Source organism: Salinispora cortesiana (assembly GCF_000484695.1).
GTDB lineage: Bacteria > Actinomycetota > Actinomycetes > Mycobacteriales > Micromonosporaceae > Micromonospora > Micromonospora cortesiana.
Map to the genome: position 1 here is coordinate 56,000 of NZ_AXVR01000013.1, position 42,451 is coordinate 98,450.

General features: G+C 70.2%; 47 protein-coding genes, 1 tRNA gene and 2 pseudogenes (1 of these 50 only partly in view). 25 read left to right on the plus strand and 25 right to left on the minus strand.

What is annotated here, in order from left to right:
• From K228_RS0108690 to K228_RS0108705, 4 genes are all read right to left on the minus strand, one after another.
• Positions 1–216: the beginning of an NAD-dependent epimerase/dehydratase family protein gene (locus K228_RS0108690; protein WP_025618092.1), read on the minus strand. The gene continues 762 nt to the left of window position 1, outside the view; 216 of the gene's 978 nt are visible here — the first part of the coding sequence; the start codon lies at positions 214–216; the stop codon falls past the left edge of the window.
• Between the two features lie 113 nt (positions 217–329).
• Entirely contained in the window at positions 330–2,003 is a 1,674-nt protein-coding gene (locus K228_RS0108695; RefSeq protein WP_025618093.1) for a solute symporter family protein, read from the minus strand.
• Positions 1,981–2,349 carry a DUF485 domain-containing protein gene (locus tag K228_RS0108700; protein WP_025618094.1) on the minus strand — a complete coding sequence of 123 codons (369 nt, stop codon included), beginning with the start codon at positions 2,347–2,349 and terminating at the stop codon, positions 1,981–1,983. Before K228_RS0108700 ends, K228_RS0108695 begins: the two co-directional genes overlap by 23 nt.
• A gap of 135 nt (positions 2,350–2,484) precedes the next feature.
• Positions 2,485–3,192, minus strand: coding sequence for a flavin reductase family protein (locus K228_RS0108705; protein ID WP_025618095.1), 708 nt, complete (start codon positions 3,190–3,192; stop codon positions 2,485–2,487).
• Between the two features lie 78 nt (positions 3,193–3,270).
• Here K228_RS0108705 and K228_RS28215 point away from each other — a divergent pair, with 78 nt between their 5' ends.
• From K228_RS28215 to K228_RS0108725, 3 genes and pseudogenes are all read left to right on the plus strand, one after another.
• A complete protein-coding gene (locus K228_RS28215; RefSeq protein WP_025618096.1) occupies positions 3,271–3,567 on the plus strand; it encodes a hypothetical protein in 297 nt (98 codons plus the stop codon).
• Positions 3,568–3,739: 172 nt separating this feature from the next.
• A pseudogene (locus K228_RS26890) lies at positions 3,740–4,528 on the plus strand (helix-turn-helix domain-containing protein).
• Complete coding sequence (locus K228_RS0108725) at positions 4,525–4,713, plus strand: DUF397 domain-containing protein (RefSeq protein ID WP_025618097.1); 189 nt, start codon at positions 4,525–4,527, stop codon at positions 4,711–4,713. Before K228_RS26890 ends, K228_RS0108725 begins: the two are co-directional and overlap by 4 nt.
• Before the next feature lie 101 nt (positions 4,714–4,814).
• On the opposite strand, the gene K228_RS0108730 is transcribed toward K228_RS0108725, so the two are convergent.
• The 4 genes from K228_RS0108730 to K228_RS0108745 all read right to left on the minus strand — a co-directional run bounded on the left by K228_RS0108730 (position 4,815) and on the right by K228_RS0108745 (position 9,171).
• The gene (locus K228_RS0108730; RefSeq protein ID WP_025618098.1) at positions 4,815–6,071 is read right to left on the minus strand and encodes a hypothetical protein; all 1,257 of its coding nucleotides are present in this window, start codon (positions 6,069–6,071) and stop codon (positions 4,815–4,817) included.
• A complete protein-coding gene (locus K228_RS0108735; protein WP_025618099.1) occupies positions 6,064–6,636 on the minus strand; it encodes a sigma-70 family RNA polymerase sigma factor in 573 nt (190 codons plus the stop codon). Before K228_RS0108735 ends, K228_RS0108730 begins: the two co-directional genes overlap by 8 nt.
• 97 nt (positions 6,637–6,733) lie before the next feature.
• A complete protein-coding gene (locus K228_RS0108740; protein ID WP_425414508.1) occupies positions 6,734–8,410 on the minus strand; it encodes an ABC transporter permease in 1,677 nt (558 codons plus the stop codon).
• On the minus strand, positions 8,407–9,171 hold the full coding sequence (locus K228_RS0108745) for an ABC transporter ATP-binding protein (RefSeq protein WP_025618101.1): 765 nt from the start codon (positions 9,169–9,171) through the stop codon (positions 8,407–8,409). The genes K228_RS0108740 and K228_RS0108745 overlap by 4 nt, the downstream gene beginning before the upstream one ends.
• A gap of 124 nt (positions 9,172–9,295) precedes the next feature.
• Between K228_RS0108745 and K228_RS26895 the strand changes: the two genes are divergently transcribed.
• A complete protein-coding gene (locus K228_RS26895; RefSeq protein WP_080671561.1) occupies positions 9,296–9,796 on the plus strand; it encodes a SigE family RNA polymerase sigma factor in 501 nt (166 codons plus the stop codon).
• Between the two features lie 57 nt (positions 9,797–9,853).
• Here K228_RS26895 and K228_RS29410 read toward each other — a convergent pair whose 3' ends face one another.
• Positions 9,854–10,201: a hypothetical protein gene (locus K228_RS29410; protein ID WP_245603435.1), complete on the minus strand. Its 348-nt coding sequence runs from the start codon at positions 10,199–10,201 to the stop codon at positions 9,854–9,856.
• Between K228_RS29410 and K228_RS29415 the strand changes: the two genes are divergently transcribed.
• The gene (locus K228_RS29415) at positions 10,200–10,685 is read left to right on the plus strand and encodes a hypothetical protein (RefSeq protein ID WP_025618102.1); all 486 of its coding nucleotides are present in this window, start codon (positions 10,200–10,202) and stop codon (positions 10,683–10,685) included. The two genes, K228_RS29410 and K228_RS29415, sit on opposite strands and share 2 nt — an antisense overlap.
• Positions 10,686–10,855: 170 nt before the next feature.
• Here the strand turns inward: K228_RS29415 and K228_RS0108755 are convergent, their stop codons facing one another.
• Both K228_RS0108755 and K228_RS0108760 read right to left on the minus strand, forming a co-directional pair.
• A complete protein-coding gene (locus K228_RS0108755) occupies positions 10,856–12,490 on the minus strand; it encodes a sodium/solute symporter (RefSeq protein WP_025618103.1) in 1,635 nt (544 codons plus the stop codon).
• A gap of 2 nt (positions 12,491–12,492) precedes the next feature.
• The gene (locus K228_RS0108760) at positions 12,493–12,897 is read right to left on the minus strand and encodes a hypothetical protein (protein WP_025618104.1); all 405 of its coding nucleotides are present in this window, start codon (positions 12,895–12,897) and stop codon (positions 12,493–12,495) included.
• Positions 12,898–13,102: 205 nt separating this feature from the next.
• Between K228_RS0108760 and K228_RS0108765 the strand changes: the two genes are divergently transcribed.
• A complete protein-coding gene (locus tag K228_RS0108765; protein ID WP_025618105.1) occupies positions 13,103–13,825 on the plus strand; it encodes a prepilin peptidase in 723 nt (240 codons plus the stop codon).
• 5 nt (positions 13,826–13,830) lie between these two features.
• Here the strand turns inward: K228_RS0108765 and K228_RS0108770 are convergent, their stop codons facing one another.
• The 3 genes from K228_RS0108770 to K228_RS0108780 all read right to left on the minus strand — a co-directional run bounded on the left by K228_RS0108770 (position 13,831) and on the right by K228_RS0108780 (position 16,394).
• Positions 13,831–14,583, minus strand: coding sequence for a LytR/AlgR family response regulator transcription factor (locus K228_RS0108770; RefSeq protein ID WP_025618106.1), 753 nt, complete (start codon positions 14,581–14,583; stop codon positions 13,831–13,833).
• On the minus strand, positions 14,580–15,806 hold the full coding sequence (locus K228_RS0108775; RefSeq protein ID WP_025618107.1) for a sensor histidine kinase: 1,227 nt from the start codon (positions 15,804–15,806) through the stop codon (positions 14,580–14,582). The genes K228_RS0108770 and K228_RS0108775 overlap by 4 nt, the downstream gene beginning before the upstream one ends.
• A gap of 366 nt (positions 15,807–16,172) precedes the next feature.
• Positions 16,173–16,394, minus strand: a complete 222-nt coding sequence (locus tag K228_RS0108780; RefSeq protein WP_025618108.1) for a hypothetical protein — start codon at positions 16,392–16,394, stop codon at positions 16,173–16,175.
• 602 nt (positions 16,395–16,996) lie between these two features.
• On the opposite strand from K228_RS0108780, the gene K228_RS0108785 reads away from it, so the two are divergent.
• Complete coding sequence (locus K228_RS0108785) at positions 16,997–17,974, plus strand: M64 family metallopeptidase (protein WP_025618109.1); 978 nt, start codon at positions 16,997–16,999, stop codon at positions 17,972–17,974.
• 180 nt (positions 17,975–18,154) lie between these two features.
• Positions 18,155–18,364, plus strand: a complete 210-nt coding sequence (locus K228_RS28220; RefSeq protein ID WP_155251566.1) for a hypothetical protein — start codon at positions 18,155–18,157, stop codon at positions 18,362–18,364.
• Between the two features lie 126 nt (positions 18,365–18,490).
• On the opposite strand, the gene K228_RS0108790 is transcribed toward K228_RS28220, so the two are convergent.
• Together K228_RS0108790 and K228_RS0108795 are read right to left on the minus strand one after the other, a co-directional pair.
• On the minus strand, positions 18,491–20,053 hold the full coding sequence (locus K228_RS0108790; RefSeq protein ID WP_025618110.1) for a sugar transferase: 1,563 nt from the start codon (positions 20,051–20,053) through the stop codon (positions 18,491–18,493).
• Between the two features lie 265 nt (positions 20,054–20,318).
• The gene (locus K228_RS0108795; RefSeq protein WP_029723420.1) at positions 20,319–21,179 is read right to left on the minus strand and encodes an Fpg/Nei family DNA glycosylase; all 861 of its coding nucleotides are present in this window, start codon (positions 21,177–21,179) and stop codon (positions 20,319–20,321) included.
• A 24-nt stretch (positions 21,180–21,203) separates the two neighbouring features.
• Between K228_RS0108795 and K228_RS0108800 the strand changes: the two genes are divergently transcribed.
• Positions 21,204–22,400 (plus strand): glycosyltransferase, encoded by a 1,197-nt coding sequence (locus K228_RS0108800; RefSeq protein WP_025618112.1) that lies wholly within the window; start codon positions 21,204–21,206, stop codon positions 22,398–22,400.
• Here the strand turns inward: K228_RS0108800 and K228_RS0108805 are convergent.
• Genes K228_RS0108805 through K228_RS0108815 form a run of 3 tightly spaced genes read right to left on the minus strand, consistent with a single transcriptional unit; the run spans position 22,389 to position 24,875 of the window.
• Positions 22,389–23,105, minus strand: a complete 717-nt coding sequence (locus tag K228_RS0108805) for a CDP-alcohol phosphatidyltransferase family protein (protein WP_025618113.1) — start codon at positions 23,103–23,105, stop codon at positions 22,389–22,391. The genes K228_RS0108800 and K228_RS0108805 overlap by 12 nt on opposite strands.
• On the minus strand, positions 23,089–24,156 hold the full coding sequence (locus K228_RS0108810) for an iron-containing alcohol dehydrogenase family protein (RefSeq protein WP_025618114.1): 1,068 nt from the start codon (positions 24,154–24,156) through the stop codon (positions 23,089–23,091). The genes K228_RS0108805 and K228_RS0108810 overlap by 17 nt, the downstream gene beginning before the upstream one ends.
• Positions 24,144–24,875, minus strand: a complete 732-nt coding sequence (locus tag K228_RS0108815; RefSeq protein WP_025618115.1) for a phosphocholine cytidylyltransferase family protein — start codon at positions 24,873–24,875, stop codon at positions 24,144–24,146. The genes K228_RS0108810 and K228_RS0108815 overlap by 13 nt, the downstream gene beginning before the upstream one ends.
• Before the next feature lie 226 nt (positions 24,876–25,101).
• Here K228_RS0108815 and K228_RS0108820 point away from each other — a divergent pair, with 226 nt between their 5' ends.
• The 3 genes from K228_RS0108820 (at position 25,102) to K228_RS0108830 (ending at position 27,936) form a co-directional block, all read left to right on the plus strand.
• Positions 25,102–25,491, plus strand: coding sequence for a CBS domain-containing protein (locus tag K228_RS0108820; protein ID WP_025618116.1), 390 nt, complete (start codon positions 25,102–25,104; stop codon positions 25,489–25,491).
• 85 nt (positions 25,492–25,576) lie between these two features.
• Positions 25,577–26,671: an aminotransferase-like domain-containing protein gene (locus K228_RS0108825; protein WP_025618117.1), complete on the plus strand. Its 1,095-nt coding sequence runs from the start codon at positions 25,577–25,579 to the stop codon at positions 26,669–26,671.
• Positions 26,672–26,787: 116 nt separating this feature from the next.
• The gene (locus tag K228_RS0108830) at positions 26,788–27,936 is read left to right on the plus strand and encodes a magnesium and cobalt transport protein CorA (RefSeq protein ID WP_025618118.1); all 1,149 of its coding nucleotides are present in this window, start codon (positions 26,788–26,790) and stop codon (positions 27,934–27,936) included.
• A gap of 7 nt (positions 27,937–27,943) precedes the next feature.
• On the opposite strand, the gene K228_RS0108835 is transcribed toward K228_RS0108830, so the two are convergent.
• Positions 27,944–28,831, minus strand: a complete 888-nt coding sequence (locus K228_RS0108835) for a hypothetical protein (RefSeq protein ID WP_025618119.1) — start codon at positions 28,829–28,831, stop codon at positions 27,944–27,946.
• Positions 28,832–28,948: 117 nt separating this feature from the next.
• Here K228_RS0108835 and K228_RS0108840 point away from each other — a divergent pair, with 117 nt between their 5' ends.
• The gene (locus K228_RS0108840; RefSeq protein ID WP_018221995.1) at positions 28,949–29,479 is read left to right on the plus strand and encodes a peptidylprolyl isomerase; all 531 of its coding nucleotides are present in this window, start codon (positions 28,949–28,951) and stop codon (positions 29,477–29,479) included.
• A 57-nt stretch (positions 29,480–29,536) separates the two neighbouring features.
• Complete coding sequence (locus K228_RS0108845) at positions 29,537–30,448, plus strand: rhomboid family intramembrane serine protease (protein WP_025618120.1); 912 nt, start codon at positions 29,537–29,539, stop codon at positions 30,446–30,448.
• Between the two features lie 3 nt (positions 30,449–30,451).
• On the opposite strand, the gene K228_RS0108850 is transcribed toward K228_RS0108845, so the two are convergent.
• Positions 30,452–30,892 (minus strand): PH domain-containing protein, encoded by a 441-nt coding sequence (locus tag K228_RS0108850; protein WP_025618121.1) that lies wholly within the window; start codon positions 30,890–30,892, stop codon positions 30,452–30,454.
• Positions 30,893–30,960: 68 nt separating this feature from the next.
• Here K228_RS0108850 and K228_RS0108855 point away from each other — a divergent pair, with 68 nt between their 5' ends.
• The 6 genes from K228_RS0108855 to K228_RS0108880 all read left to right on the plus strand — a co-directional run bounded on the left by K228_RS0108855 (position 30,961) and on the right by K228_RS0108880 (position 36,435).
• Positions 30,961–32,133, plus strand: a complete 1,173-nt coding sequence (locus K228_RS0108855; RefSeq protein WP_025618122.1) for a thiolase family protein — start codon at positions 30,961–30,963, stop codon at positions 32,131–32,133.
• Positions 32,134–32,258: 125 nt separating this feature from the next.
• A complete protein-coding gene (locus tag K228_RS0108860; protein WP_025618123.1) occupies positions 32,259–32,774 on the plus strand; it encodes a hypothetical protein in 516 nt (171 codons plus the stop codon).
• A gap of 69 nt (positions 32,775–32,843) precedes the next feature.
• Positions 32,844–33,530: a response regulator transcription factor gene (locus tag K228_RS0108865; RefSeq protein WP_025618124.1), complete on the plus strand. Its 687-nt coding sequence runs from the start codon at positions 32,844–32,846 to the stop codon at positions 33,528–33,530.
• Positions 33,523–34,971, plus strand: a complete 1,449-nt coding sequence (locus tag K228_RS0108870; RefSeq protein ID WP_025618125.1) for a sensor histidine kinase — start codon at positions 33,523–33,525, stop codon at positions 34,969–34,971. Before K228_RS0108865 ends, K228_RS0108870 begins: the two co-directional genes overlap by 8 nt.
• Before the next feature lie 61 nt (positions 34,972–35,032).
• Positions 35,033–35,608 carry a hypothetical protein gene (locus K228_RS0108875; protein WP_025618126.1) on the plus strand — a complete coding sequence of 192 codons (576 nt, stop codon included), beginning with the start codon at positions 35,033–35,035 and terminating at the stop codon, positions 35,606–35,608.
• A gap of 119 nt (positions 35,609–35,727) precedes the next feature.
• Positions 35,728–36,435, plus strand: coding sequence for a glycosyltransferase family 2 protein (locus K228_RS0108880; RefSeq protein WP_025618127.1), 708 nt, complete (start codon positions 35,728–35,730; stop codon positions 36,433–36,435).
• Between the two features lie 107 nt (positions 36,436–36,542).
• Here K228_RS0108880 and K228_RS0108885 read toward each other — a convergent pair whose 3' ends face one another.
• Positions 36,543–37,433 carry a transketolase family protein gene (locus tag K228_RS0108885; RefSeq protein ID WP_025618128.1) on the minus strand — a complete coding sequence of 297 codons (891 nt, stop codon included), beginning with the start codon at positions 37,431–37,433 and terminating at the stop codon, positions 36,543–36,545.
• Entirely contained in the window at positions 37,433–38,161 is a 729-nt protein-coding gene (locus K228_RS0108890) for a thiamine pyrophosphate-dependent enzyme (RefSeq protein ID WP_025618129.1), read from the minus strand. Before K228_RS0108890 ends, K228_RS0108885 begins: the two co-directional genes overlap by 1 nt.
• Positions 38,162–38,207: 46 nt before the next feature.
• Here K228_RS0108890 and soxR point away from each other — a divergent pair, with 46 nt between their 5' ends.
• A complete protein-coding gene (gene soxR / locus K228_RS0108895; RefSeq protein WP_025618130.1) occupies positions 38,208–38,645 on the plus strand; it encodes a redox-sensitive transcriptional activator SoxR in 438 nt (145 codons plus the stop codon).
• Here soxR and K228_RS0108900 read toward each other — a convergent pair.
• Positions 38,642–39,619: an NAD(P)H-quinone oxidoreductase gene (locus tag K228_RS0108900; RefSeq protein ID WP_025618131.1), complete on the minus strand. Its 978-nt coding sequence runs from the start codon at positions 39,617–39,619 to the stop codon at positions 38,642–38,644. The genes soxR and K228_RS0108900 overlap by 4 nt on opposite strands.
• A 147-nt stretch (positions 39,620–39,766) precedes the next feature.
• On the opposite strand from K228_RS0108900, the gene K228_RS0108905 reads away from it, so the two are divergent.
• Together K228_RS0108905 and K228_RS0108910 are read left to right on the plus strand one after the other, a co-directional pair.
• Positions 39,767–39,853 (plus strand) — tRNA-Ser (locus tag K228_RS0108905).
• A 121-nt stretch (positions 39,854–39,974) separates the two neighbouring features.
• On the plus strand, positions 39,975–40,802 hold the full coding sequence (locus tag K228_RS0108910; protein WP_033776676.1) for a GNAT family N-acetyltransferase: 828 nt from the start codon (positions 39,975–39,977) through the stop codon (positions 40,800–40,802).
• Between the two features lie 63 nt (positions 40,803–40,865).
• Here K228_RS0108910 and K228_RS28775 read toward each other — a convergent pair whose 3' ends face one another.
• On the minus strand, positions 40,866–41,063 hold the full coding sequence (locus K228_RS28775; RefSeq protein WP_245603436.1) for a hypothetical protein: 198 nt from the start codon (positions 41,061–41,063) through the stop codon (positions 40,866–40,868).
• 129 nt (positions 41,064–41,192) lie between these two features.
• Between K228_RS28775 and K228_RS0108920 the strand changes: the two genes are divergently transcribed.
• Positions 41,193–42,017, plus strand: a complete 825-nt coding sequence (locus tag K228_RS0108920) for a MerR family transcriptional regulator (RefSeq protein ID WP_025618133.1) — start codon at positions 41,193–41,195, stop codon at positions 42,015–42,017.
• A 248-nt stretch (positions 42,018–42,265) separates the two neighbouring features.
• Positions 42,266–42,451: pseudogene (locus K228_RS0108925) on the plus strand (IS1380 family transposase); the annotation flags it as partial.

The window sequence follows — 42,451 nt, forward strand, 5'->3', positions numbered from 1 at the left end:
GGGAAGCCCGTCGGAGATGTCCGCCTCGACGAGCGTGAAGGTCGACGTCTCCGCCAGGTGGGCGACGTTCTCCTTGGAGCCGGTCACGAAGTTGTCCACCGCCACGACCGTGCAGCCACGGGCGAGGAGGGCGTCAACCAGGTGGGAGGGGACAAAGCCCGCCCCGCCGGTGACGAGGATGCGGTGACCGGGGCCGAAGCGTTGCACAACCTTCATGGCGGCCACCCTACCGAGCGGTCGGTTCGCCGCCCGGCGCGGAAGGGCGGGCCGGGGCGCCGTCGCCCCGACCCGGCCCATCCGGATCTCGCCGGCTCGGCCCGCCCGAACGGTCAGTGCGCGCCCGCGCCGGTGAGGGAGCGAACCTCCAGCTCGGCGTAGCGCTGATCGTCGCGCTCCTTGGAGATCACCGTCCCGAACCAGCCGCAGAGGAAGCCGAACGGGATGGAGAGCAGGCCCGGGTTGGACAGGGGGAACCACTGCCAGTCCTGGTCGGGGAACATCGCGGTCGGTGAACCGGAGACGACCGGGGAGAAGAAGACCAGGAAGACCGCGGCGAAGAGGCCGCCGTAGATGGCCCAGACCGCGCCGCTGGTGTTGAAGCGCCGCCAGAAGAGGCTGTAGAGGATCGCCGGCAGGTTGCCCGACGCGGCCACCGCGAAGGCGAGGGCGACCAGGAAGGCGACGTTCAGGTTCTGCGCGAAGATGGCGAGGACGATCGAGATCGCCCCGATCACCAGGGCGGAGATCCGCGCCACGGCCACCTCCTGCCGCTCGGATGCGGTGCCGTTCTTGACCACGTTGGCGTAGAAGTCGTGTGCCAGACTGGAGGAGGAGGCCAGGGTCAGGCCGGCGACGACCGCCAGGATCGTCGCGAAGGCGACCGCCGCGATGACCGCCAGCAGGGTCGCCCCGCCCAGTTCTCCACCGAGGAAGTCCATCCCCAACGCCTCGGCGAGCTGCGGCGCGGCTGTGTTCCCGGCCCGGTCCTGCGCGGTGATCGCCTCGCTTCCCACCAGCGCCGCCGCACCGAAGCCGAGGGCGAGCGTGAGCAGGTAGAAGCTGCCGATGATGCCAATCGCCCAGAGGACGCTCTTCCGGGCGGCCTTCGCCGTCGGCACGGTGTAGAAGCGGATGAGGATGTGTGGCAGGCCGGCCGTGCCGAGCACCAGCGCGACGCCGAGGGAGAGCAGATCCAGCTTGCTGTAGAAGGTTTTCAGGGCGTCGCCGGGTGTCTCGACGCCGTACCGTAGCCCCGGTTCGAGGAAGGCGGCACCCTTGCCGGAGGCGTCCGCCGCGTCGCCGAGCAGGTCGGAGAGGTTGAACTTGTACTTCGCCAACACCAGCAGGGTCATCACGACGGCGCCGCCCATCAGCAGGAACGCCTTGACGATCTGCACATAGGTGGTGCCCTTCATGCCGCCCACCGTCACGTAGGTGACCATCAGCGCACCGACCATGATGATCGTGGCGATCTTGGCGGCGTCCGCGTCCAGACCCAGGAAGGTCGTACCCGGCTTGATGCCGAGCAGTAGGGCGACCAGTGCCCCCGCACCGACCATCTGGGCGAGCAGATAGAAGATCGAGACCGTGATGGTGGAGGCCGCGGCGGCCGTCCGCACCGGACGCTGCCGCATCCGGAAGGCGAGCACGTCGGCCATCGTGTAGCGGCCGGAGTTGCGCAGCAGCTCGGCGACGAGCAGCAGCGCCACCAGCCAGGCGACCAGGAAGCCGATCGAGTAGAGGAAGCCGTCGTAGCCGTAGAGAGCGATCAGGCCGGCGATGCCGAGGAACGACGCCGCCGACATGTAGTCGCCGCCGATCGCCATCCCGTTCTGGAAGCCGGAGAAGGAACGACCACCCGCGTAGAAGTCGGTGGCGGTCTTGGTCTGCCGGCTGGCCCACACCGTGATCGCCAGCGTCACCGCCACGAAGACGAGAAAGAGTGTGAGGGTCAGGTTCCGGGCGGTGCTGTCGCCCGCCTCAGCCGCGAGGACCGTGGTCATGGGTCACCTCCCCGATCTCCGCGCGGATCCGGTCCGCGACCGGATCGATCCGGCGGGCGGCGTACCGGGAGTAGAGCCAGGCGATCAGGAAGGTGGAGGCGAACTGGAGCAGACCGAAGACCAGCGCCACATTGATGTTGCCGACGATCTTCGTGCCCATGAAGCCCCGCGCGTACGCGGACAGGATCACGTAGAGCGCGTACCAGAGAAAGAACGCGACGGTCATCGGGAAGACGAAGCCGCGCAACGCGCACCGCAACCCGGCGAACTCGGCCGACCATTGCACGGCCAGATAGCGCTCCGCCGCCGACTCGGCCGGGGCGGACGCGGGTGTGTCCGTGGACATCCGTGGCTCACCACCTTCACAGGTATCCGGGGGTTTCGCGCACGGTAGGGGATTCGCTACCGACCCGGAAGGCGGCGATCGTCGTCGGTCGTCAGCTGCGCCGAACGGCACCGTAGCTGCGCCGAGTGACCTGGCTCACTCCGTTGACCGGCGACCGCCTCCGGTGATCTCGTGGTACCGGCCGCGGTAGTGCAGCAGCGGCTCCGCCTCCTCGACCAGCTCGACGGCGACGATGGTGGCCTCCACCAGCAGCGCCCAGCCGTACTCCCGAGCGGTGTCGAGGCGGCAGCCTGTCCAGCCGCCGGCGTCCGACGGCACCGGGCCGTACTCGGTGTCGGTCCAGTCGTCGGTGGCGAAGAGGCCACCGGGCGAGGGAAAGAGCCCGGCGAACCGGTCGGCGAGCTGCCGGTGTGCCGGGCGAAGTGGCGCCACCGCGAAGCGCCCGGCCGCCTCGGCCGCCGCCCACAGCTCCGACTCCGGGTCGACCAACCCGAGTAGCCGGTCCGGCTCACCCTCTGCCACCAGCGTCGACGACACCGTCAGCCCGGCCGGTCCGGGTGCCGTCCAGAGCGTCACCGGCGTCGCCAGCCGACCGCGCAACCGGCGTACGGGGGACCGCTGGCCGGCGGGAACGGCGAACGGGTCGGTGTGGTGGATGTCGGCACCCGGCTCATGATTCACGTGGAACATTCTGCCGTCCCCGGACCGGGCCCAGCCGACGAAGCGTTCGTGTAGCCCGCCCGACAGCTCATTGCAGTGCAGCGGCGCGAGCTGCGCCGCCGCCTCCGACAGCAACGTTCCCAGGTAGACGAGGAGCGCGGCTTGATCGTGTCGGTACTCCACCGATAGCGCGAGCCGTGCCGGCTGGCACGGCCATGGGGCGCCACAAGCCCGACACCGCCAGAGCGGGCGCATCGGTACGTGTGGCACCCCTCGGCCCGCGGCTGGGCGGCCCGCTGGCGGTCGTACTCCGCTCACCAGCGGCCGCCGTTGGCCCGCCAGGTCTGCGCCGGGGTCAGCCAGCCCACTCGACCCGGTCGGGGTGACTCCACCGTCGGCCAGCTGGCCCACGCTGGTGGCTGCTGCGGCGGGGCCGGCACCCGCCCCACCGTCGTCGCTCCCCGCGGACTCGTCGCCGCCGGCCGGACCCTGCGCCGGTACCACCGCAACGCGCTGTTTCGTCGGAACAGTCTGAGCATCGCTGCCTCCTCCAGCTAGTGGGTCGCCCCGACCGGGAGTGCTCGGGGCGACCCGACGCAGAACCGACTGCCGGGCGTCGCCTCCACCAGCCGGGCCGCGCAGCTTCCACCCTGGACTCAGTGGCTGGGGCAGGGGAGGATGCCAGTGCTTACTACAGAGCGCGGTCACGTACTTACCTGGTAGGTGAGCGATGAAGTTCGAGATGTGGATCCGGGCGCTGAAGGCCGCCCGTGCCGCTGCCAACGTTTCGCAAGAGGGGTTGGCAGCGATGATCAAATGGAGCCCGTCCCTGATCGCTGCCATCGAGACTGGTCGACGCCGTCCGACCATGGAGTTGGCGGTCGCCGCAGATGATGTGCTGGGCACCGGTGGCCTCCTCGCCGAGCTACTCAAGGAGGCAGACCAGGAGCGGGGTCCCTCCTGGTTCGTGGCGTGGCGGGGCTACGAACAGCAGTCGACCCGGTTGCGCGCCTTTGAACCGTGTCTGGTGCCGGGCTTGCTCCAGACCGAGGAGTACGCCCGCGCGGTGATTTCGGCTGGCGGGCTACAGCAAGCTGCCGCAGTAGACGAGTTGGTTGCTATCCGCATGGAGCGCCAGCGATTGGTGTACCGGGATCCCCCGTTGTCGCAGGTGGTCTTCCTGATGGACGAGATGGCAATTCGTTGACCGGTCGGTGGTCAGGCTGTGCTTGACGCGCAGCTTGACCGGCTGCTGGAGGTGGCCGAGCTACCGCAACTCCGGCTGCATGTTGTGCCACTCAGCGTCGGTGAGCACGTCGGTCTATCCGGCGGCTTCGTGTTGGTCGAGCTGACCGACGGTGAACAAGCGATCTATCTGGAAAACGCTGCCCGGGGGCACGTGGTCAACGACCCTGAGACCGTCCGCTTCATCAACCGCAAGTGGGATAGCGTGCTGGGCGAGGCGTTGTCCACAGGCACTTCGCTTGACATGATTCGAAAGCTGAAGGTGACGTCATGACTGCTGTTGAACCGCACTGGCGCACGTCAACCCGTTCTGGGGATACCGGGGGCAACTGTGTCGAGGTGGCGGACAACCTGGCCGGGGTGGTGTTGGTGCGCGACAGCAAGGACCGGCTCGGCCCCGCGCTGACGTTCGGTCCCGAGTCCTGGCGCACGTTCGTCGCCGCTACCCGCCTCCGCTGACCGGCAGCGCGCCTACCGGCTGCTTCCGACTTGGCAGCGGCCGGAGAACGGCGGCCGCCCAGCGACCGACGTGGCAGTCGCTGGGCGGCTTCGTGCGTTGATCAGGGGGCAAGCAGGACGTTCCCGTTCGCTGAGTTGTCGTCCTCGGCGCCGTCGGGCTCGGGGTAGGGCCAGCCTTCGCCGTCTCCGATATCTGTTCCGGTGAAGCCCCAGACGATTTTGGCCTCCCACTGACCGGGCTGCGCGCCATCGAATATGGATTTCGGCGCGGACAACGGAAGATCAACAACGGAGTCGGCATTCACCGCCAGTGCCGGTAGCCAGCATTGGTAGCGCGTACCGCTCGGGGTTTTCGACGTCGCGCACTTCGCGGGTAGCGAGGTGATCGTGACCTCGCCCGGCAGATCCACCGTCAGATAGGGGTCGGTGGCCCGTTGCGGCCCCTGGTTGCTGACGGTCAGGCTCAGCGTGCCGGACGCCGTGTCCGCGCCGTCCGGTACGAGCTGAACGTCATCCCCGCTGATGGAGAGGTCGGTGACTCGCGGGTTCGGCGGGAACGCGCTCGGCCCGCCCGACTGGACGAAGCCCTTGCCCGACCAGGAGTAGGTCCGCCACTGCGACTGCGCGAACCCCTCCACGATTCCTTCGCCGACCGCGTCCACGACCTCCACGTCGACGGCGGTGCCCTTCGCGCGGATCTTGCTAACCCAGGCGATGTCGTCGGTATGCCCGGTGACCAGACCCATCGTGACGATGTTGTCGGAGGAGTCCCGGTCAAAGGCGAGGACCCGCGACTCGCCCATCTCGATTCCGCTGCAGTTGATCAGTGCGGCCGTCTCCTTCGCTCCGTCACGATCGAAATCAGCGTGGATTACCTCGGTGATTTTGATCCGGAGTTCCGAGTTGGGCGCGAGCTGGGCGGTGCCGTCGGAGAACTTCACCCGTCCTGCTGGGCAGTGTTCTTTCAGGTAGTCGGGCCAGGCGGGAAGCTCCAGCGTGGCGTCGCCGAGCTCTGTCTTGCCGATCTGGCCGTCTGGTGGTGGTGTGCTGGGCGTGGCCGACGGGGTTGGGGAGGCGGATGGGGTGGGGGAACTGGATGGTGCCGGAGTCGTCAGGGTCGGCGTTGGCGTGTTCGCTGGTAGTACGGGTGGATCCTGGTTGGTCCAGGTTGACGCGATCGCTGGGGTTGCGGCGAGTATTGCCACGGCTAGGACGCCGGCGGCGACGAACCGGGTGGTACGGCGCCGACGGGCGACGTGTTGTGCGGCCGCGGCGCCGGCTGGGGTCGCCAGCGGTCCACTGGAGGTGAATGCGGCGAAGATGTCATCGAGGTTTTGGGTGTCGTCGTTCTCAGGCATCGGTTTCCTCCGTCCCCGGGTCGGAGAGTGCGGCGGCTAGTGCGGCGCGGCCTCGGTGTAGCCAGGACTTCACGGTGCCGGTAGCGGCCCCTTCCTGGTCAGCGATCTCGGTGATGCTGAGGTCGGCCACGTGGAAGAGGACTAGTGCCCGTCGCTGCTTTTCGGGCAGGGTGGCGAGTGCGCGGGCCAGCGCCACCCGGTCTGGGCTTGGCCCTTCGACTATGTCGTCCCGGCGAAACCGGGCGTGGGCGCGGGCGGCGCGGAGCCGACGCCAGCGGGAGCGGGCGACATTCATGGCGACGGTGCGGATCCAGGCTGCTGGATGGTCGTAGTGGACCAGTTTGTTCCAGCGGGGCCAGGCCCGGCTGAATGCCTCCTGGACTGCGTCGCGGGCATGGTCGATGTCAGCTGTGTAGGCGTAGAGCTGGAGCATCAGTGGTTGGAAAGTGGCGGCGTAGAACTCCTCGAAGCTGCCACTCACACCACTCACACCACCCGCGCCCTCCGTGACCGCGGGTGGCGGTTCCTCCCGGGTATCCCCCGGGCCGTGCATCCTTACCATCACGTTGGCGCCTCCCCTGCTGGCTGGCCGTCTGATCGCGGCTCTACTCAGCAGACTCCCTGACACCATCGCTGGTTGCGGTTCAACCGGGTCGAGACTTTCAGCGGCGGGGGGTGATGGTCGCCAGCAGTTCGGGCTGACGCCGGTCCAGCACGTCGCCGGCCAGGTAGGCGCCGAGCAGCGCCGCCCCCAGCCCGTACGCCGCGCCGATCGGTAGGGCCAGCCAGAGCCAGACGTCGCCGAGCAGCGCGGCGGCCACCACCATCGGGATCACCGCGACCGCCGAGGCGAGCATGGACAGAACGGCCAGGAAGCTGCGGGCCACCCCGGCGCCGCTGTTCAGCGCGAACGGGTTGCTCGTCTCCGGCAGGGAGTACGCCCCGAGTACGGACAGCAGGGTGTTGACCGCGAGCCCGGCGCCGAAGGTGGCGAGCAGGCTCCCCGCCGTCAGGCCGATCCACCCCGGCTGCCCCAGCACCAGGAGGGCGAGCACCCCGGAGATGATCAGAACCAGCGGCAGCAGGTAGAGCGAGAACGCTGCCATCCGGGCCCGTAGCTCCACCGCGCCCGGCACCCCCACAACCACGTGCGCCGCGTACGCGCTGCCGTCGAAGCCGAACTGGTTGGCCAGGGTTGCGGCGGCGAGCACCCCGACGAACACCATGGAGAGAGTGACCAGGACCGGGGACGAGGTGTCCAGGGCGCCGCCGCCGGTGTCCCCGGCGCCGCCGAGATTGAGCATGACCGGGACGAAGAGGCCGACCACGGCCAGCGTGATCAGGTTTGCCCGTCGGCGGGCGTCTCGCCACCAGTACCGCGCCTCCCGCGCCACCAACGCCCCGAAGCGGCCCCGGGGGAGCCAGCCCAGCAGCCGGGGGAAGAGCTGCGTGACGGCGGTGCCGGTGGCCCTCGGCCGGGTTGACGCCCGGCTGCTGCTCGTGGTGCCGACCATCGCCGACTCCAGCGAGCGAGACCACCAGGCCAGCAGCGCCACCACGGTCACTGCCGTGATCAGCAGCTTCACCGGTGCGGCCCAGACCCGCCCCTGCGCGACCTCGATGCCGATCGTCCACGGCGCGCCGAATGGCGTCCAGCCGACCACGGCCGCCACCTCGGCGAGCCGGTCCCAGTCCGCGTCCTGTAGCGCGGCGGCGGCGGCCAGCTGCACCGGCGCGATCAGGGCGGCAGCCCCGGCCAGCAGGACCGCGGCCAGGTCGCGGACCCGACGCGAACGCAGCATCGTGGCGAAGGCGCTGGTGACGGCGCGGGCCCCGGCGACGCAGAGCAGCAGGCCAGCCAGCACCCCGACCGCCTGTGTGAGGGCGGCCGACCATCCGCCGAAGATGCCCGCGGTGAGGATCAAACCGCTGGCGGCCAGCAGCACGGCGACCGCCGGAACGCTGACCAGCGCCGCCGCGAAGAGACCGGTGACCAGGGTTCGACGGGGCAGCGGAAGCAGCGCGAAGCGGGCCGGGTCCAGTGTCTCGTCGACCCCGAAGAAGATCAGCGGCAGTAGGAGCCACCCCAGCACCACCAGGCCGCCACCGAAGGCCGCCAGCAGCGTCGCGTACTGGTCGTTGCCGGCCAGTCCCGGGACGGCGAAGAGGAAGAGGCCGAAGGCGGCGAACCAGAGCCCAGCGAATGCGCCGAGCGCGAAGAGGCCGATCCGCCAGCCCTGGCCCCGGAAGTTGTTGCCCATCACCCGCAGCTTGAGCCGGACGAAGTGCCGGGCCGAGACCCGGCGACCCGCCCCCACGTCGGCTACCGCCTCGGTCACCGCGACAGCCACGCCAGCTCCTCACCGGTCGCGGTGCGCCCGCCGACAACCGTCACGAAGACCTGCTCCAGCGTCTGCTCTCCGCGGACCTCGTCCAGCGTGCCGACCCGTTTGATGGCGCCGTCGGCGAGGATCGCCACGTGCGAGCAGAGTCGCTCCACGACCTCCATCACGTGACTGGAGAAGACGACCGTGCCACCACCGGCGACGTACCGCCCGAGGATGTCTCGAATCAGCGCCGCCGACACCGGGTCGACCGCCTCGAACGGCTCGTCCAGCACCAGCAGCCGGGGCCCGTGCAGCAGCGCACAGGCCAGGCCGATCTTCTTCTTCATCCCGGCCGAGTAGTCCACCACCAGGGTTCGCCCGGCGTCGGCGAGCGCGAGCACGTCCAGCAGCTCCGCCGCACGCTGGCTGACCACCGCCGGATCCATGCCGCGCAGCAGGCCGTGGTACGCGAGCAACTCGGCGCCACTGAGCCGGTCGAAGAGGCGTACGCCGTCGGGCATGACGCCGAGGAGTTGCTTCGCCCGTACCGGGTCGGCCCAGACATCGTGGCCGAGCACCCGGGCGCCGCCGGCATCTGGCCGGAGCAGCCCCACAGCCATCGACAGCGTGGTGGTCTTGCCGGCGCCGTTGGGTCCGAGGAGCCCGTAGAACGAGCCGGCCGGCACGGTCAGGTCGACGCCGGCCACGGCCACCTTCGCGTCGAAGCGCTTCACCAGACCGTGCAGCGCGAGGGCAGGGTGCTCTGCTGTCATGCGTAGAACCGTAGTCGGCCGGGACCAGCTGGTTCTTCACTGTGATGTCGATCGCTGGATGTCTTTGGCAACCGTTCTGCTTCGTGGCGGGTGATAGTGGCGAAGTTGAGAGGGGCGGAGCGCAGTGGATGCGGAAGACGGTTTTGCGGAGTTTTACCGTAGCACGCGTCATCGGGTTGTCACGGTGCTTTATGCGCTGGGTGGTGATCTGGGTGAGGCGCAGGATGCTGCGCAGGAGGCGTATGTGCGGGCTTGTCAGCGTTGGTCGAAGATCAGCACGTACGACGATCCGGAGGCGTGGGTGCGGACTGTTGGGCATCGGCGGTTGGTGAATCGTTGGCGCAAGGTTCGTAATGGTATTTCTGCGTATCGCCGGCATGGTGTTGGTGTGGCTGCTGGGCCTCCGTCGGAGAACACTGTGGCGTTGGTAGCTGCGTTGCGGCAGTTGCCAAGTGAGCAGCGGGAGGCGGTTGTCTTGCATCATCTGGTGGATCTGTCTGTTGCTGAGATTGCTGATCAGACGGGTGCGCCGACGGGCACTGTTAAGGCTCGTCTTGCTCGTGGGCGTAAGGCCCTTGCTGTCCTTCTTGACACCTCGTTTCCGGAGGAGGTCAATCATGTCTGATTCGTTTTTTGCCGAGTTGTATCGCGATACTGAAGCTTTGAACTGGGATCCGGTTGATCAGGTGCGTGCGCGTGCCCGGCGGCGGACCCAGCGGACTCGTCTTGTTGCTGGTTTGGCGAGTGCGGTCGCTGTCGCCGTGGCCGCTACTGGTGCGGTGGCCCTGGCCGAAGTCCGGGAACCGGCACCACCGGCACCACCCGCGACGAACAGCCCCTCACCCAGCCCCAGCGGCACCCCGACGCAATCGGTGTCACCCTCCCCGTCGCCCTCGCCGACCACGGCCCCGCCGACCACGGTCCGGCAGAGCGCGGCCCCGCCGAGCGTGGCCCCGCCGAGCGCGTCGCTGGAGGCTAGCCAAGAGCCGACCCTCGGCCCGTCGTCACCGGATGTTCCAGCCGCGGCCATGCTTCGTACCGAAGATCTCCCGACCGGCTTCCGGGCAGCGGGCGACGATTTGGATGGCGACTGGTCTTTTCATGCGGGGACCAGCTACACCTGCGAGGAAGACGGACAGAGCTGGCCAGGGGAGAAGGCGTTCCGGGGAGCTGTCTTTCGCAGGGGGACCGAGAGCACGGTGATCGAGCGCGTGGAGCGGCATTCGGAGGAAGGCGCGAAGACCACGATGGGAAACGTTCGGCGGGAGGTGGACGGCTGTAAGCCCCTGAACCCGGACAGCAGCAAGGGGATGGAGGTCTTCGCCTCCGGCCTCGCGGGTGACGAGTCGTTGCTGGTGGGTCGGATCGGCGAGAAGGCGACGTCCCGCTGGCTCTTCGTGCGACAGGGTGAACTGGTGGCCCAGGTGTGGCTCAAGGGCGTTGATCCGGCCGAGGACCAGCGTATTGCGGAGCGCACAGCCGCCCGGCTCTGCGCCGGTACGGACGCCTGCTGAATGATGCTTTCCGGTCCCGGGCCTCTCCCTCGCGGAGTGGCCCTGGCCGGACGGCTCCGATCCCGGACGAGATCAGGTGCGGTGGCGCAACCTTGCCTGCTGGCCACTCTGGATGACAGCCAGCACACCCGCGTTTCGGCCCAGTGCGGGCGGATGCGGTTTACGGCGCTCTACCGCAGGGCTTCGGGGGCGTGCAGACGGAGCATCGTGGCACCGACATCGGTCGGGACGTGGCGGCGCGTGGCCCCTGACACCGCCACCATTACGGTGAAGGCGAGCGGGACCGTCCAGGCGGCTGGCTGCGCGAGGAGGGCGGCCGGCCATCCGGTCAGCGGGGGGCCGAGCACGGTCACCAGTACCGCCCCGGCCGCGGCGCCCCCACCGACGAGCACCCCGACGGCGGCGCCGCGGGCGGTCAACCCCCGCCACCAGATGCCCAGCACCAGCAGCGGGCAGAAGCTCGACGCGGCCACCGCGAACGCCAGCCCCACCACCTGTGACACCTCCAGCCCGGAGACGTTGAGCGCAAGCACCATGGGCACGCTTCCGGCGAGCACGGTGGCGAGTCGGAACCCGCGTACCGAGCCGCGGCCCAGCAGGTCGGTGGAGATCACTCCGGCAACGCTGGTGAGCAGGCCGGAGGAGGTGGAGAGAAACGCCGCGAACGCGCCGGCGGCGACCAGCGCGGCGAGGAGCCGGCCGGTGGTCCCCGTACCCAGCGCCGCACCGGGCAGGAGCAGCACCACCGCGTCGGTCTCCCCGGTGAGCAGCAGGTGTGGGGTATAGATCCGGCCGAGTGCCCCGTAGACGGTTGGCAGCAGGTAGAAGGCGCCGACGAGGGCCAGTACCACCAGCGTGGTATGGCGGGCGGCGGCACCGTCCGGGTTGGTGTAGAAGCGCGCCAGCACGTGCGGTAGGCCCATGGTGCCGAGGAAGGTGGCGAGGATCAGCGAGTAGGTGGTGAACAGGCCCTGCTCGTCGGCGCCGGTGCTGGGCAGCAACCAGTCGGCCGGGTCGGTGGCGGTCCCGGCGACCTGGGGCACCGGTTGTCCGGCGGCGAAGGTCAGCTCGTCGCCGGGGCGTATCTGCTGTTGCTGGCCGTCGGGGAGGGTGAGGGTGGCGGGATGTTCGACCACGACGGTGGTCGCGGTGCGGAAGGTTGGACCCTCCGGTGGGGTCACCGCCGGGCGGGAGTCGGCCTGCCACTGCAACACCAGGAAGATCGCCGGTACGGCGAGAGCGGTCAGCTTGAGCCAGTACTGGAACGCCTGGACAAAGGTAATCGCGCGCATGCCGCCGAGCGCCACGTTCGCGGTTACCACCGCCGCGACCAGGAGGGCTCCCAGCGGGTAGGGCGAGCCGGTCAACGTGGCCATGGTCAGCCCGGCACCCTGCAGCTGGGGGACGAGGTAGAGCCAACCGATGAAGATCACGAAGGTGGTGGCGAGGGTGCGTAGCCGCCGGGAGCCCAGCCGGAGCTCGCAGAAGTCGGGCAGGGTGAACGCCCCGGAGCGGCGCAGCGGTGCGGCGACGAAGAGAAGTAGCGCCAGGTACCCGGCGGCGAAGCCGACCGGGTACCAGAGCACATCCACGCCGTGCTTGAGGATCAGACCGGCGACGCCGAGGAAGCTCGCCGCCGACAGGTACTCCCCACCGATCGCGGCGGCGTTCCAGGTCGGGCTGACCGCCCGGGACGCCACCAGGAAGTCCGAGGTGGTGCGGGCGAGGCGTAGACCGTAGAAGCCAATGCCGACGGTGATCAGGGTGACCGCGACGAGGGCCGGAACTACATAGCCGTTGCCCACACTCAGCGCTCCGGCCGCTGGATCAGGTCGGTGAAGTCCTGCTCGTTGCGTTCGGCCAGGCGCACGTATGCCCAGCCGACCAGGACCAGGAACGGGAAGGAGAGCCCGCCGAGCAGCACCCACGGCAGGTGCACCCCGAGCACGGTGACCCGGCTGACCGACGGCGCGATGGCGAACAGCCACGGCAGGCCGCCGAGCCCGACGGCCACCACCAGCCAGAGCCGCAACGCCAGGGAGAGCTGTGCCCGGACCAGGCCGCGGACGAGCGCCTCGCCGACCCGGGTCTGCTCGGTGAGCTCGGTGTGGGGGTGCTCGGTGCGGAGCTGCTCGCCTCGGGACTCGCGACGGACCACATCGGCCAGCACGATGCGGGTCCGCGCGGAAACGCGGTCATCGGCGGCGACCACTTCGGCAGTCTCGCTCGATTCCAGGGAAAGTCAAGCGCTGCCCTGCTGGCCGGTGGGGTACCGCATCGCCCTGTGGATAACTTGTGGACAAGTGGTCCTTGCTGTGGATAACTGCGACCCACAACCGGTCTGAGCTGCGACGGAAGGTGTGGACCGGCGCGGGCGAAGAGACCGGGGCGGGGCGGGCGGGCGCTAGGCTCCCGCCGTGTTGCTTCCCCTCGTTGCCGCCGTCGCCGGTGCCGGCTGGGGGATGTTGCTGCCCGGGCTGATCGACCGATACGCGGTCGGCTGGCCGACCGGTCGGCCCCGGCCGGCCTGGCGGAGCACCTGCCCGGACTGCGCCGGTGCGCGGCCACCCTGGTGGCGGGCACCCCGGCGGTGCCCGGACTGTCGTCGCCCGCTGACTCCGGGATGGGCGGTCACCGTGCCCCTCACCGCCGCCGCCACCGGCATCGTGGGGGCCGGCGTCGGAGCCAGTTGGGCGCTGCCGGCGTTTCTACTGCTCGCTGCCCTCGGGGTGCCGCTGGCCGTGGTCGACCTGCGGGTACTGCGGCTGCCCGACCCGTTGGTGGGGGGCGTCGTCGGCGGTGGAGTGGTGCTACTGCTGCTCGCCGCGGTGGCCGCCCCGGCGTTCCCGGCACTGGGCCGGGCCCTGCTCGCCGCCGTGCTCTGCGGGGTTGGCTACCTGACGCTCACCCTGCTGCCCCGGTCCCAACTCGGCTTCGGCGACGTGAAGCTCGGCGCAGCGCTTGGGCTCTACCTCGGCTGGCTGGGATGGCCGACCGTGGTCACCGGGGTTCTGCTCGCTCCGCTGGTCAACCTTCCGTTGGTCGTCGTCCTTCTGGCGACCGGCCGTGCCGGCCGACAAACCCCCATCCCGTACGGGCCGGCGATGCTCGGGGCGGCGACCACCGCCATGGTGTGCTAGCCGGGTCAGCGGGCCCAGTCCTGCTTGGCCGCCCGGATCAGCTTCTCCTTCAGCTCCCGGGTGTGTCGCCGACTCACCGGCAGCTCGGTCGAGTCGACTACCACCACGTAGCCGGAGTTCACCAGCCGCAGCTCGGCGATGAGCCGCAACTGGACCAGGTAGGAGCGGTGGACTCGCACGAAGCCAGCGTCAGCCCACCGCTCGGCGAGGGTCGCCAAGGAGACCCGGACCAGGTGGGAACCGTCGGCGGTGTGCAGCCGCACGTAGTCACCCTGCGCCTCCACCCAGCGCACCGCCGACCGGGGCAGCATCCGGGTCGTCCCGGCCAGCTCGACCGGGATCGTCGGGTCCGCTTCCCGTGCCGGCGCCGCCGGCTGCAGGGGCACCCGCCGCGATCCGATCACCCGGCGCAGCGACTCGGCCAACCGTTGCGCCCGGACCGGTTTGCGGACATAATCCGTCGCACCCAGGTCGAACGCGTCCACCGCGCCGTCGTCGTAGGCGGTGACGAAGACGATGGCCGGCGGCCGGGCGAAGCGGCGGAGCACCCGGGCCAGCTCCACACCGTCCAGCCCCGGCATCCGGATGTCCAGGAAAACCACGTCCACGTCGCCGTCGCGAAGCACCCGCAGCGCCTCGGTGGCGTCACCGGCGGTGTGTAGCCGGGCGACTCGTGGATCGACCCGCAGGTGGTACGCCAGCTCGTCGAGGGCCGGTGGCTCGTCGTCCACCGCCAGCACCCGGAGGAACCCGGTCACGTGCCGGCCCGTACGCCGGGATGGAATTTCGGCACCCGCATGCTCACCCGCGTGCCCAAGCCGAGGCCGGTCTCCACCACCAGGCCGAACTCGTCCCCAAAAACCGCCCGAAGTCGTTCATCAACATTGGACAGGCCCACATGCCCGCCCGGCGCCCCCACCGGGGCGCTCCCGGCGGCGGCCAGTTCGGCGATGCCGGCGGTCAGCGTGGCCGGGTCCATCCCCACCCCGTCGTCCTCCACCGTGATGTGGCACTCGGTGCCCGCGTCCCGGGCCTCGATGCTCACCATGCCCGTACCGGGCTTGCCGGACAACCCGTGTCGCACCGCGTTCTCGACCAGTGGTTGCAGGCAGAGGAAGGGCAGGGTCACCGGCAGCACCTCGGGGGCGACCTGGAGCCGCACCTGGAGCCGGTCGCCGAACCGGGCCCGTTCGATCGTCAGGTAGTGATCGATCGACCGGAGCTCCTCGGCGAGGGTGGTGAACTCGCCGTGCGCCCGGAACGAGTAACGGGTGAATTCGGCGAACTCGAGGATCAACTCCCGGGCTCGGTCCGGGTCGGTGCGGACGAAGGATCCGATCGCCGTCAGCGCGTTGTAGATGAAGTGTGGGCTGATCTGTGCCCGCAGCGCGCGGACCTCGGCGCGGGCCAGCCGCTCGCGGGAGGAGTCCAGATCGGCGAGGGCGAGTTGGGTACCGGCCCAGTGCGCGGTCTCCAGCGTCGCCTGAACCAGGCCAGGCGCGGGGACCCCCTCCGCGATGGCCAGCAGTACGCCGACAACCCGCCGGTCCGCGCCGGTCAACGGTGCGACGACGGCACCCCGGACCGGGCAGTCCACCCGGTCACAGGGCAGCTCCGCCTCCCCCAGCACGGTCGACCGGCCGGCTGCCGCGACCCGGCGGGCCGCCACGACGAGCTGCTTCTGGTGGTGTGCGCCGCGCCCGTCGAGGGCGAGTAGCGCCGTGGTGTCGGTCAGCGCCAGCCCGACCGCCCCGACCAGGGCCCGGAGGTGGCGTACGGCCTTGGCGGCATTCGCGGCGGTTAGCCCGGCGCGGAGCGGCTCAGCGGCGAGTCCGGCGGTGTGCAGCACCTCGTAGGTGGCCCGCTGGGTGGCGGTGGCGATGGTGCGGTGGCCACGCGGGCGCAGCACCGCGACGAGGGTCGCCGTCAGCGCGGTCGCCAGTGCGACGACACCGAGGACGGCGGAGAGGCTGCCACTCACGGAGTGCATCCTGGCCGGTGCCGGCCGGAGTGCCAAGGGCTCCGGCGTTTGACCGCTTATTGGTTGAGGCCAGCCCTGCTACCGGACTACGCTGCGTGAGCGTCGGATGTGCTGTCGATGGTTCGCGACGGGGCTCGGCCCTGCTCGACCGGCTGGACGGTGATTCCAGCCGGGTGGGGCCGAACACGTATCGGGGTCAGCGCGGGTGAACAGCACGGTTTCTTTGCGTACCGCGAGGTCGCGCGGTGTAGGCGGGCTGGCTGCGGGTGACCACCGTCTGGTGACGGGTCGGAAGCGGACGGTGGTCATCCCGCGTCTGATCAGTGCCCGCCTGGCACGACGTGGCACTGGATATCGACGATGGTGTTACTTCGTGCCGGTAAGGGCGACCAGGGCGTTCGCGGTCCGGAAGTACGGGTTGCGGCCGAGGTCGCCGACGGTGGTGATGTTGAAGGCTTCCTTGAGCAGCTTGGCGTCGCCGTCGCTGACCCCGGAGAGGGCGGACACCGGGGCGTCGACGATCTCGGTGAGGGTCTTGTCCTGGTATGCCTTGTCAACCAGCTTGCCGAGGTCGGCGGTGACGGGCATGCGCACTCCTTTGCCACTCCGGCCGGAGGCTCCGGCCGGATACGGATGAACCTGCCAAATTAGAACACGGCCACTTCGTCTGATTCCACTATGGATCTTTGACGAGTTGGGTACTTTCCTCACTGGAGTGAGGTGAGGACCCTCGTTGCTGGCGGCGCCACCAGGTAGCCGGCGGCTCGTCGCGTCCCACCGCCACGGTGCCGTAGGTGGACCGCCCGGAGCCGCACAAGGTGACGGTAGCGCCGTGGTCCTGGATGGTCGAGTCGGGCTCGATGGCTGTCCATCTTTGCCGGCGTGGGCTCGGCGACGACCGTCTGGGACGGTGCGCACCGTGCTGGCCACACTGTCCAGGATAGAATTCTAGTACATTCGCGACCGCGCCCTGGAAGGCTACGGTCCGCCGCACCCGCGGCGTCGGCGAGTGACTGATCGGCCACCCATCTGGGTGAATACACTTAGCAAAATATCCCACAAAATCAATCCATGGCGGTCCTTGGTTTGACCTTGTCCGTACTTCTACTATGCCCGGACGGGATTCCCTCAACAGGCGAACCGGGCGGGATCGTCCTGCAACGGTGCCGACCCCCCGAAAGGACGCCCCCATGCGCCGACGATCGATCCAGCGGATCGGCTTGGCCCTACTCGTCACCGCGGTGAGCCTCACCCTGTCCACCCCGACAGCCGCCATGCCCGACTCGGGCACGCCGATGCAGTGGCGAGAGGTCTTCTCGCCCGACGGCACGATCACCAAGATGTATCTGCCCCAGGAGAAAACCGCGACCCAGCTCGCCCCAGCCGATGTCGTCGCCCAGGCGGACGTGGTCACGATCCAGTACAGTGGACCGTCCAGCCAGCGCTTCGACATGGTGTTCATCGGCGATGGCTACACCGCCGCCGAAATGGGCACTTTGCGCAAGCACGCGCAGGCGAAATGGGACGAGATCGCCGCCAGCGCCCCGTGGAACAAGTACAAGAGCTTCATCAATGTGTGGTTGGTCAACATCATCTCCAACGAGTCCGGCGTCGACAACGACCCATCCCCGGGCGTCAACCGCGACACTGCGCTGGACATGCACCTCTGGTGTAACAACACCGAACGCCTGCTCTGCCTGAACGAGGCCAAGGCCCGGCAGTACGCCAACCAGGCCCCTGGCGTCGACGCGATCGTCGCTGTCGGCAACACCGCCAAGTACGGTGGCGCCGGGTACCGCGACCTGTCCACGGTTTCCGGCGCCAACATCCTGTCCGGCCAGATCGCGCTCCACGAACTCGGCCACTCGGTCGGCGGCCTCGCCGACGAGTACTACACCCCCGGTACCACCTACAGCAGCGGCGAGCTGCTGGCACTCAACGTCACCACCGACTCCACCGGCCGCAAATGGGCCTCCTACCTTGGCCGCGCTACTCCCGATGGCGGTGCTATCGGCGCCTACGAGGGCGGTCACTACCACGAGTACGGCGTCTACCGGCCGTCGCAGGACTCCCTGATGCGCAGCCTCAACAAGCCGTTCAACACCGTGGGCCTGGACGTGATGGACCGCGCCATTGGCTCCAAGATCAGCGGCGGTGCGACGGGCTAAGTCATGGTCTAGGCTTCCTCCCGGTCTGGGCCCAACGCCGTTGAGTCAGGGCGGGGGGTCGGCGTGTCAAAGCGTGTCTGAGACGCGAAGCAGCGGAGCTCCGGTATAGCGGGTGGTCATTCCAAGGCGACCTGAACACCGGGAGCTCCGCTGGCCGCCCAGGCTGCCATAACTCGGACGTTGACGGTAGCGGCGGCCGCCGCCAGCCTGTTCACCACCCTGGCCGCGACCTGCGCGGACCTGGTGATCCACGGCAAGAACGGCCGCCGCCCACCCTTGAACTCCATCCAGCATCCTCGGTGGTCGCGTCCTACGCGCCCGCACCCCGACGGCATCCAGCAGAAGCTTTACGCCCTGCTCGTCGTCCCCAGATCCAGCGCACCGCCCTGACCGACGCCACCGACAGCCAGCCCGGTGTCCCACCTGTTACCCCCCACCGGCGAACCGGTGAGAACCCACATGATCAAACGCGCGCACGGCAAGTACCCGGCTCGCGGACCAAACACGGCATTGGGGCTAGTATGCGCCCTTCCGGGCGAGCACCACTCCGACCGTGCGCCATAGGATGCTCAGGTCGTACGCCAGCGACCAGTTGTCGACGTAGTAGAGGTCGAGGCGGACCGCCTCGTCCCAGGAGAGGTCGGAGCGGCCGGAGACCTGCCAGAGGCCGGTGATGCCGGGCTTGACCAGCAGCCGGCGGCGTACGTCGCCGAGGAAGTCACCGTCGTCGGCGGGCAGCGGTCGGGGCCCGACCAACGACATCTCCCCCTTGAGCACGTTGATCAGCTGGGGCAGCTCGTCCAGGGACGAGGCGCGTAGGAAGCGGCCCACCGGGAAGACCCTCGGGTCTCGCTTCATCTTGAACAGCATGCCGTCGGTCTCGTTCTGGTCAACCAGGCTGGCCAGCCGCTCCTCGGCATCCACGTACATGGTGCGGAACTTCCAGACCCGGAAGGTCCGCCCCTCGTGGCCCACCCGGGGTTGCCGGAAGAAGACCGGACCTGGGTCGGAGATCCGGATCGCGATCGCGATCGCGAGAAAGACCGGTAGCAGGATCAGCAGGCCGAGCCCGGCGGCCACCCGGTCGAGCAGGTTCTTCGCCAGCAGGGCGGGACCGGAGAGGGTCGGCTCCTCCACGTGCAGCAGCGGCAGTCCCTCGATCGGCCGGATGTGCACCCGGGGCCCGGCGATGTCGGTCAACTGCGGGACCACCGCCAGGTCGACCCCGGAGCCTTCGAGCTGCCAGGCCATGCGGCGCAGCTCGCCGGGCTCGGCGCTGGCCGACCCGCAGACCGCGATCGTGTCGCCGCCGACCTCGCGAACCAGGGCGAGGAGGTCCCGCCCCGCGTAGACCGGGACCGGGGTTTCCACCCCCCGGGCAGCCGCGTAGCCATCGGTGAGATGGATGGCGACCGGCACCAGGCCGGCAGCGGGACTGCGGGTGACCTGGCGGTGGACCTCCAGGCACTCGGGCAGAGTGCCCACCAGGACCATCCGGTGGCCGGCCCGGCCGGCGTTGCGCCGGATCACGTGCAGCACGAATCGGACCAGGATCCGGACCAGCAGGATCAGCAGCAGGGCGAGGAGCAGCGCGGTGCCGACCGAATAGCGGGACAGATCGGTCTTGGTGGCGAACGCCAGGAAGGAGACCGTCGCGCAGACCGCCACGCCGGCGCGGAGAACCCGCTTGAACTCATCCGGGCCGAGGCCCAGGTAGCGCCGATCGTAGGAGCCGTTGAACCAGAGGATCGCCACCCAGCCGAGCGGCAGCAGCACGCAGGCCACGGTGTAGAACCAGGTCGGGTCGTTGTAGAACCCGGCCCGCGACTGGTCGAAGGCGCGGATGGCGGTGAAGCTCGCGAAGGCGGCGGCGGCGAAGTCCAGCAGAACCAGGATCGCGGTGTAGGGGCGGTGCCAACGGGAGACCCGGCGGTGGCTACGGGCCCAGGCCAGCCGAGGCACGCCGTTGTGGGACGGCGGTGGCGGCGGCTGGATCTCGAAGCTGTCGACGTGCCGCACGGTTCTGCTCCGGCCTCCGTTGGTTACCGGGCGCTGGAGGCTTGTCGTCACCTCATCCATGTCCTCCCGCAGGACGCGGACTGCTCACTCGGAGTGAGGGCCCGTGTCGCCCACCGCTTCAGTCTCCCATGCGTCACCCGGACCCGAGCGTGGACCGGTAGGACCTCGCTTCGGGCTGTGCCGGTTGGCAGCTGGCCGGCTCCGGACCTTTACAGAAGCCGGGACCGGGCCACTATACCGATGGATGGCCGTTCGAGTAGAACCCCAATCCCGACGTTCGTCGCGCGCGGGCGGAATATTCACGGTTAGACGTGAGCACCCTCACTCAACGTACAATTCGCGACAACCGTCGGTCGGCGAGCGGCTTCCCGCCGGTCTGGCAACCGGGGCAGTACTGGAGGCTGGAGTCAGCGAACGAGACCTCCCGTACGGTGTCGCCGCAGACTGGGCAGGGCAACCCGGTGCGGGCGTGAACCCGCAGACCAGAGCGCTTCTCGCCCTTGAGCTCGGCGGCCCGTTGCCCCACCGACCGGGTCACCGCGTCACCGAGCACGTCCCGGGTCGCCGCGTGCAGGGTGGCGAGCTGTTCGTCGGTCAGCCGGGTGGTCAGCGCGAACGGTGACAGCCGCGCCGTGTGCAGGATCTCATCGGAGTACGCGTTACCCACCCCGGCGAGCACCGTCTGCTCGGTGAGCACCCCCTTGACCTGGCCCTTGCGGCTGCGGAGCCGGTCGGCGAAGGTCGCCGGGTCCACCGCGAGCGCATCCGGACCAAGCCGGGCCACCCCGGGCACCGCCGTCGGATCGGTCACCAGATAGACGGCGAGACTCTTCTGGGTGCCGGCCTCGGTCAGGTCGAACCCGGAGCCGTCGTCGAGGCGGGCCCGCAGCGCCACCGGGCCCTTGCCCGGGCGCAGCGGGGCGCGGGACGAGAAGTCCTCTCGGAAGTGCAGCCAGCCGGCGCGGGCCAGGTGAACGACCAGGTGCAGGTCAGCGCCGAGCACCAGGTCGAGGAACTTGCCGTGGCGCTGGACGTCGGTGACCGGGCGGCCGGCCGCGGCCGTGATCGCCGGGTCGTACGTCTTCAGGGCGTTGATCGCGGAGATCTCCAGCCGGTCAACCTGTCGGCCGACGGCGCGTTGGCGCAGGTAGTCGGCGAGCGCCTCCACCTCTGGTAGTTCGGGCACCCGTCAACGGTAGCCTCCAATTCCATGAAAATCGTGGTGGCGCACAACCGGTACCGGGAGGCTCAGCCGTCCGGCGAGAACACCATCGTCGACGTGGAGATCGCCCAGCTGGCCGCGGCCGGGGTCGAGGTGCTGCCGTTCCTGCGTAGCTCCGACGAGATCGCGTCGATGTCCGGGCCCGCGAAGGCGCTGCTGCCGATCTCCCCGATCTACGCCCCGCGAGCCCAGCGGGAGCTGGGTCGCCTGCTCGACGAGCACCGGCCGGACGTGCTGCACCTGCACAACCCGTACCCCCTGCTCTCGCCCTGGGTGGTGCGGACCGCGCACCGGTACGGCGTGCCGGTGGTGCAGACGGTGCACAACTACCGGCAGGTCTGCTCGTCCGGGCTGTACTTCCGGGACGGGGCGATCTGTCAGGACTGCCGGGGGCGGGTGCTGGGCGTACCGGCGATCGTGCACCGCTGCTACCGGGGGTCGCGGGCGCAGAGCGCGTTGATGGCGACGACGCTCGCCGTGCACCGGGGCACCTGGCGCTCGGTGGACCGGTTCATCGCGCTGACCACCTCGATCGCGGAGCACCTTCGGGACTACGGGATCCCGGAGCAACGGATCGTGGTGAAGCCGAACGCGATCCCCGACCCGGGGGCCCCGGCGCCGCTAGGCACCGGCTTCCTCTTCCTCGGCCGGCTCAGCCCGGAGAAGGGGCTGGACCTGCTGTTGGAGGCCTGGCGTCGGCATCCGGACGGTGCGCTCGGCCCGCTCCGCGTCGCCGGTGACGGTGAGCTGCGACCCCTGGTGGAGGAGGCGGCGGCCCAGCGGGCGGATGTGACCTTCCTCGGTCCGCTGGACCGGGACGGGGTGCACGCCGCCCTGGTGGCGAGCGCGGTGGTGCTGGCCACCTCCACCTGGCACGACGTGCTGCCGACGGTGATCATCGAGGCGCTGGCCGCCGGTCGGCCGGTGCTCGGCACCGCCCTCGGCGGTATCCCGTTCCTGGTCGGCGCCGACACCCCGGAACCCGCCGGCTGGGTGGTGCCGCCGGACCCGACCGCGCTGGCCGACGCGCTGCCGGCGGCAGCCGCCGACGCCGCCAGCCGGGCACCGGCGGCTCGGGCCCGCTACGAGCGCACCTTCCACCCGGAGGTGGTCACCCGCCAGCTGCTCGACATCTACGCCGAAACCGCCCGTACGGCCGAGGCGGGCCGCCGGTCAGCGCAGTGAGGCCCGAGCGGCGAAGGCGATGCTGGCGAGTAGGAAACCGCCGTTGATCACGGTGAAGGCGACGATCACCCAGCTGGTCAGGCCGGGCGCGAAGAGCAGCACCAGCGCGGCAACGAAGATCACCGCGCCGTAGTCGCGGATCAGCTTCACCAGCCGCACCGGCAGCGAGGTCGAGGTGACCATGCTGGTCGCGTTCGGCCCGGCCTGCATCACCGAGGTGACCAGGTTGACCATCCAGGTGCCGGCGAAGGCGGCGATCAGCCAGGCGGGGATCGACGGTGACTGCGCGACCGCGGTCGCACCGAGTGCGGCGACCAGAGCGATCTGGGCCGCCACGTCGCTGAGTACATCCACCCGCGCCCCGGCCGCGCTGCCCTGACCGGTGACCCGGGCGAGTTGCCCGTCCGCGCAGTCCAGCGCGTACGCCACCTGCCAGCCGACCAACGCCACCAGCCCGACCAGCCAGGCCGGCACCCGGCCGGCGGCGACCGGCTCGGCCAGCGCCGCCACGGTCACCGAGGTGAGCAGGCCGAGGACCAGGTTGGTGATGGTCAGGGTGGTGGGTCGCAGCCCGAGCCGGTGGGCGCCGCCGGCGAAGGCGGCCCCGATCCACTGGCTGGCCGCCTCGCTGAACAGTCCGCCGCCCCGGTTGGTCCGGTAGAAGTCGGCCCGGGTCGGCCGGGACGGTTCAGTCAAGGTGCTCACCGAGGGCGTCAAGACAGTCTCCCAACCGAGCCCGGAGCTCGTCGGTGGACAGGGCGAGGTGTTCGAGGATCGTGTAGCGGTCCGGTCGGGTCCGGGGCGCGAAGTGCACCGCCTCGACGAACTGCTCGTCGGTGAGGCCCAGGTCGGTTGGGCGGGTGGCCAGGCCGTGCCGGTGCAGGCAACGGGCGAGCTGGCCGAACCGGTCCCGGTCGCCGTGCAGCCAGGTGCAGAAGAGGGCCCCGAGCCCGACCTGCTCGCCGTGGGCGCTGGTGCCGGGCCAGAGGTGGTCGATCGCGTGTGAGATCTCGTGGTCGCCGCCGCTGGCCGGCCGGCTCGAACCGGAGATCGACATGGCGATGCCACCGAGGATCAACGCCTCCGCCAGCGTGGTGAGGAAGGCGTCCTCGGTGATCTTGCCGGGGTGGTTCAGCAGCGCTTCGGCCCCGGTGCGGGCCAGCGTCACCGCGAGTCCGTCGATCGGCTCGCCGCGCAGCTCGTGGGCGAGCTCCCAGTCGGCGCAGGCGTTGAGGTTGCTCACCGCGTCACCGATTCCGGCCTGGGTCTGCCGGTCCGGGCCGTGCTCGACGAAGTCCAGGTCCACCAGGACGGCGATCGGGATGTGTACGCCGTACGAGCCCTTCCCGCCGTCGTGGGTCAGCGACGCCACGGGGGAGGCGATGCCGTCGTTGGCGAGGCTGGTGGCGACCGTGACCATTGGGATGCCGTAGCGGGTGGCGGCGTACTTCGCGGTGTCGATCGTCCGGCCGCCGCCGATCCCGACCACCGCATCGTAGTGCCGGCGGCGGAGCCGGTCGCCCAACTCATTGGCGGCGTCGACGCTGCCGCCGGCCACCGTGAAGACGTCGGCTGAGCCCAGCGTCGGCCGGCACAGCTCGACGATCTTCTCCCCCTGCCCGGGCCCCACCACCACGGCCACGTCGCCGCCGGCGGAGATCCGCCGGTCGGCGAGGAGCTCGCCGAGGTTGGCGACCGCGCCCCGGCGGACCTCGATGGCCAGCGGGGTGGCGACGGTACGGGCTAGTAGCGGCACGCGATCTCCCGAGCCCGCGCGAGGTCGTCGTGGTTGTCGACCTCGACCCAGGCGACGTCGCCGATCGGCGCCCCACGCACCTCCCCACCGCGGTCGGCGAACTCCTGGTAGCCGTCCTCGTAGTAGCGGTTTGGGTCGTGTCGCCAGGTCGCCTCCAGCGCGTCGGCGAGCGCCTCGGCGACGTGCGGCTCGATCAGCGTCGCACCGATGTACTCCCCGCGGGCCTCGTGCGGGTCCATCAGCTTGGTGATCCGGGTGAGCTGGCCGTCGGCGTCGAAGGTGGTCTTCATCTCCTCCTCGGCCAGCGGCTTGATCGTGTCGATCGCCAGCAGGATCCCCGGCCCGCGCTCGGCCAACAGGGTCTTCTCCACGCTGACCGGGTGGACGGTGTCCCCGTTGACCAGCAGGACCCCGCGGGCGAACCAGCTGCGGGCCAGCCAGAGCGAGTACGCGTTGTTCCACTTTTCGGCCCGGTCGTTGGGCACCAGGGTGAGCGTGACGCCGTACTTCTGTTCCAGGTCCGTCTGGCGTTCCCGAACCGCGTCGGCGGCGTAGCCGACCACGACGACGATCTCGGTGAGTCCGACCTCGGCCAGGTTGCGCAGCGCGATGTCGAGGATCGTGGTCGCGCCATCAACCGGTACCAGCGCCTTCGGCAGCGTGTCGGTGTGTGGGCGCAGGCGGCGTCCGGCGCCAGCTGCCAGCACCATCCCGACCATTCCGGCATCGTTCTGCGTTCGTTCGGCTGTCACCGGAGGAGGATAGCGCCGTCGAATGGGGCCCCTGGGGGCAACCGGACCGGCTGGTGGGTGGGGGCGCGTGGGGCCGCCGGAGCCGCTCGACCGGAGCGGGCTGGTCGGATCGCGTGCGGCAGGCTTGTCCCGGTAACACACTGGGTGCACCATGTTTTTACCGAGTGCAACGTCCCGCAGGGGTTGGTGTGTGATGCAGGTTCGGGAAGTGATGTCCAGCCAGGTTTTGGTGGTCGGCCCGGAGCACACGCTCCGGCAGGCGGCGCAGATGATGTCGGAGCGGGGCATCGGGTCGGCGGTCGTGATCGATCCGGATTCCGAGGGGGTCGGGATCATGACCGAGCGCGACCTGCTCAACGCGATCGGGCGCGGGCTGGACTGTGACAACGAGCGGACTGGAGCCCACCTGACCTGGGACGTGGTGTACGCGGGGCCGGAGTGGACGGTCGAGGAGGCGGCGACCGCGATGGCCCGGGGCGGGTTTCGGCACCTGGTGGTGCTCGACGGGCGCGAGGTGGCCGGGGTGATCTCGCTCCGTGACGTCGTCCGGGTCTGGGCGACCGAACGGGTCGTCCCCGGGTGAGGTCGGTCACCCATCCGGTGGCACCGCAACAGCACTCGTCGTGCCGTCGGCGCATCCTCCATCGTCTTCCGTACGCTGAACAGCCATGACCGCCGAGCAGTTGATCTCCTTCGCCCGTGGCGCTCCCTCGTTGGACATCGTCGATATCGAGGGGCTGAAGGCCGCCGCCGTCCGTGCGTTCGACACCGATCCCACTGGTGTGACGGCGTACGGCCCCTCCGCCGGTTACCTTCCGTTGCGCGAGTGGATTGCGCAGAAGCACGGAGTCGGGGCGGACCAGGTCCTGGTGACCAACGGTTCGTTGCAGGCCGACGCGTTCCTCTTCGACCATCTGGTCCGGCCCGGCGACGCGGTGGTGGTGGAACGCCCGACCTATGACCGGACCCTGCTGAACCTGCGGCGGATGGGCAGTGAACTGCACGGGATCACCATCCAGCCGGACGGTCTGGACACCTCCGAGCTGCGTAAGCTGCTGGAGTCCGGGGTGCGCCCACGGCTGGCGCACATCATTCCGAACTACCAGAACCCGGCCGGCGTGACGCTGAGCCTCGACAAGCGGCGGGAACTACTCGACCTCGCCGTCGAGTTCGAGTTCACGATCTTTGAGGACGACCCGTACGCCGACGTCCGGTTCCGCGGCGAGGCGCTGCCCTCGATGCTTTCGCTGGACACCCAGAACCGGGTGGTGCACGCCTCCAGCTTCACCAAGACGGTCTGCCCGGGCGTACGGGTCGGCTACCTGGTCGGGCCGGCGGACCTGATCGCCGACATCGCGAAGAAGGCGACCAACCTCTACATCTCGCCGGGCATGGTCTCCGAGGCGACCGTGCACCAGTTCTGCGTCTCCGGGGACATCGACCGCTCGATCGCGACGGTGCGCCGGGCCCTCGGCGAGCGGGCCCAGACGCTGGCCGAGGCGTTGCGGCGGCACCTCCCGGAGGCCCGGTTCGTCGAGCCGGACGGCGGCTACTTCCTCTGGGTGGAGCTGCCGGAGGACGTCGAGGTGGACCGGCTGGCTCCGGCTGCGGCGGAGCGCGGAGTCGCCGTCGTGAAGGGCAGCGACTTCGTGCTCGATGGTGGGCAGCACGCGCTGCGGCTGGCGTACTCGGCGGTGACCGTGGACCAGATCGACGAGGGTGCGCGTCGCCTCGCGGCGGCGATGGCGGCCGTACGCGGCTGACCTCCCCACCCGCGCCGGGCTGGTTCGAGGTTGCCGGCCCGGCGGCGGGGCGTGGGTCGAGTGGTCGACCCGGTTGACGGCGTACGCTGCAACGCGTCGCCGAGCGGGGAGGTGCGATGGCGGACCGGTCGTGGCGCGGGCCCAGGGGCACCCGGGCGGGTGGTCGGGTGATCCGACCGCGCGACTGGGCAGCCCCGGTGCGGGCGATGACCCGCCGGCTCAGCTCCGACAGTGCCGCCGGGCCGCCGGTGCCGGCCGTGCCCCATGATGCGGTCGTTGACTGCGCGCTCTACCTGGACGGGGAGCGGCAACCCGGCCACTGGCACCACGCCGAGGCGCTGGCGGCGGCGCGCCGGGTGGGCAACGGCTTCGTCTGGCTCGGCCTGCACGAGCCCGACCTGGCCCAGATGACCGAGATCGCGGCCACCTACGGCCTGCACGAACTGGCCGTCGAGGATGCGGTCAAAGCCCAGCAGCGGCCCAAGCTGGAGCAGTTCGGTGCGGTGAGCTTCCTGGTGCTACGAACCGCCCACTACCGCGACCAGGCCGAGTTGACCGAGCACTCCGAGGTCGTCGAGACCGGCCAGGTACTGCTCTTCATCGGCCCGGACTTCCTGGTCAGTGTCCGGCACGGGGACGCCTGCCGGCTGGCGCCGGTGCGCGCCGACCTGGAGGCGAAGGGGGAGTTGTTGCCGCACGGCCCGTGGGCGGTGGCGTACGCGGTGACCGACCGGGTGGTTGACCACTATCTGGAGGTCGCCGACCGGCTGGAGGACGACCTGGACACGCTCGAGGCCGACGTATTCGACCGCCGGCAGGGCGGCGATCGGATCCAGCGGATCTACCAGGTGAAGCGGGAACTGGTCGAGTTCAAGCGGGCGGTGATGCCGCTCCAGCGTCCGCTCCTGCGGATCACCGCTGAGCGCAACCGCGAGGTGCCGATGGAGATCCGCCGGTACTTCGGGGACGTGCAGGACCACCTCAGCCGTACCGTCGAGCAGGTCAACTCCTATGACGACCTGCTCAACTCAATCCTCCAGACGCGGCTGGCCCAGGTCACCGTCGACCAGAACAACGATATGCGCAAGATCGCGGCCTGGGCGGCCATCGCGGCGGTCTGGACCGCCATCGCCGGTATCTACGGGATGAACTTCGAGTTCATGCCGGAGTTGGGGTGGATCTACGGCTACCCCACGGTGCTGGCCCTGATGCTCGGGGTCAGCTTGGCGCTGTACCGCTGGTTCCGCCGGCACGGCTGGCTCTGACCCGGGATCAGTGGCGACCGTTCTTCATGGCCTTGGAGAGGTCGTTGGTGGATCGGCCGGTGGTGCTCTTGCCCTCGGTCGTCGCGGGGACCTTCTCGGTCGGTGTCGCGGGAGCCTTGTCGGCCGCTGTCGCGGGGACCTTGTCGGCCGGCGTTGCCGGAGCCTTGTCGCCCGGCGTCGCGGTGGACCGCCGGCCGGGGTTGGCCTTGGCGGTGCTGCCGGCCGCTCCACCGCTGGCACCGCCCGTCGCCGTGCCACCGCCCCCCGCCTTGCCGCTTGCGCCACCGGTCGCCGGGCCTGCCGGTTTGGCGGCATCCCCGGTCGTGGTCGGCGCCGGGGCGGTCTGCTCGGCCGGGGCCCGGGTGGTGACCTCGATCATGTCCATCTCGGCCTGCATCGGCTCCAGGCTGGGGACCGGGTCGTACTCGACCCACTCTCGCCGTTCGTAGCGGCGTCGTAACGCCATCGCGCCGACCAGCCCCACCACGGCGCTGGCCGCCAGCAGGCCGGCTGTCCTGCCCCGACCGGACCGCTTCTTCGCGCGTGTCGCTCGCACCTTCTTCGCCTGCCCCTTCTTGCTGGCGGCGGTCGACTTGTCAGCGCCGACCCGCCGTCCGGCGGCGGCCCGGCCGGTCGCCTCCGCCTGGGCCTCGCGGACGGCGATGGCCAGCGGTGCCAGCGCGGCCACGGTCGACACGTAGCCGCTCGCCGCCCGGTCCCGCATCACCAGCGCGGTCGGCGCAACAGCGCTGCGGGCCGCCCGCACCCGTGGGCCGACCGTGGCACCGGTGCCGTTCGTTGCGTGCCCCGCCGCCCGCTTCAGATGACCGAAGCTTCGACCAAGTTCGATCTTGGCAAGCTGGCTCTGGGTCTTACGCCGCCCGTTTCCAAACACGGTCCCACCTCCTTGGAGTTGTCCCTTCGTCATCCTCCACCTTTGGATGCCTCCGCATGGCCAGATCGGGCACATGGGAGGATCCGCATGGAACTGAACACCTAGTGAGGAGTACCCGTGGCCGAGGATCTCTACGCCACCCTGCACACCAACGCCGGCCCGATTCGGCTGCAGCTCTTTCCGAACCACGCGCCGAAGACCGTTCGCAACTTCGTGGAGTTGGCCGACGGCACCAAGCAGTACACCGACCCGCGGACCGGCCAGCCGGGCAGCGGACCATACTTCGACGGCACGATCTCGCACCGCGTGATCAGCGGCTTCATGATCCAGATGGGTGACCCGACCGGCACCGGCCGGGGCGGCCCGGGTTACACGTTCGCCGACGAGTTCCACCCCGAGCTGCGGTTCGACCGGCCGTACCTGCTGGCGATGGCGAACGCCGGGCCGGGCACCAACGGTTCGCAGTTCTTCATCACGGTGGCGCCGACGCCGCACCTGAACAACCGGCACACCATCTTCGGGCAGGTCGCCGACGAGGAGTCGGTGAAGGTTGTTGACGCGATCGCCAACACCCCGACGAACCCCGCCGATCGTCCGCTGCGCGACGTCGTCATCGAGCGGGTCGAGATCGAGCGCACCGGCTCCTGAAGGCGGACAAGGTACCTTTGCTCGCATGACTGAGCGCTCGGGTACCTGGGCTGTCCGGTGAGCGAATCACCACCGACCACCCCGGTCTGCTACCGCCACCCCGGTCGGGAGGCCTACATCCGGTGCAACCGCTGCGACCGGGTCATCTGCCCGGACTGCATGCGCGAGGCCTCGGTGGGCTTCCAGTGCCCGGAGTGCGTCAACGAAGGGCGCCGCAGTGTGCGGCCGGCGCGTACCGCCTTCGGTGGTGGTCTCGCCGGCCAACACGGCTATGTCACCAAGGCGTTGATCGCGTTCAACGCCCTGGTGATGCTGCTCTCCATCGGCACCGACCGGGGCGGCGACGCGGTGGCGGGGGGCTCCGGCTTCGGCGGCCTGCTCGGCGGCAGCACCCCGTTGACCGAGTGGGGAGCCGTGATCGGGCTCGCGGTCTTTCCCAACGGCACCGTGGGTGGCGTCGCCGATGGCGAGTGGTACCGCCTGGTCACCGCGATGTTCCTGCACTACGGCGTAATCCACCTGCTGCTGAACATGTACGCGTTGTGGATCCTCGGCCGCACCCTGGAGGCGAGTCTCGGCCCGGCCCGGTTTTTGGCCCTCTATCTGATCGCCGGCCTCGGCGGGAACGTCGCGGCCTACCTGTTCAGCGCGCCGAATGCGGCCACCGCGGGCGCGTCCACGGCCGTCTTCGGGCTCTTCGCGGCCCTGTTCGTCGTCGGCCGGCGGTTGGGGCGGGACGTCTCCCAGGTGCTCCCGATCCTGGTGATCAATCTGGTCTTCACGCTCACCGTGCCGGGGATTTCGATCCCTGGTCACCTGGGCGGTCTGGTGGTCGGTGGCCTGATGGCCTTCGTCCTCGCCCACGCCCCGCGGTCGCGGCGCACGATGGTGCAGGCGGGCGGCGGGGCGGTGCTTGTGGTGGCACTGCTCGGCCTGACCCTGCTCCGGACCGCGACCCTGCTCGCCTGACGGTTACGCCGGGCGGGCCGCTCGTAGCTGCGCCGCGACATCAACCGGGTCGGCGTCCAGGTCGAACCGGCCGAACAGGTGCAGTGTCTCCCCGGTATCCACCTCCAGGGCCGCGTTCGACCGGCCGAGCCGGGCTCGCTGGTCCACCCGGATCTCCGCCACCTGCGACCACGGCAGCCGCCGACGGCCGGCGAAGCCGCTGACCACCGTCAGCCCGTCCGGATCGACCGCGAGCCGGACCGGTGCCAGCAGGTCCCGCGCGGCCCAGACCAGGAGCGCGGCGGCGGCCAGCACGGTCAGCATGAGCCGGACCGGGTCACCGTCGGCCAGCAGGAGACCGAGCGCGACCAGTGCCCCAGCCCCGCCGATCTTGATCGCCGGCAGGGCTTTCGGGACCCGCCACTGCCGGGTCCCGGGCGATGTCGTATCCATATCGCCCAGCATGCCAGTGCGGCGGGAAGCCGGGTGGGCCGCGTACCATCGACGCCAAGCCAAGTTACCGGGGAGTAGTCATGAGTGACGCAGTCATCGTCGGCGCCGTACGCACCCCCGTCGGGCGACGCAAGGGAAGCCTCGCCGACGTACACCCGGTCGACTTGTCGGCGCACGTGCTGCGCGCCCTCACCGAACGGACCGGCATTGATCCGGGTCAGGTGGATGACGTGTTCTGGGGCTGCGTCTCGCAGGTCGGCGAGCAGTCGTGGAACGTCGCCCGCAACGCCGTCCTCGCGGCCGGCTGGCCCGAGACGGTTCCCGGCACCACCCTCGACCGGCAGTGCGGGTCCAGCCAGCAGGCGCTGCACTTCGCCGCCGCGACCGTGCTCTCCGGGCAGGCCGACTTGGTGGTGGCGGGCGGGGTCGAGTCGATGACCCGGGTGCCGATGGGCTCCAGTGTGGCCGGGGGCGCGCCGTTCAGCGCGGCGATCCTGGACCGCTATCGGGGTGTGGAGGGGGTGGCGCAGGACGACCCACTCCCGTTCAGCCAGGGCGTCGGGGCGGAGCTGATTGCCCGCCGGTGGCGACTGACCCGCACCCAGCTCGACGAGTTCGCCCTCGCCAGCCATGAGAAGGCGGGCGCGGCGCAGGATGCCGGCGCATTCGACGCCGAGCTGGCACCGGTCCCCCTCGCCGACGGGGGCAGGGTCTCCGCCGACGAGGGCATCCGTCGGGACACGTCCCTGGCGAAGCTGGCCGAGCTGGCCACCCCGTTCCGGGCCGACGGCGTGGTGACCGCCGGCTCCGCGTCCCAGATCTCCGACGGCGCGGCGGCGCTCGCGGTCACCACCGCCGAGTGGGCCGGCCGGCACGGCCTGCGCCCGCTCGCCCGCATCCACACCGCCGTGGTCTGCGCCGACGACCCGGTCGCCATGTTGACCGCGCCCATTCCGGCCACCGCCAAGGCGCTGCGCCGGGCGGGGCTGGGCATCGAGGAAATCGGGGTGTACGAGGTCAACGAGGCGTTCGCCCCGGTGCCGCTGGCCTGGCTCGCGGAGACCGAGGCCGACCCGCACCGGCTGAACCCGCGCGGCGGCGCCATCGCCCTCGGGCATCCGCTCGGCGGATCCGGGGCCCGGATCATGACCACCATGTTGGCGCACATGCGAGACGAGAACATCCGGTACGGCCTGCAGACCATGTGTGAGGGCGGCGGCATGGCCAACGCGACCATCGTCGAACTGCTCTGAACCACCCCGCCCGGGAGCGTCATGTCCGTGTCAGTGGGCATGACCCGCCCGGGCGGGGCGTGGAAGATGCAAGGTTCGGCCGTCCCACCCATATCACCTCACGCTGGGGCGTCGTTGGGCAGGGCATGGACGTCTTCTCCCGAACGTTCCTTCCCGCTGCTGCCGAGGCTGGTATAGCGACCCAGACCGCCAGCCGGCACATGCCGGTCTTCCGGCGCTGCGTCGGCTCGGGCGACGCCCCCATCCTGGTCACCCGGTGCAGCCGCCCGAACCGCTCCACCGCCGGTGAGTACCTCCTGCTGCTGACCCACCGACGGCTGGTCATCACCCGGCAGACCCGGGTGTTGCACCGGCTCCGCCTGCACCTCAATACCGAACTGCGCGAGCTGAGCAACGTCACCTGGGGGCCGGACCCGCGGCTGCACTGCCTGGAGCTGGCCGCTACCGCCATCGACGGCGTCCGGGAGCGGTTCGTCATCCGGACTCGGCACCCGAAGCAGGTGTGGCAGCTCGACGAGCTGCTCAACCACGCCTTCCGCACCCGCGTACGGATCGCGCGCGAGCGGCTCGTCGCCACGATCGGCGAGCCCGGCCCGGCCCCGGTCCGGCCGGCTGCCTTCCGACCCGCCACCGTCCGCTGACCGTTTCCTTACTGAACCCGAACATGTACCGAGCAAAGCCGCACCGTCCCGATCGGCCATCATGAGCCGGTGACCGTTGACGCGCCGCATCGCGGGCTTGTCCTCCTCGTCGAGGACGAACCAGCCATCGCCGATCTGGTCCGGCTCTATCTGGCCCGGGACGGGTTCGGCGTACAGCTGGAGCGGGATGGCGACGCCGGCCTCGCCGCCGCCCGTCGGCTCCGGCCGGTGGCCTGCGTTCTCGACATCGCGCTGCCCGGTCTCCCCGGCACCGAGATTTGCCGCCGGTTACGCGAGTCCGGAGACTGGACGCCGGTCATCTTCCTCACCGCGCGCGACGACGAGGTGGACCGCATTGTCGGGCTCGAACTCGGCGCCGACGACTACGTGACCAAGCCGTTCAGCCCGCGTGAACTGGTGGCCCGGGTGCGGGCGGTGCTGCGCCGGGTCGCCGGGCCGCCACCGGACCAGCCGCGGATCGTCGGCGCGGTCACGCTGGACCCCGACCGTCGTACGGTGACCGCCGCGGGGGATCCGGTGCAGCTGACGTTTACCGAGTTTGACCTGCTCGCCCACCTGATGGCCCGCCCCGGCCGGGTGTTCACCCGGGAGGAGTTGCTCGCCGGGGTGTGGGGGTACGCCGTTCCCGCGGGCACCCGAACCGTTGACGTGCACGTGGCTCAGGTCCGCGCGAAGCTCGGCGCGGCGAGTGTGATCCGTACCCATCGGGGGGTGGGGTACGCCGTTGATGCGTGAGCACCGGATCGACCCGCCGACCGGGCCGACGGCGGGCGCCCGGCGGCCCGCACGCATCCGGCGCGGGCCGACCCTGACCGTCCGGGCGGTGCTGGTCACCTGCGCGGTCGCCCTGGTCTCGGTCGTGGTCACCGCGATCGTCGCGGTGCCGCTCGCGGTCCGCGGAGTGGAACACCGCGAGCAGCAGGCGCTGGCCGCCCAGTCCCGACTCGCCGCCGAGGCGCTGCGCAGCCGGCTGGACACCCCGCGCACCGTGGACGAGGACCGGCTGCTGCGGCAACTGCGGGCGCAGGGCATCGAGGCGTACCTGGTGCGGAATGGGGTGGTGGACCGGCCGGGACTGCCGGTCCAGGTCGTGCAGCGGATCGCCGAGGGCCGGCACGTCGCCGGCCGGCGTTCGGTCGCCGGACGGCCGGCGCTGGTGCAGGGGCGGGCGCTGTCCGGCGGCGACGGGGTAGTGCTTGCGCGGGCCGGTTCTCCCGGCAGCATGTGGCGGCAGGTCGCCCAGAGCCTCTGGCTTCCCCTGCTTGCCGGGCTGGCGGCCGGGGTGGTCGCCGGTCTGCTGCTCGCCCGTCGCCTGGCCCGGCCGATCCGGCGGGCGGCGGACGCCGCCGCGCGGCTGCGGTCCGGTGAGCGTGCGGTCCGCGTCCCGGTGGAGCCCCCGCACGAGGTGGCGGACCTGGCGGAGGCTCTCAACGGCCTGGCCGCCGCGCTCGCCACCAGCGAGGGACGGCAGCGAGAGTTCCTGCTCTCCGTCTCGCACGAGCTGCGGACCCCGCTGACCGCCATCCGCGGGTACGCGGAGGCGTTGGCGGACGGGGTGATCGACTCGGCGGAGGTGGCCGGGACCGGGCGCACCGTGCTGGCCGAGGCGGAGCACCTGGATCGGCTGGTACGGGACCTGCTGGCCCTGGCTCGGCTGGAGGCCGTGGACTTTCCGCTGGAGCCGGTCCGGGTCGACCTGGTTCGGCTGGCGGCGGAGGCGGAGCGGACGTGGGCGGCGCGGTGCGCGGCCGTCTCGGTGGCGTTCCGGGTCGAGGCGCCGGATTCGGCGGTGCCGGTGTACACCGATCCGGGGCGGATTCGGCAGGTGGTGGATGGGCTGCTGGAGAACGCGTTGCGGGTGGTGCCGCCGGGGGCGCCGGTGGTGCTCGCGACCCGGTGGGCCGGCACGTACCCGGCGGCCGGCGGGGTGATCGAGGTCCGGGACGGCGGCCCCGGTCTGACCGACGACGACCTGGCGGTGGTCTTCGAACGCGGTGCCCTGCACCAGCGGTACCGGGGGGTGCGCAAGGTCGGTAGTGGGCTGGGCCTGGCCCTCGCCGCCGGCCTGGTCCGGCGGCTCGGTGGGGAGATCAGCGCGGGGCACGCGGCCGAGGGCGGGGCCGCGTTCGTTGTCTCGCTGCCGCCGGATCCTTACCAGACCCGAACCTTGGCCTGACGCCCCGCTCGCCGAGACCGACCAGGCTGGACTCCCACCCACAGGGATGAGAGGGAGAGTCATGGCACGTTGGGGAGTCGCCGCCACCACGCTGTTCGCGGCGGTCACGCTCGGGCTCAGCGGCTGCGGCGCGGCCCAGGTGGCCGGGCCGGCCGGAGAGCAGGCCGTCGAGGTCGCCGCGGCGTTGGGCGTGGAGGGCCAGGCGCTGGCCGCGCTCGGTCTGGACCCCGTCGAGATGGACGTGGTACCCGTCGTCGGGTCGGATTCACCGGCCCCCGAGGCGGAGCCGGGCCGGGGGGACCGGGCGGAACAGTGGCGCAAGCGGCGGCCGGCCCGGGTGCTGCTGCGGAAGAACACCATGCACGGCGAGGTCGTGGTGCAGACGAAAGAGGACGGTCCGAGGACGGTGGCCGTCCAACGCGGTGAGGTAACCGCGATCGATGGGCAGGAGATGACCGTCCGGTCATCGGACGGCTTTGAGATGACCTGGACCTTCGGGCCGGAGTTTCGGGTGGTGGAGCGTCGCCAGACGGTCCAGCCGGAGGCGGTCGAGGTTGGCCGGGTGCTCGGCGTTGCCGGCGCGAAGGACGGCGAGAACGGCGAGGCCCGATTGATCGTGCTGCCCAAGAGCGAGTAGTTCGCCTCTGGCGGCGGCGGTTCGGCGCGATGCTGCCGGACCGCCGCTGCTACATCAAGATCGCGGCTGGACGAGGTACGCTATGGCGTCCAATGGTGCGCCCACCGGGGGAAACGTCCGTGAAGCTCTCGATCCTCATGCCGGTCTACAACGAGGAAGAACGCATCGCGGACGCCTTGAAGCAGGCGCTCGCGGTGGACTATCCGTGCGAGATCGAGCTCGTCGTGGTCGACGACGGGAGTCGGGACGGCACCGGCGAGATCCTGGACCGGGCCGATGACGCCCGGGTCCGCGTGATCACCCACCCGCGTAACTCCGGTAAGGGCGCGGCCATCCGGACGGCGGTCGACAACGCCGAGGGTGAGTACATGGTGATCCTCGACGCCGACCTGGAGTACGACCCGCAGGACATCGCCAAGCTGCTCGCGCCGGTCCTCGATGGGCGGGCCACGGTCGTCTACGGTAATCGCACCTTCGGCAGCCACAGCGCCTACAGCTTCTGGTACGTGATGGGCAACCGGGGCGTCACGATGGTGGCCAACGTGCTGTTCAACTCCTACATCGGCGACCTGGAGACCTGCTTCAAGCTGATGCCGATCGAGTTGTATCGCTCCCTGGAGATTCACTCTCGCGGCTTCGGCATGGAGGCGGAGGTGACCGGCAAGCTGCTGCGCCGTCGGATCCGCCCGTACGAGGTGCCGATCAGCTACCGGGCCCGTGGCCGCGAGGAGGGCAAGAAGATCACCTGGCGGGACGGGGTCGAGGCGGTCTGGATTCTCGGCCGGGAGCGGGCCCGTCGTCGTCCTTCGGACACCGCCCCCCGCTGATCCTCCAGGTCCACCCTCCCTCGCCACCTCGCCGCCACCCTCTTCCGCTGCCCCGCCGAGCGCCCCCGTTGACCGCTGCGCCGGAGGGCCAGCGCGGTGCCGGAAGGTCAGCGCAGCGCCGGTGAGACGAAGTCCAGCACCGATCGCCGCAGCCCCGACGCGTCCAGGCCGTGCCAGCGGGTGTGGTCGTCGGCCGACCCGTACCGTCGGAGTTCTTCGCGCCCGACGCCGAGTGCCAGTAGCCGGTGTGGGCGGTCCGCCAGCGCCGCCGAGACCACCCGGCTGGAGGTCCCGGCGAGGTAGGGCTCGACCAGGATCACGTCGGTGCCGGCCCGATCGCGGAGCCCGGCGGTGTCGAACGGGCGCGGCCGGTTGGTGTACGCCACCGTGACAGGCAGGTCGGCCAACGCCGCAGTGGCCGCGTCCAGGGTCGGCCCGACGGCCACCACCAGGGGTGCTCCCGGTCCGGCGTCCCGCACCACCTGCAACGCTCCATCGCCGCCCAGCGGCCGGTCGTTGCTGAGCACCGACAACCGCAGGTACGCCGAGGTCTCCGCAGCTACCGCCGTCCGTAGCAGCGGCGCCACCTCGCCGGGGTGGCCGGGTACGTGCACCGTCCAGCCGTGCAGGGTGTCGATCAGCGAGACATCCGCCGGCGACAGGTGGGTCCGGCCCGCCTCCGGGCGGTCGTACGAGGCGCCCACGCTGACCAGCACCGCGCTCGCATCCTGGTGGTCCAGGTCGAGCTTGAGCTGCTCGTACGCCCGCTCGACGAGGAACGGCGCATAGGTGTGCACGATCGGCCGCAGGCCGGTCAACGCCAGCCCGCCAGCCACCCCGACCATCAGCTGTTCCCGGATTCCGACGTTCAGGACCCGGTCCGGGTGCCGGGCCGCTGCCGGGGCGAAGAGGGCGGCGGAGATATCGGCCAGGACCAACGCGGTGCGCGGGTCGTCGGCGAGCAGCGCGGTGGTGGTGTCGACGAAGGTGTCGCGCATTAGGCCTCCTTGGGTGCGACGACCGCCACGACGACGTGGGGCCGGTTGCCGTCATGCCCGGTCAGGGCGGTGTGCAGGGCGTCGTGGTCGTTCCCGTCAACCGTCGCTGAGGTCCAGCCGTCTACGATGAACCGGGCTGCCGGTCCGCCCGGCCAGCCGTGGGTGGCGGAGGCGTTGTCGATCACGATCGCGGTGAGGTTGGCCAGGCCGGTCGTCCCGGCGTAGGTGATCGCCTCGTGGTTAGAACCCTCGTCCAGTTCGGCGTCGCCGAGCAGCACGTACACCCGGGGTTCGAGCCGGCCCTGGGCCCGTAGCCCGAGCGCGGTTCCGACGCCGAGGCCCAGGCCGTGGCCGAGCGATCCGGAGCCGATCTCCACTCCGGGCACGAGCATCCGGTCGGGGTGGTCGCCGAGCCGGCTGGCCGGCCCACCCTGGTCGTCGAGCCAGTCGGCGGGGAAGAACTCCGCGGCGGCGAGCACCGCGTAGTACCCGGCGACCGCGTGCCCCTTGGAGAGCAGGAACCGGTCCCGGTCCGGGTCGTCAACGCGCGTCGGGTGAATCCGCAGGACACGGTGGTAGAGCACCTGGAGCACGTCGATGGTGGAGTAGACGTTCGTGCCGAACTCCCGGCCGGCCCGGATCCGCTCCAGCAGGGGGGCGACCGGCTGTCGGCCGTCGATCGGCGCGGCGGCCTCGGCGATCGTCGCGGTGGTCGTGGTGGCTGTCATGCGGCTAGCCTGCAACTTGAAGCCCGCTTCAACTCAAGGTGACGTGATGCAGGAGTCATTAACTATCGGCCAGCTCTCCATCCGCAGCGGGGTGGCGTCGTCCGCGCTGCGCTACTACGAGCGGATGGGGCTGCTCCGAGCTGACCGCACCGGTGGCAACCAGCGCCGGTACGCGCGCAGTGAACTACGCCGGGTGGCGTTCATCCGGATCTCACAACAGGTCGGCATCTCGTTGGACGAGATCCGCGAGGCGCTCGAATCCCTGCCCGCCGCCCGGACCCCGACCCCGGAGGACTGGACCCAGCTCTCCCAACTGTGGCGCAACCGGCTGGACGAGAAGATCACGCTGCTGACCCGGCTCCGGGACGACCTCGAGGGGTGCATCGGCTGCGGGTGCCTGTCGTTGCGCCGCTGCACCCTCAGCAACCCGGGCGACCAGGTGGCCGACGAGGGCCCCGGTGCCCGCCTGGCGATCCCGCGCTAGCCGACGGTCAGCAGGACCTTGCCGACGTGCTCATTCGACTCGACGAGACGGTGGGCCTCGGCCGCGTCGGTGATCGGCAGCCGACGGTCCACGACCGGGCGGACCTTCCCGGCCGCGATCAGCGGCCACACCTGCTCGCGTACGCCCTCGACGATCTCCGCCTTCTGGCCCAGCGGGAGGGAACGCAGGGTGGTCGCGGCCACCGTCGCCCGCTTCGCCAGCAGCGCACCAAGGTCCAGCTCCCCCTTCCGGCCGCCCAACAGGCCGATCAGCATCAGCCGGCCGTCAGTGGCGAGCGCGGCGACGTTTCGCCCCAGGTAGGACGCGCCCATGATGTCGAGGATCACGTCCGCACCCCGGCCGTTGGTGAACTGGCGAACCTCCGCGGCGAAGTCCTGCTCCCGATAGTCGATCAGGTGGGCGGCACCGAGGGCCCGCAGCCGGTCGTGCTTGGCCAACCGCGCGGTCACCAGCACCGTCGCCCCGAGGGCAGAGCCGAGCTGGATCGCGAAGGTGCCGATCCCACTGCCGCCGCCATGCACCAGCAGCGTCTCCCTGGCCGTCAACCCCGCCCGCTGCACCACGTTCGACCAGACCGTGCAGGCCACCTCCGGTAGCGCCGCCGCCTCCACCAGGTCCACGCCGTCGGGCACCGGTAGCAGCTGACCGGCCGGCACCGCCACCCGCTCCGCGTACCCGCCGCCGGCCAGCAGCGCACAGACCGGCTGACCGACCGCCCAACCGGAGACGTCGTCGGCGATCGCGCTGATCAGTCCGGAGCACTCCAGACCCGGGTACGGGGGCGCACCCGGGGGCGGCGGGTAGTGGCCCTTCCGTTGCAGCACGTCAGCCCGGTTGACCGCGCTGGCCCGTACGTCAACGATCACCTCGCCGGGGCCGGGCACCGGATCGGGCACCTCGGACCAGACCAACGCCTCGGGCCCGCCGAACTCCTGGATCGTGATCGCCTGCATGCTTCCTGTCTACCCGAAGCCGGTCCGCGCCCGGGAGCCCGTACTGCTAACACGCACTGTGGACGGCATGTGGGTGGGCGTGCCTGCCCATCGGCGGGGCCGGCGTGGCAGACTGGGCACGGTCGCCGCCCCGTGGGCGGCGCGCCGGGAGGGTTCGCCTAGTGGCCGATGGCGCTGGTCTTGAAAACCGGTAAGGCAGTGATGTCTTCGTGGGTTCGAATCCCACACCCTCCGCCCCTCGGAAAGCCTTGACGGCATCTCGGCCGGCAAGGACCTCGTGCCCAACCTAACTGGCGCTCCGCCAGCGTCCGTGGGCCGTCTGACCAACCAGGTTCAGCGCTGCAATAGTTAGCACGTGACGTGGGGAATCGGTGTGCTGACCGTTGACGACCTTCCCGGGTGTCTCGCTCTGGCGCAGGACCGGGGATGGCCTGCCGAGGACGGCAAGTGGCGCCTGCTGTTCGAGCTGGGCACCGTGTTCGGTGCCCGGAATACGAGGGGTGAACTGGTGGGAACGGCGGTTCTGACCCGTTACGGCAACTCGCTGTCGGTGCTCAGCATGGTGCTGGTCGCGGCGCGCCATGGCGGCCAGGGACTGGGCCGGCGGCTCGTGACACACGCCCTCGCTGGCGCCCGAACCAGGACTGTGGCGCTGTTTGCCACCGAATCGGGCCGTCCCTTGTACGAAAAGCTCGGCTTCACCGCTGTCGAGGCGCTGCACACCTATATCGGAACTATTTCCGGCCACCCGGAGCCACGCTCCCGCCCAGCCTTGCCCGAGGACATCACGGCAATTAGGGCACTCGATGCCGCGATTGTCGGCGCCCCGCGTGAGGCGCTACTGCAACGGCTGTTTTTGTTTGCCACCCAACTGCAGGTTCTGCAACACGACAACGACATCGTCGGGTACGGCGCGGTGTGGCGCAACCTCGATCAACTGATGATCGGGCCGGTGCTGGCCACGGATCGCCACGCCGCCGCAACGTTGATAGGCGACCTGGCAAGCGGTGCCGACGGGTCAGTGCGGGTCGACCTGCTCGACCACGACTGCCGGCTACGCGAATGGGTGCAGGACGCCGGAGCAACCTTGCGGAGCAGCACCACGTTAATGATCTCAGGGTCGCCGTCTCTTCCGGGCGATCGCAGCCGCTGGTACAGCCCGATGATGCAGGCGCTCGGCTAGCTAGATCAACGGTTCATTTGGGGGACGTTGAGGCCCCGCGGCAGAGGGCTCCCCGCCGGGGGCCTAGAACGGCGCCGGGCCTGATGTTCGGTCCGCGCCCGGTGCGGGCGGCTCCTGGCCAACGTCGACCAACTCCTGCGCCAGGTCCCGTTGCAGCAGTTCGGGCCGACCGTTGACGTCTGTACAGCCGGGCCGTTCGCAGGTGAACCGCCGCCGAGCAGCCGGCGGTGGTGTCGTGCTAATGGCGGTGTTGTCGGTCATGGGTGGCTTTAAGTAAGGGCCGCGCGGGTGGTGGCGGGAATTGGCCGGCGACCCGCCGAACCGCCGTCCCAGGCTTGACTCTCCCGCCAGGGGAGACTCGAGCATCGGTGCGGAACGGAGGAACCGAGCATGGACGACCTGATCCCGATTGGGCGTTTCTCCCGGATGAGCCGGCTGTCAGTCAAGGCCCTGCGCTTCTACAACGAGCAGGGCCTGCTCGCACCCGCTTGGGTCGACCCGTCCTCGGGCTACCGCTACTACCGGCGGGCCCAGGCCGAGCGGGCCGAGGCGATCCGGATGCTACGCGCAATCGACATGCCGATCGCGGACATCCGTGACCTACTCACCGACGACGACCCGGAACTGACCGGCAAACGCCTCGTCGCGCACCGGGAGCGGTTGCGGGCCCGGCTCGCCGAGCAGGAGCAGATGCTGCGTTTTCTCCAAGCACTCATCGATAGAGGAGGACGTGTCATGCCCTACGACGTCATTGTGAAGGAAGCCGCCACCATTCCGGTGGCCAGCCTCACCCTGCACACCAGCCTCAATGCGATCGGTGCCGACATGGGCCGCGGCTTCGGCGCGGTCGTCGACGCCATCGGCAACGCCGGCGCCGAGTCCAACGGGAAGCCGTTCGTCATCTACCACGACGTCATCGACGAACAGACCAACGGCGACATCGAGATCTGCATCCCGGTCCCGGCCGGCACCGTCCTACCCGGCGACCCGGTCCGCTACCGTGAGCTCCCCGGCGGCCCGGTCGCCACCACCGTCCACCGAGGGCCATACCAGGAGATCAGCCCCGCTTACCACGTCGTCACCGGCTGGATCGAGCAGGAGGGTATTCATCCAGCGGGCCCACCGCGCGAGGTCTACCTCAACGACCCGCAAACGGTCAGTCCCGCTGAGCTGCTCACCGAAGTACAGTTCCCCATCGACAAGACGCCGCGCTGATCGGGCGGCCAGCAGCTCCCCGCCACCTCGAGACCGGTTGCCGCCGCGTTCCGGCGGCACGGCTACCCCTGGCACGACAGCGATCCGTACGCCGATCTCTTCCGCTCCTAGCGTGAACCCGGGACATTCACCAGGTGGTGATCTTGTAACGGTTTCGTGAGGTCCGGAAAGGCGAAAGTGCCTGCCAGGCAAGGGAAAATGGTGATTGCGACATCTACCAGGATCTCTTGCGAGGAGGCACTTCCGACGTGCGTGAGCTTACCGGATGGTCGAAGGGCCTGCGCGTCACGGCTGACGGTGACGGGGTGGTGGCGATGGTGGGGGTGGCGGGCCTGCGGATGCTCGCCGACCGTACCGGCCTGACCGCGGGCATATCGAGGGTACTGGCCAAACCCGGGTTCCAGCCGGTCCACGACCGGGGCCGGGTCCTGACC

Bases quoted from the DNA above. Each gene is read 5' to 3' on its own strand.
- K228_RS0108695 (WP_025618093.1), bottom strand. From the start codon at position 2,003: ATGACCACGGTCCTCGCGGCTGAGGCGGGCGACAGCACCGCCCGGAAC.
- K228_RS0108700 (WP_025618094.1), bottom strand. From the start codon at position 2,349: ATGTCCACGGACACACCCGCGTCCGCCCCGGCCGAGTCGGCGGCGGAG.
- K228_RS0108725 (WP_025618097.1), top strand. From the start codon at position 4,525: ATGACTGCTGTTGAACCGCACTGGCGCACGTCAACCCGTTCTGGGGAT.
- K228_RS0108730 (WP_025618098.1), bottom strand. From the start codon at position 6,071: ATGCCTGAGAACGACGACACCCAAAACCTCGATGACATCTTCGCCGCA.
- K228_RS0108745 (WP_025618101.1), bottom strand. From the start codon at position 9,171: ATGACAGCAGAGCACCCTGCCCTCGCGCTGCACGGTCTGGTGAAGCGC.
- K228_RS29415 (WP_025618102.1), top strand. From the start codon at position 10,200: ATGCTTCGTACCGAAGATCTCCCGACCGGCTTCCGGGCAGCGGGCGAC.
- K228_RS29410 (WP_245603435.1), bottom strand. From the start codon at position 10,201: ATGGCCGCGGCTGGAACATCCGGTGACGACGGGCCGAGGGTCGGCTCT.
- K228_RS0108780 (WP_025618108.1), bottom strand. From the start codon at position 16,394: ATGCCCGTCACCGCCGACCTCGGCAAGCTGGTTGACAAGGCATACCAG.
- K228_RS0108785 (WP_025618109.1), top strand. From the start codon at position 16,997: ATGCGCCGACGATCGATCCAGCGGATCGGCTTGGCCCTACTCGTCACC.
- K228_RS0108790 (WP_025618110.1), bottom strand. From the start codon at position 20,053: ATGGATGAGGTGACGACAAGCCTCCAGCGCCCGGTAACCAACGGAGGC.
- K228_RS0108800 (WP_025618112.1), top strand. From the start codon at position 21,204: ATGAAAATCGTGGTGGCGCACAACCGGTACCGGGAGGCTCAGCCGTCC.
- K228_RS0108815 (WP_025618115.1), bottom strand. From the start codon at position 24,875: ATGGTCGGGATGGTGCTGGCAGCTGGCGCCGGACGCCGCCTGCGCCCA.
- K228_RS0108820 (WP_025618116.1), top strand. From the start codon at position 25,102: ATGCAGGTTCGGGAAGTGATGTCCAGCCAGGTTTTGGTGGTCGGCCCG.
- K228_RS0108825 (WP_025618117.1), top strand. From the start codon at position 25,577: ATGACCGCCGAGCAGTTGATCTCCTTCGCCCGTGGCGCTCCCTCGTTG.
- K228_RS0108830 (WP_025618118.1), top strand. From the start codon at position 26,788: ATGGCGGACCGGTCGTGGCGCGGGCCCAGGGGCACCCGGGCGGGTGGT.
- K228_RS0108850 (WP_025618121.1), bottom strand. From the start codon at position 30,892: ATGCTGGGCGATATGGATACGACATCGCCCGGGACCCGGCAGTGGCGG.
- K228_RS0108855 (WP_025618122.1), top strand. From the start codon at position 30,961: ATGAGTGACGCAGTCATCGTCGGCGCCGTACGCACCCCCGTCGGGCGA.
- K228_RS0108860 (WP_025618123.1), top strand. From the start codon at position 32,259: ATGGACGTCTTCTCCCGAACGTTCCTTCCCGCTGCTGCCGAGGCTGGT.
- K228_RS0108870 (WP_025618125.1), top strand. From the start codon at position 33,523: ATGCGTGAGCACCGGATCGACCCGCCGACCGGGCCGACGGCGGGCGCC.
- K228_RS0108875 (WP_025618126.1), top strand. From the start codon at position 35,033: ATGGCACGTTGGGGAGTCGCCGCCACCACGCTGTTCGCGGCGGTCACG.
- K228_RS0108885 (WP_025618128.1), bottom strand. From the start codon at position 37,433: ATGCGCGACACCTTCGTCGACACCACCACCGCGCTGCTCGCCGACGAC.
- K228_RS0108890 (WP_025618129.1), bottom strand. From the start codon at position 38,161: ATGACAGCCACCACGACCACCGCGACGATCGCCGAGGCCGCCGCGCCG.
- soxR (WP_025618130.1), top strand. From the start codon at position 38,208: ATGCAGGAGTCATTAACTATCGGCCAGCTCTCCATCCGCAGCGGGGTG.
- K228_RS0108900 (WP_025618131.1), bottom strand. From the start codon at position 39,619: ATGCAGGCGATCACGATCCAGGAGTTCGGCGGGCCCGAGGCGTTGGTC.
- K228_RS28775 (WP_245603436.1), bottom strand. From the start codon at position 41,063: ATGACCGACAACACCGCCATTAGCACGACACCACCGCCGGCTGCTCGG.
- K228_RS0108920 (WP_025618133.1), top strand. From the start codon at position 41,193: ATGGACGACCTGATCCCGATTGGGCGTTTCTCCCGGATGAGCCGGCTG.